This window comes from Streptomyces sp. NBC_01390 (assembly GCF_045040105.1).
In the GTDB taxonomy this organism is placed as follows: domain Bacteria; phylum Actinomycetota; class Actinomycetes; order Streptomycetales; family Streptomycetaceae; genus Streptomyces.
Genome location: NZ_CP109551.1, coordinates 4650640 through 4707571, shown reverse-complemented (window position 1 = coordinate 4707571; position 56932 = coordinate 4650640). Strand labels below are relative to the sequence as shown.

Genomic DNA, 56932 nt, shown 5'->3' with positions numbered 1-56932 from the left:
AAGGACGACAAGACCACCGACGCCGAGCAGATCCGGAAGATCGCCGAGCAGCCGACCGGCGAGTGGATCAGCCCGGAGAACCCGGAGGCGGAGGCGCGCGGCTTCACGGAGGCCGCGCAGAAGGCGGACCGGTCCGCCCTCCTCGTCCTCTACAACATCCCGCACCGCGACTGCGGCCAGTACTCCAGCGGAGGCGCCGCCGACGGCGACAGTTACCGTGCCTGGATCGACGGCGTCGCCAAGGGCATCGGTGACCGCGCGGCCACGGTCATCCTGGAACCGGACGCGATCCTCCACCTCGTGGACGGCTGCACCCAGGACGAGTTCCACGAGGAGCGGTACGACCTGTTGAGCGGCGCGGTCGAGACGCTGTCGGCGCTGAAGAACACGAAGGTGTACCTGGACGCGGGGAACGCGGGGTGGACGCATCCCGACCAGATCTTCGAGCCGCTCAAGTGGGCGGGCATCGACAAGGCGGACGGGTTCTCCGTCAACGTGTCCAACTTCTACTCGACGGCCGAGTCCATCGCGTACGGCAAGGAGTTGTCGGCGAAGGTGGGCGGCAAGCATTTCGTGGTGGACACGAGCCGTAACGGCAACGGGCCGTACACCGGGGGCGATGCGGACGAGAAATGGTGTAACCCTCCCGGGAGGGCGCTGGGGGAGGCTCCTACCGTGAAGACGGCGGATCCGTTGGTTGACGCGTATCTGTGGGTCAAGCGGCCGGGGGAGTCGGACGGGGAGTGCAAGGGGGGGCCGAAGGCCGGGCAGTGGTGGGCTTCTTATGCGTTGAAGCTTGCGAAGAGCAGTGGGTGAGTAAGGGGGTGCGTTGTTGGCTGCCGGCCGATGGGGGCTGGTCGCGCAGTTCCCCGCGCCCCTAAAAGCAAAAGCCGACGGCGCCCCTCTCAACGAGGGGCGCCGTCGGCATACCTAGGGGCGCGGGGCTGTATCCGATTTGCGGCTACCGCCGCGTGGGCGCGACCAGCCCCCACCGGCCGGTAGCCGACAACGCACCCTTCAGCTCAACCTCAAGGCACCTTCACCCACTGAGCCTTGCTGGGTGTGCCCTGGTCGTCTGTGACGAAGAGCATGTACCAGCCCGACTCCACCAGGTTCCGGTTTTTCGGGACCGTCACCGTGATGCTGTCCTTCGTCTTCTTCAGGTCGAGGGCGATGGAGCGCTGGTCGACGTCCGTGACGTGGGTCGAGGCGCTCGGGCGGATCAGCCGCGCCGACAGAATCGTGGCCGCGTGCTGCGACGTGAAGGTGCCCGACGCACCGCGTGCGATCGTCTGCGGGCCCCCCGACAGTGAGGGCTGCGCGTCGCCGTACAGGTACGGCGGCGTGTAGATCTCGATGCGCTGCTCGAACTTGCCCGGCTTGGTGTTGGCCTTGTCCGCGTACAGCGAGTCCGAGCCGAAGAACATCAGGCGGCCGTCGGGCAGCAGGATCGAGCCCGAGTGGTAGTTCCGGCCCACCAGCGGGTCGGCGACCCGTCTCAGCTTGCCGGTCTTCACGTCGTACATATGGGCCTGGAGGATGTTCGAGTCACCACGGCCCCGGTAGTCCTCCGAGCCGCCCGAGATCATCACCGTGTCGTCGGGCAGGATCGAGTACTGCGGGTAGCGCGTGCCCTTCTCCAGGGACGGGCCGTCCGTGAACCTGGGGTTGTCCGCCAGGAGGTCGATCAGGCGGGTCTTCCTGCTGGAGAGCTTGGACTCGCCGACCCCGCCCCCGCCGATGACCATGTACTTCTCGTCCTGCGCCGGCGGCAGCAGTACCGTGCCGGCGGTCTCCAGCATGTTGGGGTCGCTCAGACCCTTCAGCTTGGTGAACTTGTCGGTCGCCACGTCCCAGACGCCCGGGTCACGGCCGACGTCGTCGGGGCCGTAGCCCGCGTTCGCGCCCGAGTAGAACATCTCGCCGTTCTGCATCAGGGAGATCGCCGGGTACGTCGGGAACTGGCGCGTGTGGCTCGTGTACGTCCACTTCTTGGTCTTCGGGTCGTACACCTCGTTCTTGCCCGGCACCAGCTGGCCGATGTCGTCCAGGCCGGAGAGGCTGAGGATCTTGCCGTCCGACATGGTGGTGAGCGTGGGGTACCAGCGGGCCTCGTTCATCGGGTCGACCTTGATGTACTTCTCGGCGACCGGGTCGAACTCGTAGGCGTCCCGGATGCCCTGGAAGTCCTTCTTGTCCAGGGCGAGCTTCTCGGCGATGCCGTACGTGTTGCGGGAGTCGGTGCCCGACAGGCCCTGCACGCGGTAGTTGTCCTGCGTACCGGTCTCGTACTTGGCGCCCTTCTTCTGCGCCTCGACGTAGATCCGGCCGAGCCCCGGATCGTTGCGCAGGAACGCGCCCGTCGCCTTGTCGAAGACCTTCGTCGCGCGCTCCACGACGACCGGGTCCTTCGACACGAACGTCTTGCCGCTCTCCTTGCCGGTGAACTTGGTGCCCGCCGGCAGGGTGATCGGCTTGTCCGGGTTCTCGTTGTGGACGACCATCAGGCCGCCCGCCTTGGTGACGTCGCCCTTGAGCTTCTCGTACCGCTTCGTGCCGCCCGCGATCAGCAGATTGCCGTTGGAGAGCTGTGTGTGCCCGGTGCAGAACAGGTCGGCGGGCGTCGGGATCTTCTTGATCGTGCCCTTCACCGGGTCCCAGATACGCGTGTCGAACTTCTTCGCGTCGAAGTTGTCCGCGTTGTTGCCGGAGCCCGCGACGAGCAGCACCTTGCCGGTGTGCAGCAGGGCCGCGTGGATGGTGTTCTGCCGGTACTCCTCAGGGAAGTTCACCACCTCCCACTTGCCGTTCGCGGCCTTGTACTCCGGCTTGTTGATCTTGTAGTCGTGGTACTTCTCGGTGCTGAAGCGGTACACCCACGGCCCGTTCATCCCCGCCAACGCGAGGACCACCGCCGTGCCTATCGCGAGGCGACGGGCGCGGCGGCGGCCTGCACTGTCTGTCATTCCTTACGTCCCCCATGTCCACCAAGGGCGATCTGCATGGTCTGGTCGTTGCCCTCGTCCCCTACGCTGCCCCCGCCCGTCCCGCCCGACGCTGCCCACCGGGGCTTGTGCTGCGGCGCATGGGTGGAGTGGGGGGCGTGAGGGGCGTGCGACGGCTGTGAACCGTGCGGCGCCTGTGGCGTCGGCTGGGTCGGTACGAACGGCTGCGGCACGGGCACGGCGTCCTGCGGTTCGGCCGGGCCGGCGGCGAGCTTCTTCTTCTCCTGGCGCAGCATCAGCCGCCAGACGACGATCGGCGTCGCGGTGATTCCCGTGGCGAACGTCGCCCAGATGATCATCGCGGGGTGCGAGTGCCCGAAGACGAAGCCGGCCGCGATCGAGCCGCCGAAGATCAGGATGAAGTACCAGTGGTACCGGAACGTCCCGAACCAGCGGTCCGGGCTCGCCGAGTCGCCCTTGGGTGTGACCACGAACTTGCTCTTGCGTCGCAGCGCGGCGTCGATCAGGGCCTTGGCGTAGAGCGGCGCCGACAGTGCCGACATGACCATGCCCGCCACACCGCCCGAACCCTCGGGCTCGTGCGGGGAGACGTTGTGCCGGCGGTTCCAGATGTACAGGCCGATCTGCAGCGCCGAGGCGTTGCCGTAGAGCATCAGCCACACGGTCGGGTCGATGTTCACACCCGAGGCGCCCAGGCCCAGGAACAGCGCGCAACTCAGCGCCGCCAGGATCCAGTTGAGGGCGGACATCGGGTAGAAGATGATCATCATCGTGTAGTTGAAGAGCTTGCTCGGCGGCAGCGAGTACCAGCCCTTCCAGTACTGCTTGAGGATCGTCTCGTACGTCCCCCGCGACCAGCGCATCTGCTGGGTGAAGAAGTCCGTCCAGGCGCTCGGCCCCTCGCCGACCGCGAGCACGTCCGGTGTGTAGACCGAGCGCCACTTCTTCCCCGTCGCCGGGTTCTTGTGGCGGTGGATCTCGAAGCCGGTCGCCATGTCCTCGGTGATCGAGTCGTACAGCCCGCCGATCTGCTTCAGCGCGCTGATGCGTACGGCGTTGCTGGTCCCCACGAACATCGGCGAGCCGTAGCGGTTGCCGGCCCGCTGGATCAGGGCGTGGAAGAGGAACTGCTGCGACTCGGCGGCCTTGGTGACGAAGTTGTCGTAGTTCCCGTAGACCTGCGGGCCGATGACGAAGCCGATGTTCGGGTCCCGGAAGAAGCCGAGCATCCGCTCCAGGTAGTTGGGCATCGGTACGTGGTCGGTGTCGACGGAGGCGAAGAAGTCGTAGTCGTCGCCGTGCGCGTCGAGCCAGGCGTTGTAGTTGCCGTGCTTGGTCTTGGCGCGGTGCGGGCCCCTGGGCTGGTTCCACTTCGCGATGCCCTTGCGGGAGAAGTGGTGCACTCCGAGGCGTGCGCAGACCGCCCTCACATCGGGGTCGTCGCCCTCGTCGAGCAGCCAGACATGCATGAGGCCGCGGTGCCGGATTCTCACCGCGGCTTCGAGCGTCTTCGTCACCATCTCCAGCGGCTCCTTGCCGGGCACGAAGGAGGTGAGGAAGGCGACTCTCGTGCCGGTCTCGGGCACCACCGGGATCGGGTCGCGGGCGACCAGCGTCGCGTGTGCGTTCGACAACACGTTAAGACAGCGGAAGAGCTCGATCAGACCGATCGCGACGAGCATCACGATGTCGAGCGCCGGCAGGAAGTCGTAGGCCGGGTAGTCGCGTTCCGTCCAGTGCCCGGGCTGCAGCAGCCAGACCAGCAGGACGATGGACAGCAGCGGCGCGGCGCCCAGCATCAGTGCGGCCCGTATCCGGTGCGGTTCCTGCGAGAGCAGGGACCGGTACTTGACCGTGTACGGCTTGGTCGGGTCGGGCTGTGTGAGGGGTCCGGCCAGTCGGCTGTAGTGCTCGTAGTCGTACTTCGGCAAGCTCTTCTTGATCCGGCGGAACCCGCCGGTCCGGTTCGACGGCAGCCTGAGTTGGGCTGTTTGAGACCCGTCGAAGTTGTGCCGGGCGCCCGTCGGCGTCGACGTCATGAGTCATCCCCCCACACGCGAGTCATCGCGTGTTTGTCGGTTCCTTGCGTCTGCTCGGCCCCCCTCGGCCTTCACAAACGCATCAGCAAAGGACCACTGCCCCCACGTCATCCACACTCTATAGACATGGAAGAGTGCCCTTCCGGTTGCATGATGCCCCCCTCGGCATCCGTTCATGAGCGGGGCCCCATCCCCGCGCCGACGCAACCGGTCCCGCCCCCAATTGCCGCGAAACCGCGGCATCCTGCGCCCAGGGTTCTACGGCGTTCAGCATGATCGCAAGACGCGAAACATGGTGTTTACCGGTCATACGCGCCCATTGTGACGTCTGTTGAGTCGGATTGGTGCATTAGGGACCGCTTGTGCACGGATGGTTCCGAAGTGTTTGCGTACCGTTTCGGCCGATCTCCGAGGCCCACGTGAGGGCCCCTGTGAAGGCCCACGCGAACAGGCCCCCCGCGTCAGCGGAGGGCCTGTCGTTTGTCTGTGCGCCGCCAGGGACTCGAACCCCGGACCCGCTGATTAAGAGTCAGCTGCTCTAACCAACTGAGCTAGCGGCGCGCGGTGACGTCGACAACTCTACCCGACCCCGGTGAGTGGTCCGGACCGCCGGGGCGTGCGGCGGACGTGTACATCATTCGGACCGTCAACATGCGACAGCCGGTGACAGTTGAGAAGCTGCGATGGTGCAGAAGCGCGCAAGTCATCGCCTGGGACGTGAGGGGAATCGTATGGCGACTCCGGTATTCGAGGAATTCGATCCCGCGAGCGACTGCGAATGCCCCGGATGTGTTCACCGGCGCCGGTCGGCACCGTATTCCGGACCGGTGTCGGGAACGGGCCCCGGACCCGCCCGTACGGTGGTCCGCCGGACCCTCGTCGTCGCCGCGACCGCCTCGACGGTGCTGGGCGCCGGGCACGCCCTGCCGGCCGCGGCAGCCCCGCACGCCCCCCGGCTCCCGGGCGTACCCGCAGGTGACGAGCCCGACACCCCGCAGGGCGGCAAGGCCCCGCTGCACGGCCCGCCCGGGAAACCGGCGGCGGGCAAACTCCGGGTCACCACCCGGTCGGAGATCATCAACCGGGCCAGGACCTGGGTCGCCGCGCGGGTTCCGTACAGCATGAGCACGTATTGGGGAGACGGTTACCGACAGGACTGCTCGGGCTTCGTCTCCATGGCCTGGAACCTCGCCGGCAACGAATGGACGGGCAGCCTCGACAGGTACGGCGTACGCATTCCCAAGGAGGATCTGCAACCCGGCGACATTCTCCTGTTCCACAATCCGTCGGACCCGGAGAAGGGTTCACACGTCGTCATTTTCGGCGGCTGGACGGACTACACGCACACCTATTACACCGCCTACGAGGAGACCCGCCCGTACGCCCGCAGGCAGGCCACTCCGTTCGCCTACTGGAGCCACTCGGACCGTTATCAGGCCTACCGCTACAAGGGCCTCGCCGCGAACCCGGGCGGCACCTCGGACCCGGACGACCCCGGCGGTACGGAGGACCCGGGCGGTACGGGTGATCCGGACGGTACGGGGGGCGCGGCGCCCGGCGCCTCCCCGGACGCGGCGGCCCGCTTCCCGGGGCGGACGTACTTCGGTCCCGGCGCCAACAACAAGTACGTCACCCAGCTCGGCCGGATGCTCGTGGCGCGCGGCGGTGCCCGCTACTACACCTCGGGTCCAGGTCCGCGCTGGTCGGCCGCGGACGGCCACGCGACCCGGGCGTTCCAGCAGGCCCAGGGCTGGCAGGGCTCGGCGGCGGACGGACTGCCGGGGCCGCGCACCTGGGCGCTGCTGGTGAGCGGGACGGGCAACGACATCGGAGCCCGGCCGAGCGGACCGCCCACCGGGACGGACCCCACAACCGTGCCTGGAACCACACCCGGTACAGCGCCGGGAACCGGTCCCGGAACGCCTTCCGAGGAGGTCCCCGGCGCGGCCGGTCCGCCCTCCGCCGGGAAGGTGGTCCCAGAGTTCCCCGGGCGGGGGCTGTTCCGGCCCGGCTCCAGCAGCCCGCACATCACCCTGCTCGGAAAGCAGCTGGTGAAGAAGGGGTTCGGCCGCTTCTACCCGACCCGGCCCGACGCCCGCTGGAACGAGGCGGACCGCCGAGCGGTGGAGGCATTCCAGCGCACTCAGGGCTGGCGGGGCGGCGCGGCCGACGGCTACCCGGGGCCGGAGACCTGGCGCCGCCTCTTCTCCTCGTGACGCACACGAGGGTTGGCCGGTAACCACCGCCGAACCGACCCACGCAGGCACGAACACGGCAGTCGTGAACGCAGCAGTGATCAACACAGCAGTCGTGAACACAGCGGTCCTGAACGCATCTGGCGCGGAGGCTGGAGGCACAAATGAGTACGACCACCGAACACACACCTGAGCCCGACGGACCCCCGGACGGCGGACCCAGGCCCGCCCGGCTCATCCAGAACGAGGCGACCACCGAGATCCCCGTCCACCTGCTGTTCCGCGACGAACCCGACCCGGTGTCGGTACCGCTGAGGCCGGCCGTCGTGGGGCGCAGGCAGGGTACGGGCGAGCAGCCACGCATCCGCAGGCCCGCCCCGGCCACCCCGCGCCCGGCGGTGCCGACGGTCGACCCCGACCTGGTGGAGCGCACGGCACGGGTGCTGCCCGGCGCGGTGGGCGTGTTCGCCGGTGCCTGCGGGCTGGCCGGGGGCGTGCTCACCTCCTGGTGGGCGGGGGTGCTGCCGCCCCTCGCGGTGGAGGCGCTCCGGCTGCCGGTGACGTACGGGGGCGCCGGTCTCGGTCCGGCCCAGTGGGCGGCGTATGCCGGTGCGGGCGCCCTCGGGCTGTTCGGGTTCGGCGGGCTGGCGCGCGGGCGGACCGGGCGGGCCTGGGTGCTCGGCCTGTTCGGCCGCTACCGGGGGACCGTCCGGCGCACCGGGCTGCTGTGGGTCAACCCGCTGCTGCTGCGCGCCCGGGTCGACGTACGGCTGCGGCACTGGCGCGGCGAGCCGATGCCGGCGGCCGACGCGAACGGGGTCGCACTGCGGGTCGTCGTCCTCGTGGTGTGGCGGGTGCGGGACACCGCGCGGGCCACGCTCAGCGTCGAGGACCACGAGACCTACCTGCGCGAGTGCGTCGAGGCGGCGCTCGTCCGGGTGCCGGTGGAGATGCCGGGCGCGGGCCGGCGGGCGATGGAGACGGCCGGGGAGGCGCTGACCCGGGCGGTCGCGACGGACACGGCGCCGGTCGGCCTGGAGGTGTTCTCGGTACTGCCGGTCCGGGTCGAGTACGCCCCCGAGGTCGCCGCCGCGATGACCCGCCGCCGTATCGCCGCCCTGGACGCACAGCACCGGGCCGCCGCGCTCAACTCGGTCGTCGACTCGGTGGAGGACACGGTGACCCGGCTGACGCTGCGCGGTCTGGTCGAACTGGACGACTACGAACGCAAGGCACTGGTGAAGGATCTGACGGTCGCGTTCTGCGCGGGGCGGAGCGAGCCGGGCCCGTGATTGGTCTGGACCCCTCTTTGATATGGACACAGCCAAGGGGCGGTAATAATCTGGGACTTGGTCTAGACCTGCACGGCTCACATGAACCTCCCCCACGTTCAGCAGGAGCGGCAGCATGCGCGAAAAGACCAGAACGACCAGGAAAACCAGGGTGTACGCATCCGTAGTGGGCCTGGCCACCACCGGCGCCCTCGTCCTCACCACCGGAGGCGCCAGCGGCCACGGCTACACCGACCTCCCCATCAGCAGGCAGAAGCTCTGCCAGAACGGCACCGTGACGGGCTGCGGCGACATCCAGTGGGAGCCGCAGAGCGTCGAGGGCCCCAAGGGCTTCCCGGCCGCCGGACCCGCCGACGGCCAGATCTGCTCGGCGAACCACGGCAACTTCGGCGCGCTCGACCAGCCGAAGACCCCGTCCGGCGGCACCTGGCCGGCGACAGCGGTGACGGGCGGTCAGAGCTACACGTTCCGCTGGCAGTTCACCGCCATGCACGCCACGACCGACTTCAAGTACTACGTCACGAAGCCGGGCTGGAACCAGAACCACGCCCTCACCCGTTCGGACCTCAACCTCACCCCGTTCCTCACGGTCCCCTACAACGGCCAGCGCCCGCCGGCCACGCTCTCCCACACGGGCACCCTGCCGTCCGGGCTCAGCGGCCGGCAAGTGATCGTCGCCGTGTGGACGATCGCGGACACGGCCAACGCGTTCTACGCCTGCTCGGACGTCAGGTTCTGAGCATTCCTTGAGTAAAACCACGACCCCCCACGGGTACGTTCCCCGTACGCCCCCAGGACCAGGTGAGGCGGCGTACGGGGAGCCGTACTGAAGAGAGACCGGGGGAACGGCCATGGACATCATGTTCTACGGGGTGCCGACGCTCATGATCGCGGCGGTCGTCGGGGTGGCGGTGTTCGTTATCCGCCGGGCGCTGCGGATGCGCAGCGCCTGGAACAGCGGCCTGACGGCGGAGGCGCGCTGCCTGCGGACGTACACGACCACGAGCGGCGGCTCGGGCGACTCCTCCGTGCACTCGACGCTGCACCACGTGTACGAGTTCGTCGCCCGCGACGGCCGCACCGTCCGCTTCGAGGAGTCGGGCGGCTCGGGCACGATCCTCGAGGGCGACTTCGTGACCGTCTTCTACAGCGAGGGCCAGGGCGAGCGCGTCAACGCCACGGCACACCGCCCGAGCCCGGTCCGGCAAGGTCTGGCCCTGGCCGGCATCCTCGGATTCCTCGGGGTGTTCGTGGTGTTCTGCATCGGGTTCATGGTGACGTACAGCCAGGTCTTCGAGCCGTTCGGCGACATGTTCTTCGGCGGCGACAGCGGCTACAGCAGCACCGACACCGGCACGGGCGACGGATTCCCCGAGGGCTGGGACGTGAGCACCGACACGCCGTGAGTCTCCACATCTGACGGTACGTCAACTACCGTGCGCACTCATGGAGTTCAAGGAGCGCAACGGGACCGGCAGGAGCACGGTCGCGGAACTCGTGGCGGCACGGTGGGGCGACCACCGTCCGGGGCTGTGGTGCGAGGACCGGACGCTCACGCATCACGAGGTGGCCACGGGCGCGGCGGCCAGAGCCGCACTCCTGACGGACCTGCTGCCGCCCGGCGCCGAGCCGCATGTGGGCGTCCTGCTCGACAACACCCCTGAATATCCCCTGTGGTTGAGCGCGGCGGCCCTCGCGGGCGCCGCCGTCGCGGGCATCAACCCCACCCGCCGGGGCCCCGAACTGGCCCGGGACATCCTGCACACCGAGTGCCCGGTCCTCATCACCGCGCGCACCCACCTCCCCCTCCTCTCCGGCCTGGAACTCCCCGGCGTACGCCTTCTGTTGACCGACTCGGAGGAGTACGAGGCCCTCCTGGCCCCCTACGCGGACGCGATCCCGGACTCCTCCCGCGCCACGCCCGCCGACCGCCTCCTCCTCTACTTCACCTCGGGCTCGACCGGTGCCCCCAAGGCCGCGATCTGCACCCAGGGCAGGCTCGCCGCCGCCGGACGGACACTGGCCGAAACCTTCGCCGTCGGCCCGGACGACGTGCACTACGTCTGCATGCCGATGTTCCACGGCAACGCGGTGATCGCGGACTGGGCCCCGGCCCTGGCGGCGGGCGCCGGGGTCGCACTGCGCGCCCGCTTCTCCGCCTCCGGTTTCCTGACGGACGTACGCCGTTACGGGGCGACCTACTTCACGTACGTGGGCCGGGCGGTCCAGTACCTGCTGGCGACGCCCGCCCGGCCCGACGACCGGGACAACCCCCTGCGCCTGGGCTTTGGCACGGAGGCGGGCGCGGTGGACGCGGCGGCATTCCAACGCCGGTTCGGAGTACGGCTGGTGGAGGGGTACGGCTCCTCGGAGGGCGGGGCGGCGGTGCGCTGGACGCCCGGGACACCGGACGGCGCCGTGGGCCGGGCGGCACCGTCCGACGACCTCGCGGTGGTCGACCCGGCGACCGGTGCGGAGTGCCCGCCGGCCGACCTGGACGCCTCGGGCCGACTGCTCAACGGGACTGAGGCGATAGGGGAGTTGGTGAACCGGGGCCCGAACCCCTTCGAGGGCTACTGGCGCAACCCGGAGGCGGAGTCGGCCCGCCGCAGGGGAGGCTGGTACTGGACGGGCGACCTCTTCTACCGTGACCCGGACGGCTTCCTCTACTTCGCGGGCCGCGCCGACGACCGACTGCGCGTCGACAGCGAGAACCTGGCCGCCGCGACGATCGAGAACATCCTCGCCCGCTACGAGGGCGCGGTGGCCGTCGCCGTGTACGCGGTACCGGACCCGGTGGCCGGCGACCAGGTGATGGCAACCCTGGCCGGCACCTTCGACCCGTCCACCTTCTCCACCTTCCTGGCCGCACAACCCGACCTGGGCACGAAGATGGCCCCCCGCTTCGTACGCGTCGTACACCGCATGCCGGTCACAGCGACCAACAAGATCCACCGGGCGGGACTCCGGCGCGAGGGCTTCCTCTGCGCGGACCCGGTGTGGTGGCAGCCCCCGGGCGAGCAGACGTACCGCCCCCTGACGGCCACTGACGTGGCGGAACTGCTGACCCGGTACCGGCAACGGGGGCGGGGGGAACTGCTGAGCAGATAGACGACGAAAGGGCCCCGCGCGGCTGCGAGAGCCTCTTCCCTGTCCGTACGCGGACACACGAAGTAGCCTCACCACGAGGCGATGAGGGCACGACGGGGACCCGGTTGAGGGGGGCGGATGCGATCCAGAGGCGTACTACTCCTCCTGTTAGCGCTTCCACTGGAGTTCGCCCGAGAACTGGAACGCCGGTCCGTCCACCGTTATGGAGCCTGGCTGGCGCTGTACGGCGTAGTGGGCCTGGGCGTAGCCCTCGTGGTCACGCGGGGGCGTAGGTCTGCCGATTGAGCAGCCATCCGTCCATCGGCGCCCTGTTCGACTAGACAGGCCCAAAACCGGGAACGGACTCGGCAGACAGTCACCACCGGCTGCGGTACCTGGCGAGAGGACGTCACGCTGTGAGGGAGGGGGCGCGGGGACGCACCATCGGGGGACCGAATGGGTAACCACGCTGCGGCGAGACCCGGCCGTACCGGTCGACAACTGGACGGTGTGGTGGACGTGCTGGTGGCCGTCGCGCCCGATCCTGAGCTGGATGCGGAGGCCGGGGAACGGACGGCGCGGCAACTCCGCGCCGAGATTGCCGAGTTGGACATCGAATCGGTCCGTGCGGTTGCCGCCGGACCAGCGCCCGACGGGGCGAAGGGCGCCGACGCGGTGACCGTCGGGGCCATCGTGGTCGCGGTGAGCGCGTCCGGCGGGCTGCTCACCACGCTGGTCGGGACGGTGCGTGACTGGCTGAGCCGGTCTGCGGCACGGCACCGCGTCTCACTGACCATCGACGGCGACACGATCGACCTGGAGCGGGCAACCGCCGACGAGCGCCGTGAGCTCATCGAGGCGTACATCCGTCGGCACACGGGCGATTAGCGATGGGACGCCGGCTGGCGCTGCTGATCGCCACGTACAGCTACCAGGACGCCGGACTGCGGCGGTTGACCGCTCCGGCACATGACGCGGAGGCGTTCGCCGCCGTGTTGCGGGACCCTGACATCGCGGGGTTCGAGGTCACCGTCCTGATCAACCAGCCGCACCATGTCGTCGGCGAGGCCATCGGCGACTTCTACCGCGATCGGCGCCGCGACGACCTCACCCTGCTGTACTTCACGGGCCACGGTCTCAAGGACGACGGCGGGCGCCTGTATCTGGCGATGACCAACACCCGCCGCGACAGCCTCCTGTTCACCGCGCTGTCGGCCGAGCACATCGACCAGGCCATGGAGAGCTGCGTATCACGGCAGAAGGTACTCATCCTCGACTGCTGTTACAGCGGGGCCTTCCCGGCCGGCCGGATCTCCAAGGGCGACCCCGAAGTGCATGCGCTGGAGCGTTTCCAAGGTCGGGGCCGGACCGTGCTGACCGCGTCGGACGCGACCCAGTACTCGTTCGAAGGCGACCAGACACACGGTCACGCATCACAGTCCGTGTTCACCCGCCACCTCGTGGCCGGCCTTCGCGACGGAAGCGCGGATCTCGACGGCGACGGCGACATCACCCTCGACGAGCTGTACGGCTACGCCCACGACCGCGTGGTCGACGAAATGCCGCAGCAGCGGCCGAAGAAGCTCGACAGCGTCGAGGGCCGCATCATCATCGCCCGGAACATCAACTGGACCATTCCCGCCCACCTGCGCAACTCCATCGGCAGCCCCATCGCCGCCGAACGGTTGGCCGCCCTCGACGGACTCACCCACCTCCACCGCATCGGCAACGACGTCGTACGGGGCTGCGTCATCGAGGAGATCCGCCAACTCGCCGAGGACGACAGCAGACTTGTGTCCACCGCGGCCGCGGCGCACCTGCGGTCCCTTTCTCCGCAAGCGCTCGAACCACCGCCGGAGCCACCACCGGAGCCGCTGCCGACACCGGCATCAGCACCAGCAGCACCATCGGCGGCACCAGAGGCCGTGGCCCAGGGCCCTGCCGCGTTCCTCCCCGAGCCTCCTGCCGCGCCATCGAGTGCATCGAGTGATCGAACGTGCCCGATGCCGGACGAAGCCCTCGCCGCGCCGCCCAGTCCTCATCCCGGTACCGCTGCCCCCGGCCCCGCCCGTAGATCTCGCCTGTTCCCCCGCACCCGCCGAGCCAAGGCACTCACCGTCGGGGTTACGGCCCTTGCACTGGCAGCGGCCGTCGTCGGGGCGCTGCTCACGTCCAGGGGGACGGGGAACGAAGGCCACTGCCCCCGCACGATCCCGTCCCCGTACGTCCTGCGTGACGCCGGTTCATATGTGGCGTTCAGTCCGGACGGGACAACCTTGGCCACGTTCACGGTGAGCTCGGATGACACCTCCGTCCGGCTGTGGGACCTGCCCACCCACAAGACCACCGCCACCATCCAGCGGCGAACCCTCCTGAACAACGGAGAGGCGTTCAGCCCCGACGGGCGGTTTCTCGTCACCCAGGACCAGTACGTTGCGGTTCAGCTGCGGAACACATCCACCGGCGAGACCACCACGATCAACACGGGCCAGAAGGACGTCGTCAGCGCGGCCGTCAGCCCGGACGGGAAAACCGTCGCCATCGCCAGGGCCTCCCATCCCGACGAGGCATACCCCAACCCGGTGGGCCTGTGGGACACCGAATCCGGCAAGAGGACCGCGACTCTCCCCGGTCACACCAACGGAGTCGGGTACATGGCGTTCAGCCCCGACGGGGAAACCCTCGCCACCGGCAGCAACGACAAGTCGGTGCGGCTGTGGGACGTACGCACCGCCAAGTCCACTGCCACGATCACCGACGCCTACGGCGGGATGTTCAGCCCCGACGGCAAGACCTTCGCGGTGATGAAGGGCGACGGCCCCGTGCGGCTGTGGGACGTGCGTACCCGCAAGGCCACCACCACCCTCGCCAACACCCCGTACGGGTGGTTCAGCCGCGATGGCAAGACCTTTGTCGGTGTGAGCGGGGCCTCGACCCTGCGGCTCTGGGACGTCAACAGTGGCAAGAGCGTCGCCGTCTTCGACCCCGGCGGACAACTGATGGGGTTCAGCCCCAGCAGCGATGCCTTCGCCATCGAGACCAAGGACAAAACGGTACAGCTGTGGGATCTGGCAACCCGCAAGCCTGTCACCACCATCACTGGGGTCAGTCCCAAGGACAGGCGCCCGGCCTTCAGCCCCGACGGCAAGATCTTCGCCGGAGCGGGCGCGGACGGAACGGTACGGCTCTGGGACATCGCTGGTTGCCCGTGACCTGCCTGGGCCAAGTGCCGACCGAAGTTCGCCGCAGACGGCAAGGCGGACATTCGGAAACGATCAAGGGCACCCTTCCGAGGGAGGATGCCCTTGGTCACACACAGTGTGTCGTGGCCGCCGGGACCTGTTGCGCGAGCCTCAGGACACCACCCCCGCCGCGCCTGCCGAAGCCCTGGAAAGGTGGACCTCGACTCGGGTCCCCCCACGGAGCGGCGGACCACCGGCCGGCTGTCCCATCTGCATAGGCCAAAGGCCCCCGCATCCACAGTGAAAAGGGCATCCGCTGGGGCGGACGCTCCCTTGCCACCGCAGCCTGAACGACCCCGGCGAACCTGTGCGGTCAGAGCACTAGTGGGTCGGAAGCCCTGCGGTACGAGGTCGGTAGAGCCTTCGCCGCCTCGGTTGAGTGCCCAACGACGGGGTAGTCCCCTCGGGTCGCTATATGTGGGCAGATAGTACATATCTCTGATTCGATGACTGGTGGCCAGCGGACGCTCGCAGAGACACCGCACCCGCTCTGACTGGTCCGCGGTGCCGTGTGCGAGCCGTTCTCCTTCTCCGCGAAAGGACGTCTCCCTTTCATGCCCACCAACAACAAAAGCACCGCGTCGGCGCCCAGAAGGGCAGCCTCCTCCTCCGAGGGCAAGCTGATCGACTCCTTGAAGCAGTACATCCGCGTACAGGGGCCGGATCTGCTCAAAGACCCAAACGTGTCATCCGTCGGCATTGGCCAAAAGATCACGGGCGGCGCACGAGGGAAGCAGGTCGTGCTGCAGTTCACGGTCAAGAGCAAGGCTGAGCCGGAAGCACTCGAAGCCCTGGGCACGACCCGAATCCCGGCAACCATCACTGTCGACGGCAACGAAGTGCCGACCGACGTCATCGAACGGCGCTACGAGGCCCACTTCCGGCTGGTGGCCGAGGTCGCAAAGCCGGAGCGGAAGACCCACCTCAACCCGATCGCCCCGGGTGCGAGCGTTGGGGGCGTGACCGTCACGGCCGGCACCATCGGCTGCAAGGTGTTCGACAAGGCCGACGGCACCCCGTACGTACTGAGTAACTGGCACGTACTGCAGGGCCCGGACGGTGAGCCGGGCGAAGAAATCGTTCAGCCTGGTCGTTTCGACGACAACCAGATCTCTCGCAACCACCTCGGTGTACTGAGGCGATCCCACCTCGGTCCCGCTGGTGACTGCGCCGTAGCCACCATCGACAAGGGCCGTACTTTCGACCCCAAGATCTTGGAACTCGGCGTGGCACCAGAGGCGTTGGGCGAGCCGGACCTGGGCGACAAGGTCATAAAGAGCGGACGCACGACGGGCGTGACTCACGGGATCGTCCGCCGCATCCACACCATGGCCAAGATCGACTATGGGGGTGACGTCGGCGAGAAAACCATCGGCTGCTTTGAGATCGGGCCTGACGACGCGAACCCAGCGGCGGACAAGCAGATCAGCATGGGCGGCGACTCAGGTGCGGTCTGGCTGTTCAAGCAGAACGGCAAGCCGAGCAAGGTCATTGCAGGACTCCACTTTGGTGGTGAAAGCGCCGGCGACCCCGACGACCATGCGCTGGCCTGTCTGTCGAGCTCGGTGTTCGAGAAACTCGGCATCACCCTGGAGCAGCCGTCTCCCGAAGAAGTGCAGCCCCTTCAGGGCTACAACCCCGACTTCCTCGGCGAGCAGATCGACATTCCGCAGCTCACCGCGGAGGTCAACGGCGACGCCGTGAAGCTGAACGGCTCCGAGGTCGTCCCCTATACGCACTTCTCGCTGGCGCTCAGCAAGAAGCGACACTTCCCGTTCTGGGTGGGCTGGAACATCGACGGTGGCAGCCTCAAGAGGCTCAGCCGGTCCGGCATACCGTTCACGAAGGACCCACGGCTCCCCGCGAACGCCCAGGTTGGGAACGAGCTGTACGAAGCCAACCGGCTGGACCGCGGCCACATAGCCCGCCGCGCCGACCTGCTGTGGGGCAGCCTGCCAGAAGCCGAGAAGGCCAACACCGACTCGTTCTTCTACACCAACATCACCCCGCAGATGGACGACTTCAACCAGAGTGCCAAAAACGGGCTATGGGGTGAGCTCGAAGACGCCATCTTCGCCGACGTCGACGTCGACGACCTCAAGGTCAGTGTCTTCGGTGGACCGGTCTTCCAGGACGACGACCGCGTTTTTCGGGGGGTGAGGATCCCCCGCGAGTTCTGGAAGGTCATTGCCTTCGTCGAGCGGGGCGAACTGAAGGCCAAGGCGTTCCTGCTCACGCAGAACCTGGATCAGCTCGAATCCCTGGACCTCGATGAGTTCCGCGTCTTCCAGGTCACCCTCGATGAAATCGAGGAGCGAGCACACATTCGCTTCCCCACCTCCCTCCACAAGGGCGACCACCTGCTCGTGCCCGAGTCGGTGGCCGATCGGATGCCGCTGACGAATCTGGGCGACATTCACTGGGATTGATCTGCCAGCTCCAACCAGAAAGCTTGGATGCCGGCATCGGTGTACTCCGTCTGATCTGAGTGGCGGGGTACACCGATATGGCCAGGTCGTATGCGACGTCAGGGCTCTGTCGTTCTCGCGATCCGTGCCCGTCACGGGCCGCCCACCATCGCCGACTTGGGGTATTCGGCCCATGCCGCAACAGCGGGGCCGTCCGAGAGAACGACGGAGGCCTGGGTGCGCGGTACCGAGATCCAGTCCGCCCTTGGCGACCGGGCTGGTGACGGTGACGGATGGGGCGCTGCGGCGGGGGCGGCAGTACGGAGTTCGTCCCACAGCCCCCTCATCCAGAGGCGGCCCCTTCCCGAAGCGGCTGACCAGCTCCCACTTCCGAGGACAAACTGGGCTCATGAACGAGTGGGTGCTGCTCAGGACGGTCGCTGGAACGGCATTACAGAAGGCTGGCCGATTTCTCTCCGACGAGTCAGCGCAACGGGTGCGCGAGATTCTCGAAACACTGGCCGAGACCGAGATCAAGGCAGCGGGCCTTGCGTTGGTCGACGCGACGAAAAGTTGAAGCGGATACAGCAGAGGTCGACCAATTGGCATAAGAATCCAGAACGAGCTGTACGACTTCTACGTCTCCAACAGCCGCTATGCGCCCGATCCCATGGGTGAGCGACCCGACATCGACGTTCTCTTCGAGGCTTCCGTGTCGGACTGTGAAAAGGACGCTTACAGATTGCAAAGCTCTGCCGAGGTATGCCAGACATCCTTGCTGCTTGCCACTTCGAGGTGCCCATTTTTATAGACCCACGTATCATGCGCGCGAACCGTCGGAAGCAGCGTGTCCTGGTTGCCAGCCAGCCGCATTCGTTGAATCGAACCATCCTTTCAGAAGGGGCGTAGACCTTCTGGGATCTGCACACTGATGGTGGCCCGCTTCTCTGTAGCGGTTTCCCCCTGACGGGAGGCCCAGGGTTCGTCAGAGCGCATCCAGGCCGGCAGGCCTGGTGGCAGGTCGACTTCGGGGATGGTTCCGAGGTCGGCGTCCGTGAGGGTGTCACCGTACGGCGTGAAGGGACGCTCGACGTCTGGGGTAACCGTGTTGCGCAGGACGTTCAGGGCCTTGTTCCAGTTCGTCGTGAGTTGCTTCATGACGGTCGTGGCGTCGGCACCCGAGGCTGCGGCGCTGTCGGGGTAGGTGGGGTGCAGGAGGTGTTGGTAGGCGCCGTTGTAAGCAGCGCTGGTGGGTGCTTCGCGCCAAGCGTGGAAGGCGTGGTCCGCTAGACCGCCGAGGGTGATGACGGCTTCGATGGAGTTGTTGGTGACCAGGGCGTCGAGCCAGGCGTGGCGGTAGCGAGCGATATCGGGGTCGTGGGCGTGGGCAGTGCCGCCGTGTTGGCCGTAGACGCTGTACAGGTAGGTATTGACCAGGACGTAGCTGCTGTCGATGCCGAGCTTGTTGAGGAATCCCTGGAACCGACGGCCGGCGGTACCAACCAGGATTCGGCGAGCGATGCTCTCGTGGGCGGCGGGGTCTTGACCGAGGACGAGCACCCGGGCCGTGCCGTCCAGCCGTCCGCGGTGGAAGATCGGGCCCCATTCGATGCGGAAGTGGTTGGGCGGGTAGGTCTCCGCGCCGGGGTAGTCGCTGACAAGGCCGACGTATGGGGTGTGGGCGTAGCCGGGGTCGAATGAATGCATGCCGGGCTCCTGGTTTTGCCTCATCAAGCCAGAGGAAATTCGCTACTGCTCGGTGTGCTCATCTCAACTACCGGGGGCGTAACTTAATGAGTGTGGACGCGGCTCGTCATGCCCGGGTGCCGATCCGAGCACTCGAACTGAACAGGTTCGGACGCGTACCACAACGACACCAGGGCCTCCCGGCACTGCTCGGTCAGATTCGCATCCCCGAGCTATCGAGAGGCCCTGCTTCCTACCCACGCGTGTGCATCGCGCTCGATCTGGGCGGGGTGTTCGGCCCCGCCCGTCCTCATGCGCTGGCTCAGGCGTCGCGTTTGACCGCGAGGAAGCTGGCGGTCTGGCCGGCTCGGGCCAGGGCGGGCCCGCTTCCGTGGTCCGCCGCGCGCAGGACCGTCCCCGCCAGGGTCTGGCGCTGGTCGATCCCCGTGGGCCAGTGGGGCAGGACGATGCCGTCGTACTCGTAGTGGAAGTCCGAGACGGGAGTGCCCGGCTGCCCGCGGCCCGAAAGGGTGAAGTGCACGCCGGGTCCGTTCGTGGCCTTCCCGGTCATGTCCATCGCTAGGGGTTCCTCGCCAGGGTCCGCGGGGAAGACCAGGGCTCCGCTGATCGCCCCACCCGGCTCGACCGAGAGCCGCAGCTCCAGTTGCGCGAAGCGGAGCCTGTTGAAGTCGTCAACCGGTTCGGGACGGTCGAGGAAGCTTCGGTAGGTGTACGTGCCGGCCAGGTCAGCTGTGTCCATCGCCGCCTCCGTATCTCGATGCGTTGGTGCCTCGTGGCCTCAGGCGTCTCGAACGAGGCCTTGCCTAGGGTTCGGTGGTGATCAGGGATACGTTGCCGATGCGGGGACGGGAGCCGGACGGGACCGTCGGCATGACCGAGCGGGTGCGCGCTTCCGGTCCGGCGTCGGGCGGCGCACCGAGCGGGGCCGGCGTCACCACGACGGGCGGAATGCCCTCGCCGTCCCACCGGCCCAGTTGGCGCAGCTCGGTCAGGTGGTCGGTGACGTCGAACTTGAAGCTGAGCCCAGAACTCCCGTGCCCGTGGTCGTGGGCGTTGCCGCCGACCGCGCCGAAGAAGTGGAGGTGGCCGATGAAGTAAGGCCCTTCCGGGTCGAGATCCTCTTCGTGGTCCGGGCGGGCGCCGAGGTAGACGCGGTAGTTCGTTCCGGGCGGCGTGTCGGCGCGTACCTCGTCGATGGCGAGGATGGCGCGGGTCGGGGTCTCCGGTGAGGCGGCCTCCGTCAGGGCTGAGGCGCGGGCCGTGGGCTCCGGGCTCAGGGGGACGGTGACGCTCTCGGTGCCCAGGCCGGTCGGGCCGGTGGTGGCCACGACCGTCTCCGGCGGGGGATTGGCGCCGGCGGCCAACATGGCGACGAGCCGCTCGGGGGGCTTGAGGCCGACCCCTTCAGTCAGGGATTCGTACTTGTATCCGAGCTGGTGTTCGTCGACGAGGTCCTGGGACGCGAACCCCACCTGGTTGCCCTGCGCATTGCGGAAGTGGTGGGTGAATCCGAGCCAGTCCGGGTCCGTCGGGTTCTGGTGGTCGGGGTTGGTGCGCCAGGCGCTCCAGAGGCGGTCGATGTTGGCGTGGTGGAGCCAGAAGACCGGGTCGCGGGGCGAGAACATCTGAGACATCACACCGCCCACGAAGCCGTGGATGAGGTTGTGGGGCTGCATCTCCAGTTGACCGGTCCCGCCGTTGTTCAGGTGGATCAGCTGACTGTCCGTGTCTGCGCTGCCGAACTGTGTCACGCCGGTGAAGTGCGGTGCCTGCATGGCGTTGTGCGGGTTGACCTCCGGCCACTGGATGGAATGCCCGGTCGCGGCATCCTTGTCGCGATCGGGAACTGCCAGGAACAGCGGGTTGTCCCCGTTCCCGTCGGGCCAGTCAGGGGTCAGGAACTCGATCGGCAGGCGACGGCATGCCTGGGACTCCGGGCTGTTCGGATCTCCGTTCGTGACGCGGGTGTAGTTCCAGTACGGCAGGGCCCAGTCGTCGGGACCGTTTAGCTCGTCCTTGATGACGTGGCGCACGATCTCCTCGAAGCAGAGGATGTAGGCGCGGTGCCAGGGCAGGAAGAACCAGCCGCCGTGTGGGCAGTTGTTCCACTCCGGGTTGTCGCTGGCGCTGCTCGTACCGTGGATGTTGGCCTGGAAGAGCCAGCTCGTCGGATCCGTCTCTTCCTTGCCCTCCATCGCCCGTACCGCTCGGGCGTACCACCGAAGCTGGTCATCCCAGACTTCCGTCATTTTCGTCGTGTCACGACGTACTCGAACCACTCCGGCCATGGCTGTGCCCTCCTGGGTGAGGTGCGGAGGAAAGACGCGGCAACGAATGCCGCTGGGGGGTGCATGCCGCTGAGGGACATGTCACGCATACCGCTACGAGAGGTATCCACTTCCAGCGTCGCATCGACTCACGCGGATGCAACTCGAAGGGTTCGAGGGGCCGCGGCACGAGGTCAGCGCACGATCTGCACAGCCGTCGCGGTGACGACTATCGCCGAGCCGAGCGCCAGGAAAAGGGACGATCCCGCCAACTCCCCGGTGACCTGTCGGTGCTGAGCCACCGCCAAGGCTGTCAGCGCGCCCCGCAACAACACGCCCGCGACCAGCGCGAGCAGCAGCACATCCACCCACTCCGGCGGGTGTGCCGCCTCGGTGACCCAGCCGCCGACGAGCGGGCTCAGACAGCCGACGACTAGCCACGGGCTCAGGCGCCGCTGGCCTCGCGCCTCCAACACCGCCGTGAGCGCGAGTCCCTCGCTGACCGAGTGCACGAAGATCGCGGCCACCACGGGGACCGAGGGCAGCAAGACCACGGACATGCCCTCCACGAAACGGTGCAGTACGAGGGCCACGGCCATCCCGCCGCACGCGAGGCGCCCGGGTTCACCCGGCCGGCCCCTCCAGCGCCCGACCGACAGGAGCACGAAGGTGGCCACGACGACGATCGGCACCACCCAGCCGGGCACCCCCACCTCCTTCGCGTGTTCCAGGGCGTGCGGCACGATGTCGGCCCCGGCCACGGCCAGCAGCGCACCCGACGCGGCCCCGAGCAGCACCGTCGACCGATGCGACCAGCGCCGCTCCAGCCAGGCCCCGGCCAGGGTCCCCACCGTGATCAGTACGAGCCCCACGTACTGACCGCGATCGAACTCCCCCCACGACAGCACGACCGCCGCCCCCGGATCTGCCACCGCACCCATCGCGGTTCACCTTTCGTGGAGCGAGTGCACCAGGACGCCCCTGCGACGCTGTCACGTGTCCCACCCGCCCGCATCCCCGAGGGGCATGGGCGTGGCATTGGGACGGCATGGGAAAGCCGTTCGGGTGAAGCCCTACCTCGCGGTCCCCGATCCACCGGGCCCCGTAGTCCTAGGGGCCCTGCTGGATGTCGCGCTCGCAGTCGCGCTGGGCGGGGACTGCCTCGCCGATGTCGCCATGCTGCGGGCTGCGCCCGACATGTTCGGCCAGGTGGCATCGGACCCCACGGTCTCCCGGCATCGATACCCTCGCCTCAGACGGGCCGAAAGCACTCACCGAGATCCGCACGGCACGAGCCGAAGTACTACCTTGGCAACGTCAAGCTGCCTCCCAATAGCTGAAGCCGAGCGACGTCAGCCCTTCGGACCGGAAGAGGCGATCGGAAGAGCCTCCGACCTCCGTTTGAAGGAGCTGGTAGGCGGCGCCGTGGGTCTGTGCCCAATGCATCGCGGCACGCCAGAGCAGACGTCCTAGTCCCTTGCCGCGATGCTCCTGGACGACGCCGAAGTATTGCGGCATCAGTTGAGGGGTGCCGATCGCGTCAGGGCGGATCTCCATGGGGCCGATGGCGCCGGCGACTCGGCCGCTCAGGACTGCGGTCAGTTCCAACAGTTTGTACGCCTGACGGAACAGGTCCATGACTTCGTCATCGTCGTCCGCGCCCAGGTCTTCAGCCAGGAGCAGGCTGAGGAAACCGACGACCCTCGTCGTCTTGAAATCGATGTCCTCTCTGGTCGACGTGCTCAGCTCCATCCTCAGTACGTCATCCGTGATGTCCGAGATCAGCTCGACATCGATAGGCAGGCTGTCGGCGCCGGCCAGGGGTTCCTCGGTCACGCTCGCCACCACGCTTCTCCCTTCGATCCGCCTGCGAGGACTTGGGTTGCAGAACGAACGTAGAGCAGCCAACGGTCAACTCCCAGGCAGATTGCGCGAGTTTGCAGCAAGTCACTTGACCACACTGAATAGGCCTTCGACCATCAGCGTGTCGCGCAATTCTGCGCAAGGCAGCGGACGGGAGAGCAACCATGAAGCTGCGGTTCCTTGGTAAGAACTCCACCCCCGGAGACAGCCCCACTCTGTACGCCAGCGACCAGGACAGCTACGTCATCCAAGGCTGGAAGGTCTTCGCCAACGAACAGCTCATGCAGCTCGACATGCCGGAAGGACAGACCGCCATCGAGGTGCCGACCGAGCTGTTCGAGCATCTGACCAAGGACGGCCAAGTGTCCGGCGAGATCCGGAAGTTCACGGCCCCGATCATGCTCGTCACGGAACAGGGCACATGCGTGCTCCAGGGCCCGGAAATGCACGATCCTGAAGCCCTGAGCCAGATGCACATGCCCGACTACGAGACCTGCATCGAGGTCCCCAAGTCCTCGATCATGGCCCTGCTGGAGGAAGACAGTGGACCTGATCACCCCCGCACAGCGTGACGAGCTGTTCAACACCTTCGAACGCGACGCCTTCCACCTGGAGTTGAGGGACGACTACGGGTCTCCCATCGAGGACACGCCTTATGCCCGATGGCAGAGGGGTGAGCCGGACGACTACGCCTGGCTCGATACGTGGATGACGCTGATGAAGCGCGTCACGGGTGAAGGCAAGAGGGTCCGCCGCGTGCGGGTGATCTCGGAGCCGCACTCTCAGTACGTCGGGTGGGAGCACTCGCTGACCCACCTCAACATCGAGGCCGGCGAGGACATCTGCTGGCTCCCTCGGCACCAGCTACCTGAAGGCATCTCGTTCCCTGTGGGTGGCAACGACTGGTGGCTCTACGACGACCGGCTCCTGGCCGTCGGCCACTTCGATCCCGTAGGTCGCGTCCTGGGCACGGAGATAATCGAGGACCCCGACACCGTCGCCGAGTGCGTTCGTGTGCGCGACCTGCTCTGGGTCGACGCCATCCCCCACACCGAGTACAAGCTCTGACCCGTCAGTGAGTAACCGAGCGCAAGAAGCACGAGAGGCACTGGGTGTCCGGCTGCGCGGCTTTCGCAAGGACGCGGGCTTCGCGAGCGGCCGGGCATTCGCCCTGGCCACGGGGTGGGCAGAGTCCAAGGTGTCCCGGCTTGAGAACGGCAGGCAGAACCCCAGCGAGGATGACATCCGCGTCTGGTGCACCAAGACTGACAGGCAAGAGCACCTCGCCGACTTGATCGCTACGGTGCGCCACATCGACGAGCTGTGGCTTGAGTGGCGCCGGCAGCTCCAGACCGGAGCAGAGCATCGGCAGAAGAAGGCGCTGCCGGTCTACGCCAAGACCAAGGTCTTCCGCATCTGGCACCCGACCCTCGTGTGGGGAACGCTCCAGGCGGCGGAGTACGCGGCCGAGACCTTCAAGCAGGTTGTTGACTACTACGAGATCCCCGACGACGCGGAAGCCGCCACGGCCAAGCGGCTTGAACGCCAAAAGTTCCTGTACCGAGGCAACCGGATCTTCAACGTTGTGCTTGGGGAACAGGCGCTCTACACGAATTTCGGAGGCCCGGAGGTGATGAAGGGGCAGCTCGACCGGTTGCTGGCGGTGATGCGGCTGCCCCGGTTGAGCCTGGGGATCATTCCGCGCTCCGCACCCATCGGTATCTGGCCCGGAAACTCCTTCTCGATGTTCGACGACAAGCTCGTCCTCGTCGAGACCTACGCGGCGGAGTTCTCCGTCACGCAGCCCCGAGAGATCGAGCTGTACAACAAGGCCTTCGCCCTCTTGAAGCAGTCAGCGGTCTACGGCACCGCTGTCCGAGGTCTCATCCTCGCTGCTGTCCAACACTTCGATCAGATGCCGAGCGAATAGGGGAGCCCCCTGCAGCCCGTGGCCCTGAGGAAGGAGTGTGGCCGCGGAACTCTGGCCGTACGACTGGCTGGGTACCTCAACCACCCGCCGTGCAGCGCAACGACAAGGGCGTCAGCCCCTCGGTTCGCTAGCTCCCGACCCCGAAAACCACCTAGGGCACCCTTCCGATAAGAAGGATGCCCTAGGTCACACACTGTGCGCCGCCAGGGACTCGAACCCCGGACCCGCTGATTAAGAGTCAGCTGCTCTAACCAACTGAGCTAGCGGCGCATGACTCTCGCCGACCGCTCTCGCGGCTGGCGACAAGAAAAATACTACCTGGTCCGGGAGGGTGCTCCGGACCAGGTAGGAGCACGCCTCAGATGGCCAGTGAGAGCAGTACCGGTCCCGCGCTCCGGTTCAGGCGGTCCGCCGCCTGGCGTAGGCGGTGGGCGTGGCGGAGGGGGAGGGACAGGGCGAGGCAGCCGACCGTGGCGCCGGCCGTGATCGGGACCGCCGCGCACACCGTGCCGACCGCGTACTCCTGGAGGTCGAGGACCGGCACCGTGGGCGGCTGGGTCTCCAGGCGGGAGAGCAGGAGCCGCTCGTTGGTGATCGTGTGCGAGGTGAGGCGGGCCAGTTTGTGGCGGGCGAGATGGTCGCGGCGGCTGTTGTGGTCGAGCTGGCCCAGCAGGCTCTTGCCGATCGCGCTGGCGTGCGCGGCCGAGCGGAAGTCGACCCACTCGTTGACCGCGGGCGTCGCCGCGCTGTCGGCGCACTGGGTGATGTGGATCTCGCCGTCGACGTACCGGCTCATGTAGATGGCCGCGCCCACCGAGTCGCGCAGCCGGTCGAGGGTGTGCTGGAGCTGGGTGCGCAGGGCCTGGTCGTGGCCGTGCGTGGAGCCGAGGCTACTGAGGGCGGTGCCGGTGACGTACGAACCGTCGGCGGCCTGTTCGACGTACCCCTCGCGGCGCAGCATGCGCAGGAGGGGAGTGAGCCGGTCCGTGCCGAGGCGGGTCTGGCGTGCGATTTCGGCGTCGGTGACACCGGCGGAGTGTCGCGCCACCGTTTCCAGGACGCGCAGGGCGTCCTGGGTCGAGTGATGCGGCGCGGTCGGCTCGTGCTTGAGAGCCACGGTGTTCCCCCTGGCTTGCTTTTAGCCGTGATCCGGACAGCCAATCCCCTCCACGATAGCCGCCAAGGGGGCTACGCGGAGGGGGCGTTGACGAGATTGTCGCCGGGGTCGTGGCCTCCTAGCAGGGGAGTGTTCATCTGGCATATGACAGAGGCATGGAAAGGGTGACTTTCGTCCCTCCCCGGCACGGTCAATGCACGGTCAGAGCATCGCGCTCAGGAATTCGCGTGTTCTGTCCTGCTCCGGATCGCCGAAAATCTGCTCCGGCGGGCCGGACTCGATCACATGGCCAGAATCGAACATCAGCACTTGGTCGGAGATGTCCCGGGCGAACCCCATCTCATGGGTCACGCAGAGCATCGTGATGTCGGTGGTGCGGGCGATGTCCCGCAGCACGTCGAGGACGCCTGCGACCAGCTCGGGGTCGAGCGCGGAGGTCACCTCGTCGAGCAGCAGTACCTGCGGGCGCATGGCCAGGGCCCGCGCGATCGCCACCCGTTGCTGCTGCCCGCCCGACAGCCGGGACGGACGCTCGTCGCACTTGTCGGCGAGGCCCACCAGTTCCAGCAGGTCGCGTCCGCGCGCCTCCGCCTCCTCCTTCGAGAGGCCCAGGACGGTGACGGGCGCCTCGGTGATGTTGCGCAGCACGCTCATGTTCGGGAAGAGGTTGAAGTGCTGGAACACCATCCCGATCTTCTTCCGCACCTCCCGGACCTGCTTCTCGGGCGCCGGGAACAGCGCCTCCCCGTCGACGGTGATCGTGCCCTCGTCGGGCTTGGCCAGGGTCATCAGCATCCGCAGGATCGTCGTCTTGCCGGACCCGGACGGGCCGATGAGCGTGACATGCCGCCCCGCCTCGACGGAGAGGCTCAGCTTGTCGAGAACGGTCTGCTCACCGAACCGCTTGGTGACCCGGTCCAGCCGGACCAGCTCCGTAGGCGTGTCCGCGACCGGGCTCTCGTCAGGGTTCTGTTCATGGTTCTTGTCCGTGTCAACTGGCAAGGCGTCGCTCCAGAGCTCGTACGAGGAGGGAGGCGGGGAAGGAGATGAGGATGAAGGCGACGCCGATCACGGTCAGCGGCTCGGTGAACTGGAAGTGCTCCTGGGAGAAGAGCCGCGCCTGACCGAGCATCTCCAGCACGGTGATCGTCATCAGCAGCGGCGTGTCCTTGAGCATCGCGATCACGTAGTTGCCGAGCGCCGGGACGACCCGGCGCACCGCCTGCGGCAGGATCACGGCCGTCCAGGTGCGCCGCAGGGGCAGGCTGAGCGCGGTGGCCGCCTCCCACTGGCCCGGCGGCACGCCCTCGATGCCGGCGCGGTAGACCTGCATCGTGTACGTCGAGTAGTGCAGCCCGATCGCGAGGACACCGGTGGTCAGCGCGGAGGCGGTGATGCCCCACTCGGGGAGCACGTAGAAGAGGAAGAACAGCTGCACGAGCAGCGGGGTGTCCCGCACGAACTCCGTGACCACCCCGACCGGCCAGCGCACCCAGCGCGTCGGCGTCCGCATCAGCAGCGCCCAGAGAAGCCCCAGCGCGAACGAGATCGGCGACCCGAGGGCCAGCGCCTGGAGGGTGACGAGCAGTCCGTCCCAGAACTGCGGCATGAACTCGCGTACGGCGCCCCAGTCCCACGTCACGCGACACCGCCCTTCAGCCGCTTCTCCAGCCCGCGCATGAGCCGGGTGAGGAGGAAGGCGATCACGAAGTAGATCAGCAGGATGTACGTGTAGATCTCCGCGCTCTCCTGCAGCGCGAGCCGCACCAGGTTGCCGCTGAAGGCCAGGTCACCCATGCCCATGACGGAGACGAGCGCGGTGCCCTTGAGCAGCTCGATCAGCAGGTTGCCGAAGGAGGGGATCATCTCCGGCACCGCCTGCGGCAGCAGGATCAGCCGCATCCGCTGCCAGGGCGTGAACCCGAGTGCGATCCCGCCCTCACGCTGAGCGGGGTCGACGGCGTTCAGCGCGCCGCGCACGATCTCCGTGCCGTACGCCCCGTAGGTCAGCCCGAGCGCGAGCGTGCCCGCCCACATGGGCACCAGCTGCCAGCCGAAGGCGGGCGGCAGCACGAAGTACACCCAGAAGATCATCACGAGTGCCGAGGTGCCGCGGAAGACCTCGGTGTAGCAGCCGGCGAGGAAGCGGACGGACCGCAGCCGGTGGGTTCGCGCGATCCCTACGGTGAAGGCGACGACGCCGCCCAACAGGGCGCTGAAGAGGAGGAGTTGGAGGGTGACCCAGACTCCCTTGAGGACTATCTCCCAGAGTCCGGAGGTCATGCGTCGCACAACTCCTTCGCCGTGAGATCGGTCATCTCGTCCTGTGTGAAGCCGAACGGCCGCAGGATGCGGAACACCTCGCCGCTCTTCTTCATCTTGTGCAGCTCCACGTTGAAGGCGTCCCGGAGCTTCGTCTCGGGCAGCCGGAACGCGAAGGCGCCGCCGTCGATGTGCGGCTTGCCGCCGACGAGCGGGGCGAACGCCTTGGTGGCCTCCGTCTTGCGAGACTTCTTCACGACCAGACGGGTGGTGACCGCCGTACCGGCGAAAGCGTCGACGCGCCCGGCCTCGACGGCGTTCAGCCCGGCCACCTGGTCGGGCACGATGAGCAGATCGCTCTCCTTGTATCCTGCCTCGACCGCGTACTGGATCTCGGCATAACCGGTACCGGTCGCGAGTTTGGCCTTCTTCTCGACAATGTCCCGGTAATTGTGAAGATCCTTGGGGTTTCCCTTGCGGACAATGAAGGAATCGAGCATCTGGTAGTCGGGATCGGCGAAGATCACCTGTTCACAGCGTTCCGGATTGACATACATCCCGGCGGCCACGACATCGAACTGCTGTGAATTCAGCCCCGGAATGAGCGAGCCGAACTCGGTGGGCACGGGCTGGACCCGGTCCACCCCCAGCCGCTTGAAGATGATCCGCGCCAGCTCGGGCGCCTCGCCGGTCAGCTCGCCGTTCTTGTCGATGAATCCCTGGGGAATCTCACCGGCGATACCGAGCCGTACGACGCCCTGCGCCCGGAGCCGGTCGAGGAGGTCACCGCCCGGGACACCGGAGTCGGCGGCCACCCGGCTGCACCCGGTGCCGAGCGAACCGACCGTACCGAGCGTGCCGAGCGCCGCCACCCCTGCGAACAGCGACCGGCGTCTGAGACCTGGTGGTGCGAGTGCTGGTGAGAGTGATGCGCTTGATGGAGCCATGGCCGCGCGGCTACCCGAGAGCACACGAGTTATGCATCCGGGAATGCGGGGAACGCATGGGAGGCATGGAACACAAGGGTGATGACCGATACATCGAAGTGTCACTGACCGTCCGGAAAATCCACTGCACGGTGAAACTCCTGACCGACCGGGCCCCGATCACCTGCGAAACCGTGTGGAACGCCCTGCCGTTGTCCGGTGACGTCTACCACGCCAAGTACGCACGCAACGAGATATACGCACTCTTCGCCCCCTTCGGAGAATCGCAACCGCCGCTGGAGAATCCGACAGTCACCCCGATCCCGGGAGATCTCTGCTATTTCGCGTTCGCCGGAGCCGAGCTGGGAACGAAGGCGTACGGCTACGACCGCGAGGTCGGGCAGGACACGACGCTGGTCGACCTCGCCCTGTTCTACGAGCGCAACAACCTGCTGCTGAACGGCGATGTGGGCTGGGTGCCGGGCACGGTGTGGGGCGAGGTCGTCGAGGGCCTGCCGGAGATGGCGGAGGCCTGCAACGACCTGTGGCGGTCGGGCGCGGCGGGGGAGACGCTCAGCTTCCGACGGGCCTGATTCCGCCGCTCCCGGGTCCGGCGGGTCTGAGGGCCTCCTCCAGCGCGCGCGCGGCCCGCAGTACCAGGTCGTCCCGGTGCCGGGCCGCGACGAGCTGCAACCCCACCGGCAGCCCGTCCCCGTCGACCCCCACGGGGAGGGTCGCGGCGGGCTGCTGCGTCATGTTGAACGGGTACGTGAACGGAGTCCACCCCGTCCAGCGCCGCAGTCCCGAACCGCCGGGCACCTCAACTCCCGCCTCGAACGCGGTGATCGGCAGAGTGGGAGTCACCAACAGGTCGTACGACTCGTGGAACAGGCCCATCCGGCGCCCGAGTTCCATCCGGACGTCGACCGCCGCCAGATAGTCGAGGGCGCTGATCCGGCCCCCCAGCTCCCGGATCTCCCGCAGCCCGGGATCGAGCAACTCGACGTCCCGCGAGCCGAGTCGCTGGGTGACCCGGGCCGCCCCGCTGAACCACAGGGTCTGGAAGGCGTCCACCGGATCGGTGAAGTCGGGGTCGGTCTCGGTGACGTGCGCGCCGAGTTCCGCTAGCCGCTCCACCGCCCGCCGGACCGCTCCGGCGACGGCCGGACGCACCGGGACCTGACCGCCGAAGGACGCCGAGTAGGCCACCCGCAGCCCCCGGACCCCGCCGGACAGGGAGTCCGCGTACGAATCGGGGACGGGCGGCCCGAGCGCCGACCAGTCACGGGAGTCGGGCCGGCTGATCACGTCCATCAGCAGTGCCGCGTCCGCCACGGTCCTGGTCATCGGCCCGACGTGCGCGAGGGTCCCGAAGGCGCTGGCGGGATAGAGCGGGACACGGCCGTACGTCGGCTTCAGCGCGAAGATCCCGCAGAACGCCGCCGGGATACGGACACTGCCCCCGCCGTCCGTCCCGAGCGACAGCGGCCCGGCGCCGAGGGCCACGGCGGCGGCGCTCCCGCCGCTCGATCCACCGGCGGTGCGCGAGCTGTCGTACGGGTTGCGGGTCACGCCGGTCAGCGGCGAATCGGTGACACCCTTCCAGCCGTACTCGGGGGTGGTCGTCTTGCCGAGGAAGACCGCGCCGTGCTCGCGCAGCCGGGCGGTGGAAGGCGCGTCCTCGCTCCAACTGCCCGCGCTGTCAACGGTTTTGGAGCCACGGAGGGTGGGCGTACCGCGCAGCAGGATGATGTCCTTCACGGTCGTGGGTACGCCGTCCACGAGCCCCGCCGGCTCACCGCGCCGCCACCGGTCGGCCGATTCAGCTGCCTGGGCGAGCGCCGCCTCGGCGTCGATCCGTACGAACGCGTTGACCACGGGCTGGAGTTGCTCGGCGCGTTCCAGTGCGGCGCGGGTGGCGTCGACGGGGCTGAACTCGCCCTTGCGGTAGCCGTCCAGGAGTTGGGTGGCGGTGAGTTGGGCCAGTTCGGCAAGCTCGGTCATCGTTCGCCCCTCCGGTTCGGGTCAGTGCCCCGGTACGTACCCGCGCTGATTGTCGACGACGTTCGTCAGTGGCTTCCCCGCGTCCCATCGCTCGTACAACTCAAGGAACTGCGCTCCGAGTTCATCGCGCCAGCCGACCGTGTCGCCGCTCATGTGCGGGGAGACGATCAGCCCGGGCACCTCCCACAGGGGGCTGTCCGGCGTGAGCGGCTCGTGCTCGAACACGTCGAGGGCGGCGCCCGCGATCCACCGCTTCGACAGCGCCTCGGCGAGCGCGGCCTCGTCGACGAGCTGTCCGCGGCCGACGTTGACGAAACGCGCCGAGGGCTGCATGACGCCGAAGCGGCGGGCGTCGAACATGTGGTGCGTGTCGGCGGTGAGGGGAGCGGCGGCGATCACCCAGTCGGCGCGCGCCATCAGCCGGTTGAGGTCGGCGGGTCCGTGGATACCGGTTCGTGGAGTACGTCCGACGATCGCCGGTGTCACACCAAGTCCCTTGAGATACCGGGCGATCGCCCGCCCGATCGGGCCCGACCCGACGACACAGGCCTTCGTCCCGGCGACCCGCTGCGACTCCCGGTGCCGCCACTCGTGCCGCTCCTGGAGGCGCAGGGTCGTCGGCAGGTCCTTGGCCATCGCGAGGACCAGGGCGGCGACGTACTCGGCGATGGGCTGGTCGAACACGCCCCGCGCGTTGGTCACCACGGTGTCGGACGCGGCGAGTTCGGGACACATCAGATGGTCCACACCGGCGCTCGCGGTGTGCACCCAGCGCGGACGCGCCCCCTCGCCCGGCCAGGCGGCCCGCACGGCGCGCGAGGCGAAGTCCCAGACGAGCAGGACGTCGGCGTAAGGGAGTTGCCCGGCGAGAGTGGCCTCGTCGGCGTGCACGATCCGGGCCCGCCCGGTGAGCCGGCCCAGACGGGGCGGCGGATCGGCGTCCAGGACGAGGAGCGTGGGGAGCGCGGGCATCGGGAGCCGTTTCCGATCAGGGGGCTGGACGACGGGACGACGGGGGCGGCGGGGGCGGCGGGGACGACGGGAAGGCGGGAGAAAGGGGGAGACGGGGTGGCTGAACGACCTGGTGTCCGAGTGTCTGACATGCGCGGATTGACCACGCTCGCACTCGAACCTACCTTCGTCAACACGGGCGAGCGTACGGTCCGTTGCCCCGTCGCTCCTCACTGTGAGGCCGGTGCCTGTCATGGATGTGTCGTTTCTCGGTGGACCACGGCCACAACGCGGTGTCGGCGTCGTCGCCCCGTTCGACTTCGCTCTGGACCGCGAGCTCTGGCGCTGGGTCCCCGACGAGGTGTCCCTGCACCTCACCCGCACCCCGTTCGTCCCCGTGGAGGTCAGCCTCGACCTGGCCCGTCTGGTCAGCGAACACGAGACCCTCGGCGACGCGGTACGCACCCTGAACGTCATCGCCCCCGAGATCGTCGCCTACGCCTGCACCTCGGGCAGCTTCGTCGGCGGTGTCGCCGGGGAGCGGGCGATGTGCGAGGCGATGACCCGCGCGGGCGAGGTCCCCTCGGTGACGACCTCGGGAGCGCTCCTGGAAGCCCTCGCGGAGCTGTCCGTACGCCGGGTGGCCCTCGTCACGCCCTACACGGAGTCGGTGACGCGGGCCCTGGAGGAGTACGTCGCCGAGGCGGGCGTCACGGTCACGGGATGCGCGTACATGGGCCTGACCCGGCACATCTGGAAGGTCCCGTACCGCGCCGTGGCGGACATGGCCCGGCGGGCGACGGAGGGGACGCGGCCCGAGGCGCTGTTCATCAGCTGCACGAACCTCCCCACGTACGACGTGATCGCGCAACTGGAGGCGGAACTGCGCATCCCGGTGATCTCGGCCAACCAGGTCACGATCTGGGCGGCGCTGCGTCGACTGGGTACCCGAGCCGTGGGGCCCTACCAGGCGCTGCTCGACGAGTCGGCGCGCGCCTGGCCCCCGGTGCTGCCGGAAGAACGGCAGGAGCAGCAGGAACACCAGGATCAGCGCAGGCTGGGAACGTAAGGCAAGCAGGAAGGCTGGATCATGACGGCACTCGGATTCCTCTACCCGGGCCACTCCGCCGAGGACGACTACCAGCGCGTCGAGCAGCTTCTCGGCAGCGACATCCGGCTGGATCTCGTCCATACGGACATCGGTGAGGACGCGCACCGGGTGGACGCCCTCCTGGAGATGGGCTCGCCCGACCGCCTCGCGGCGGGCGTGGAGGAGCTGCGGCTGTCCGGCGCGGAGTCGGTGGTGTGGGCCTGCACCAGCGGCAGCTTCGTGTACGGCTGGGAGGGCGCCCACGAGCAGGTACGCGCCCTCGCCCGGGCCGCGGGCCTGCCGGCGTCGTCGACATCCTTCGCCTTCGTGCACGCGGTGCGGGAGCTGGGAGTGCGGAAGGTGGCGGTCGGGGCGACGTATCCGGCGGACGTGACGGAACTGTTCGCGGAGTTCCTGAGGGCGGCGGGGATCGAGGTGACGGCGGTCCACAGTGCCGGGATCGTCACGGCGGCGGAGGTGGGGGAGTGGGGCGAGGAGGAGCTGACGGCGCTGGCCCGCGAGGCCGACCACGCGGGCGCGGAGGCCCTGCTCCTCCCGGACACGGCACTGCACACGGCGTCGCACATCGCGACCCTGGAGAAACAGCTGGTCAAGCCCGTCCTCACCGCGAACCAGGTCTCCGTGTGGGAGGCCCTGCGGCTGGCGACCCGCAAGGTGAACGCACCCTCCCTGGGCACCCTGTTCGACAAGGAGCCGCTGGTACAGGTCTGACGCGACCGCCCGGAATAAAGCGGAGTCCGCCTCCTGTTGCCCGGTTGAGGACAGCGCACGGCACCAGACAGCAGCAGGAGGCACCCACCGTGACCGCAGACGCGACGGCACATGTGACGGCAGACGGGAACCCGGAGGCGACGGCGGACGCGACGCCGGAGGCCACGGCGGACGGGATCCGGGGCGAGACACGGGGCACCGCACCCGTCCCCCTCTCCGTCCTCGACCTGGTCACCGTGGGCTCCGGCCACACCGCCACCGAGGCCCTGCGCGCCAGCGTCGCCATCTCCCGCCTCACGGAATCCCGCGGCTTCCACCGCTACTGGGTCGCCGAGCACCACTCCATGCCCGGCGTGGCCTCCTCCTCGCCCGCCGTGATCCTCGCCCACCTCGCCGCGCACACCCAGCGCATCCGGCTGGGCTCCGGCGGCGTCATGCTCCCCAACCACGCCCCCCTGGTCATCGCCGAACAGTTCGGCACCCTCGAAGCCATGGCGCCGGGCCGCATCGACCTCGGCCTCGGCCGGGCCCCCGGAACGGACGGCGCCACCGCCGCGGCCCTCCGTCGCGCGGAACGGCTGAACGAGGGCGCCGACGACTTCCCCCAGCAACTCGCCGAGCTGACCCGCTTCCTGGACGACGACTTCCCCGACGGCCACCCCTACAGCCGTATCCACGCCATCCCCGGCCCGGTCCAGTCGACGTCCCCGGGCGGAGTCCAGTCCCCCCACCGGCCGCCCATCTGGCTGCTCGGCTCCTCCGGCTTCAGCGCCCGCCTCGCCGGCGTGCTGGGCCTCCCCTTCGCCTTCGCGCACCACTTCTCCGCGCAGAACACCGTCCCGGCCCTGGACCTCTACCGGCAGTCCTTCCAGCCCTCCGCCGTCCTCGACGCCCCGTACGCCCTCATCGGCGTCTCCGCCCTCGCCACCGACGACGAGAACGAGGCCCGTCGGCAGGTCCTCGCGATGGGCCTCAACATGGCCCGTCTGCGCTCCGGCCGCCCGGGCCTGTTCCCGACGCCGGAGGAGGCGGAGGCCTACGAATTCAGCCCGATGGAGCGGGAGTTCATCAGCTCCTGGATGTCGAACATCATCCACGGCTCGGCGGACGAGGTCCGCACAGGCCTGGACGACCTCCAAAAGCGCACGGGAGCCGACGAGTTGATGCTCGTCTCCCACGCCCACCGGGGCGACATGCGCCTGCGCTCGTACGAACTCATCGCGGACGCCTACGGATTGCCCACGGTCGCGAGTACGGGCACAGTCGCGGGTTGATGGAGTGACGGTGTGTCGGCAGATCACCCCTGCCGACACGCACTGCCCCCCATCAGCAAGGAGATCCGGTCCGCTCCCACCGGCCGCGAGTAGAGCCAGCCCTGCCCCGTGTCGCACCCGATACGGCGCAGGCGGCCGGCCTGGGCCGCCGTCTCCACGCACTCCGCGGTCACCGTCAGCCCCAGCCGGTGCGCGAGTTGGATCATCGCCTCGACGACGATCTCGTCGGCCGGGTTCGGCGCGACGCCCTCACCCTCGTACTGGAAGCCCCGGACGAAAGAACCGTCCAGTTTCAGTACTGACACGGGCAGCCGGCTGAGGTAGGCGAGGTTCGAATACCCGGTGCCGAAGTCGTCGATCGCGATGCCCACACCCATGTCACTGAGTGCCTGGAGCGCCTGGAGGGGCCGGCCGGCGGAGCCCATGACCGCCGACTCCGTCAGTTCCAGCTGCAGCAGACGCGCCGGCAGGCCGGTCTCCGCGAGGATCTCCGCGACGTCCGCCACCAGATCCGAGTCCCAGACCTGACGTACGGCGACGTTGACGCTCACGAAGATCGGCGGCTGGTCGGGGCGTTCGAGCTGCCAGCGGCGGGCCTGGCGGCAGGCCGTGGCGAGGACCCAGCGCCCCAGCTGCACGATCGAACCGTCCTCCTCGGCCAGTCCGATGAACCGGTTCGGCGTCAACGTACCGAACTGGGGGTGATGCCAGCGCACCAGCGCCTCGACACCGTGCACCCGGCCGTCCGCCATACCCACCAACGGCTGGTAGTCCAGGGCGAATTCACCCCGCTCGATGGCCGGCCGGAGGGTGGACGACAGGGCCTGACGGGTCATCCGGTGGGCGTTGCGCTCGGGATCGAAGAGCGTCCACCGGGACTTGCCGTCGGCCTTGGCCCAGTACAGCGTCGTGTCCGCGGCCTGCATCAGACCCGTGGGAGTCGTGCCCGCCGCGTGCCGTTCGACGACGCCGATGGAGGCGGAGACGGACATCCGCTGACCTGCGAGGTCGAAGGGGAGCTGGAGCGCTTTCAGCACCGACTCGGCCAGGTCCGCCAGTTGGTCGGTGCCCGTCGAGTCCTCGATCAGCAGCGCGAACTCGTCGCCGCCCAGCCTCGCGACCAGCGGTGCGACGGCGCCGGGGTTCCGCCGGGCCAGTCCCGCCTCCTCCGCACACCGGGTGAGACGCTCGGCCACGGCGGCGAGCAGCCGGTCGCCGACGCGGTGGCCGAGGGTGTCGTTGATGGCCTTGAAGCCGTCAAGGTCCAGGTAGCACAGGCCGATTCGGCCCGTCCCGCTGCGCTCGTACGACTCCGCCTCCAGCGCCGCCGACAGCCGCTCGAAGAACAACGTGCGGTTGGGCAGGCGCGTCACCGGATCGTGCATCTGCAAGTGCCGCAGCCGCGCCTGGAGTTCACGGCGCGCACTGACGTCGGCCACGGACAGCAGCACGCCCGGCGCCGCCCCGGAGGCCTCCTTCGGCAGTGGTGTGACCCTTACCTGGGCCCACAGGGAGTGCCCGTCAGGGTGTTTGAGGCGGCGTGTGCAGCGCAGCCGTGCCGGTCGGCCGCGCAGCACCTCGCGGTACGCGTGCCACGCGCGGGTGTCGGACGCCAGGTCGACCAGGTCGGCGGCCACCTTGCCGGCCAGCACCTCCGGGTCGATGCCCAGCAGTTCGCCCAGGGACTGGTTCGCCGTGACGACCAGGCCCTCCCGGTCCACCACGGCCATCGCCAGCGGCGCCGCCGCGAACGCGCCGTCCATCAGGGCGGGGCGAGCCGGGGCAGGGGAAGTGGGCGTGGACGACGTAGAAGCCGTAGAAGCCGTGGTCGACGTGGTGGAGGCCGTGGATGAGGTAGAAGACGACGTGTCGGAGTTACTCTCTGTGACGGCCGGCCGGATGAGATCTACCGCGGGCGCCGGCCCTTCGGACGTTCCGCTCACCGCTCGCTCCCGCAGTGCACTCGGTCTTGATATGGATCCCGTCGGGCGGCCGACCGGGCGGCAAACCGCCGCCCTGGCGTCGTCCGTGCAGGAAAGTGTCAGGGAAGTGCCAGGAAAGTGTGCCGATCATAGAGGCTGGCCCGAAGCCCTTCCAGCCACTGTCCAGTGTCCATGAACGACCGGTGGTTCTGACAGATCGTTTCTGCCCGCGCCTGGACAGGTTCCTTCACCCTCGATCGCTTGTGACGTTCCGTGAGTGTTTCGGGGTGTCGCTCCACAAAGGGTGAGCCCTCGCATGCTTGGCCGTTTACCAGGCCGGCCCGCATAGCCCCTGGTCACCTGCCTGATCGTTCGCCGGTCACCCTTCTGGTGCAGACAAACAAGGCATATAAACGCAAGATCACACAGGCTGGGTGGCGGTGTCCCCGATCCCGAATCCGGAGGTCTGCGTGCCGCGTCAGCTTCCCCTCAGGGGGCTCACCCGTGATGCCCTGGCGGGATTCAGAGGGCTCGCGTGCGTCGGCGCGAGCCCCCGCTTGCGCAGTACGGCCGCCGTTCTCACCACCATGACGGCCCTGGCCGCCACCTCCCTCATCGCCGGCCCCTCCGTCGCCGAGCCCTTCTCGGTGCGGTCCTGCGCCCTCCAGCGCACCGACGCCCACCACTCGGAGGGCCTCGACACCTGGAACGCGGCCTATCCGCGTCCCTCCCGCGCGCTCGACGCCGTGATGGTCTTCCTCTCGTTCCCGGACTCACGCCCGCGAACCACCCCCGGTGAACTGGCCGCCGACCATTTCCCGGCCACCAGCGACTTCTTCGCCCGCGCCTCGTACGGCAGGTTCACCCTGCGCCCGCACCCGCTCAGGAACTGGCTGCGGATGCCACGGCCGTCCACCGCGTACGCCATACAGCGGGACTGGAGCGCCGCCCACCGTGCCGACTATCTGCGCGACGCGCTCGCCGCCGCCGACCGCGACGTCGACTTCTCGCGCTACGACATCGTCTACTTCGTGGCCGACCCGGACGCGCCCGGCGTCGACTCCGATGCGACGAAGGTCGTCAACCTGGACGTCCCGCTGCGGGCCGACGGCACGGACATCCGTCGCGTCGTCACCGTCTTCGAGAAGCATCCGCCGGACCGGCTCGTCCTCGCCCACGAGACGGGTCATGTCTTCGACCTGCCCGACCTCTACCACCGGCCCGTGGACGGAAAGGGCGACTGGGACACGTATGTCGGCGACTGGGACCTGATGGGCAGTCAGTTCGGCTTGGCACCGGACCTGTTCGCCTGGCACAAGTGGAAACTCGGGTGGCTGGATCCACGCCAGGTGGTGTGTGTGCGCGGCGGAGGTTCGACCCGGCTGACCCTGGAATCACTGGAGGCGCGGCCGGCCGCGACCGCGTACGCGCGTGGGGATGCGAGGGCGGGCGCGGATGCGTTCGGCGGCGGCGGGGGTACGGGGGCCGGTGCGCCGGTCTTCGGGCAGGGGGACGGGGTGAAGCTGGCCGTCGTACGGACCGGGGCCGACCGGGCGCTCGCCTTCGAGGCGCGGGGAGCGACGGGCAACGACAGCGCGACCTGCACGCAGGGGGTGCTCGTCTACCGGGTGCGCGGCGGGGCCGAGTCGGGCGGTGGTCCGGTCGAAGTGGTCGACGCCCATCCGCGTACCGAGGCCTGCTGGGAGGACTCGGTCTACCCGCCCCTCGCGGACGCGCCCGTCGCCCTGGGCGAGAGCTTCACCGTGCCCGGCGAGAACGTCCGCGTCGAGGTGGAGGGCCGCACGCCCTCAGGGGCGTGGACGGTGCAGATCACGAACGCCGGGTAAGGGGTCCGGAAACGACGTTGGCGAGGCTGTTCGAAAACAGCCTCGCCAATCGACAACGTGCGCCGCCAGGGACTCGAACCCCGGACCCGCTGATTAAGAGTCAGCTGCTCTAACCAACTGAGCTAGCGGCGCTTGCTGACGTCGTAGACCTTAGCACCCTGATCGGCGGGAGGAAAAATCGATATCCGCACCCCGTCGGAGGCCGCGGAACGGGCCGCTCGGACGGCCGCCCAGAGCAGGATTTCCGGGCCCGGAAGCCAGGGACGACTGGTGTCGGGGGCGACGACCCAGCGGGACTCGGGCCGGGGATCATCCTCGGCGCCGTCGCCGTTCCTGTCGCCGTTCCCGTCTCCGGTCTCGTCGTTCAGCAGGGCGGGGACCGTCACCGCGTCGCCGCGGCCGTGACAGAGGAGTGGCGGGACCGCGTGGCGGCGTCCGGTGCCGCCCTCGCCGGCCGAGCCCCACTCCTCCCACCTCAGGAGCGACGGCAGCCGCTGGGCCGTGCCCAGTGCCGCGAACAGAAGGATCCGGCCCCGGTAGGCCGCCACTGGGCCCGAACCCGGTCCGCCGTCCCAGAGTCGGTCGAGCATCCTGCGGCCGAAGACGGCGGGCACGTTGACGACGTCGAACGCGGTGCCGCAGGGCAGGACGAGCGGGGCGGTGGGCCGCTCGGCCCAGAGTGAGAGCGTGCTGCGCGGATACGTTCCTGCGGAGGCGAGCCAGGCGGCTCCCTCCGAGGTGACTCCCGAGATGTCCGTGTGTGGGCTGCTCATGGCATATAGGTCTACCGGCGGTGACCGGTCGGTCTCCGAGGGTTGCCGGAAACCGGGACGAGAGGGGGCGAGGTGGAGTACCTTGCCCTCCTGAATATGCCGCCCGGGCTTTCCGGACCCGAACAGACGGAAACTGATCGAATCCGACCGAACGGGAACGGGTAGGGCCCGCGTGGATCAGACCGGGTCGACGTGGTCGTGACCGTGACCGTGCTCGCCGAGGCCGCTTCTGTCGGTTCCGCCGGTCCCGTCGATCCCGCCGGTCCTGCCGTCTCCGCCGCTGGTGTTCTCCCCGCCGTCGCGCAGCAGCTCACGGCCGTACTCGACCATCTTCCGCGCGTAGTCCTCGGTCCACTCGGCCTGCTCCGCGATGTCGGCCGGCGTCAGCCGGTCGAAGCGGCGTGGGTCGGCGAGCTGGGCCGCCGCCATCGCCTGGAACTCGACAGCGCGGTCGGTCGCGGCACGGAACGCGAGGGTCAGCTCCGTGGCGCGGGTCAGCAGCGCGCGGGGGTCGTCTATCGACTCCAGGTCGAAGAAGTGCTCGGGGTCGTCGGCCACCTGCGTGGGCTCGAAGAGCAGGGGCGCGGGGCGTAGCCGCGGTTCATTGCGACGCGGCGTGGGCTCCGCCATGTCTTCTCCTCCTCGTACGGTCCGCACCGTTCCTACGTACCCTCCACGCACCACGGCATGTACGGCACACGGTCGAAAAGGCCCCGCAATCGAGCCGGGCCACCGTCCATTGTCCCCTGCCCGCGCAAGTGGGACCGGGGGTTCGCCCCAGCACGCCCCTGATCTGCCCCTAGGGACGCCAGGCCACCCGGTGCTCCGCCAGGTGAGAGAGCACCGCGTGGTTCGCCTCCCAGCCGTCCGGGCTGTTGCCATTGGCCGCCTCCGGCGGCGTGCCGGACTCCGTCCGGCGGTTTGGGCGGCGCCGTGCTGATCGCGTGACGGGCAGGTGACGTGAGGACGGTCAGGGACGCCAGGCCACCCGGTGCTCCGCCAGGTGAGAGAGCACCGCGTGGTTCGCCTCCCAGCCGTCCGGGAACTTCACCGTCACGCCCAGCTGTACCGGTTCCGTCGACGGATGGTCGTCCAGGAGTTCGGTCACGCCCGCCCGGCACACCACCACGCACGCGTGCCGGTGTCTGGAGGCGAGGACACAGAGGCGGCCCGTCTCCAGGTGGAAGGCGGTGGCGTCGGGGCGGCCGGAGAGGGGGTGCAGGACCACCGTCACGTCGAACTCCCGGCCCTGGAGCCGGTTCGCCGTGTCCACGGTGACGTCCGGGACCCCCAGCTCGGCCAGCGCCGCACGCACCGCCGCCGCCTGGTCCCGGTGCGCCGTGCCGACCGCGATCCGGTCGGCCGTGAGGGGCGTCGGCTCGGGTCCGCGTTCCGACGTGGCCGCGCCGCCCCGGTCCAGCATGCGGCGTACGACCATGGCGACCGCGCGGACCGCCTCGGGATCCGTACGAGGGGTGTGCCGGGCGGGGAGTTCCAGCAGGCCCCAGCCCGATTCGGCGGCCTCGTCGAGGACCCGGTCCGGGGCCGAGCCGTCCGACGGGACCGCGAAGGCGAGCCGTCGGTCGCCGTGGCCGGTGCCGCTGCGGAACGGGGTGTACGGGTAGAAGGCGGCCGAGACGAGGGGCGCGGCCGAGGCCGGGAGCCGCCAGGACACCGGCAGCCGGTGCTGCGGCAGCTCGGGATTGTGGGCCAGCAGAGTCGTGACCGCTGAGGCCGACGGGTCGTACGACAGGCCCGCCCACTGTTCCGCGCCGACGATCGAGAAGGGGGCCAACTGCCCCGGGTCACCCACGAACAGGGCCCGCTCGAACAGTCCCGCGACGGCGAGCAGCGCGTCCGAGCGCATCTGGTACGCCTCGTCCACGATCGCGTGCCGCCACGGCTCGTCGACCTTGACGTGGGCCCACTTGGCCGCCGTGGAGATGACCACGTCCAGTCCGGCCAACTCGGCGGCCTTCGCGGACTTCCGTACGTTCGGCAGGTCGTCCAGCGCCTTGTCGTACGGGTCGGTGTCACTGCTGTGCAGACGGCCCACCGGCAGCTCGGGGTTCTTCTCGGCGAGCCGGACGACGAGGTCGTCGACCTGGGCGTTCGTCTGCGCGATGACCATCAACGGGCGCCCGGCGTCGGCCAGTTCGAGCGCGGCCCGGACCACGAGGGTGGACTTCCCGGCCCCGGGCGGCGAGTCGACGACGACTCCGCGATGCGTGCCGTGCAGCGTGTCGCGGAGGATCGCGTCGGTGGCCCGACCGGCGGCTGCTCCGGGGTCGAAGGCGGCTGCCTGAGCGCGAGCGGTCACTGCGAGTGCCGTTCGGGCAACGGGTGGTAGCCTCGCGGTGTGCTGAGCGAGAACCAAGCTGGCACAGCAACCTCCAATCTCTGGGGAAACCGGGCTGGTTCCAACCCGGCTGGTGCTGATCGCGGAAGACCTGATCGCTCGCTGAGCGACCGGGCAGCGTGAGCCAGGAATCCCGCTCGTTCGCGAGGGGGAGGGTTCAAAACACGTCCTCTTCGGTCACCGGGTCGGCCTCCGGCAGGGTCGGCGTCGGTTCCTCACCCGGAGGGCCGCCGTGGGTCCACGGTGTCTGGTCCGCGTCGGGGAGCTTCGCGCCGCCCCGCTGCTCGTGCTCGAAGAGCGTGAAGCAGACCAGGTCCCCCTTCTCGGGCACCGACCCGGCCTCCGGCTCCTTGCCCCGGCCCATCTTGTCGACCACCCGCAGCACGATCACCGAACCCTCGTCGCCCGGACCGTCCTCAAGGCCCACGAACTCCGCCGCCTGCGGCTTGCCGCCCAGGGAGCGGTACACCTTCACCCGCCCCCCGAGCTGCGGCCGGTCGTCCGTGCGGACGGTGACCAGCGGGCGCGGGCTCGGGCGCTTACCCTCGCTGTACGTCATGACGACATCCGTGACCTCGCCCGCGAACGCCTCCCCGGCCAGCCGCCGGCCCGCCATCACCAGCGGGTCGTCCAGGGCTTCCTGGGCCTCCAGACGGGCCTGTTCGCGCTCCCGCGTGGCCAGCTTGTTCGCCGCCGTCACCGCGTCGTCGCGGCGCGGCTGCGGGGGCTCGCCCGCGGTGACCCGGTCGCGGTGGCCGGTGAACGACCAGCGGTCGCGAGTCCACCGGTCGGCCGCGTGGGCGCCCTCCGGCAGCGCCCGCAGCAGGTCGAGGCCGCGCCACACCGCGTCCCAGGTGGGCCGCGTACGGCTCTCGACGAGGGCGCGGATGTCCCGCTCGGCGGCGGTGAGTTCACCGAGCCGGTCGTCCGCCGACTCGCCGTCCTCGGCGGCGGCGAGCGCCGTCCGCACGCGGTTGTAGTTCTCGATCGCGGGGGCGAGCAGCTTGTTGTCGAACGCGGGGTCGGTCGCCGGACCGGCCGGCGGACACAGCAGCTGCCCCTTCGCGTCCCGCGCCAACTCGGCCCGCAGCGCCGCCTCGGCGCCCGACACACCGTCCGGCGGGTCGATCCAGGCGAGCAGCGCCCCCAGGTGCTGGTCCTCCAGCGTGGACTGCCCGGTCGCCCAGTGTCGCGACAGCACGTCCGTCAGCGACAGGAGGAGAGCGGAACCGGGGACCCGGGCCCGCTCCCCGTAGTGCGTGAACCAACGGCCGAGCAACGGCACCCGGGGCGGCGCGGGATGCGGCGTCTCCGGGTCCTGTTCCGCCGTACGCCGAAAGCGCGTCGAGCGCCCCAGCAGCCGTACGAGGTCGATGCCGGCGCGGCTGGGGACGATCAACTGGGGTGCGTCCGTGCACAGTTCGACCTCGACCTTGACCCGCTTGCCGGTCTCCGGGTCGGTCTCGCTGCGCTCCGCGGCCTCCACGGCGTCGGCGTGGGAGTCGATGAACGGCAGGACGACGTCGGCCAGTTCGGCGAGGAACGCGAACCTGAGGTCGCGGTCGCGCGGCTGCGGGACGACGAGCAGCCGCGGCGCGTCCCGGTCGTCGCCGACCAGCGCGCCCAGCGGGGCCCCGGCCTCACCGGCGGTGATGAGCGGCACGAGGACGAGGGGCCGCTCGGACAAGTGACGGTGCCGGACGGTGGCGGCGGGCTGGGCGCGACCGGTGCTGACGGCTTCGAGGCGGGCGAGGGTGGCGATCAACGACATACGGCGCCCTCCGGCTCCGGTTCCGGAGAGGTGAGTTCGGCGTCGCGCAGTGCCTCGGCGCGCAGGGCCGCCGCTCTGCGCAGCGCGGCCACCGTCGGGTCCTCGGGGTCACCGGACCGGCCGTGGGCCGCCGACAGGACGTCGTCGACCGTGGTCAGGGCGCCCAGTTCGGCCCGTACCGAGCGGCCCAGCGAGGTCACCGCGCCCTGCGCGCGGGAACGGTCACGGCAGTGGAAGGCCAGCTCGCACGTGGACAGGCACTCCGGCGCGTACTCCGCGGGCACCGACTCGACCGCCGCGGTCAGTTCGGCGGTGGGCAGGTCGGGGGCGAAGCACGTGCCCTCGGGGAGGGTGTCGGCGATGTCCTCGATACGGGTCAGCCGGGACAGCTGGCGGCCGGTCACCGCGCGCTGTTTACGGACATCGACAGCGGATGCCGCCGGAAGGTTGGAGAAGTCCTTCGGGCAGACCAGCAGCACGCGATGGCGCACGACCGGCGCCGGATCGCTGCCCTGCGTGAGCCGGGCGGCGACCTCCTCCAGCGCCAGCACGTACACCGCGGCCTGACGGGCCGCCGCGCCGACCTTCGCGGGGTCCGCCGAACCGTCCAGCATCGGGAAGGACTTGATCTCCACGACCGTCCAGCTGCCGTCCGGGTGCACGACCACCGCGTCCGGCTCCAGGAAGGCCGGGGAGCCGGCGACGTCGAGGGCGAGCATGGGGTGGTCGAGGAACGTCCAGCCGCCGGCACCGGTGCCGGCCCTCGCTGTCGTGGCGTCGCGCAGGGCGAGTGCCGTCCGCGCGGTACGGCCCTCCGGTCCGGTCGCCGTGAGGTCGGGGACCTCGGCCTCCACCGGCGCAGGGGCGGCCGGGTCCAGTTTCTCGTGCACCAGCCGGAGCAGCTCCGAGCCCCCGTCGGCCTTGACCCGGGCCTCGAAGGTGTTGCCGCGCGCCAGGGCGAACTGGGACTGGCCGAAGGCGGACGGTGAGCCCAGCGCGCTCGCCAGCGTCGCCTTGTTCACCCCCGCGCCGTCCAGGATCGCGCGCCTCTTGCACCCGGGGTTGGCGGCGAGGGCCGCGAGGGCACGCGCGTCCAGTGCCTTCGGCGGGACCGAGGGACCGCGCAGCTCAGCGAGCCGCTGCCGCAGCGCCGTCCCCCGCGTCCGCGGGAGCGGCACCCGGCTCGGCCCCTGGTCCGGGAACCGGCCCGAAGACGGACTCGCGCTGCCTTGGAATTCGCTCACGCGGGGAAGTCTGGCATTCACCACTGACAATCGGGGCCTCCGCGCCACGAGAGCGCGTTGTGACGGGTGCGACGCGAGCCGTGATCCACACCCTCGCCCGGTCCGCGTTCCGCATGACGAGCGGTGCCAGCAGCAGCCCGAGGCCCATCACGGCCGCACCCGCGACCGCGTCGAGGAAGTAGTGGTTCGCGGTGCCCATCACCACGATCGTGGTGATCAGCGGATAGGCGACGGCCAGGACCTTGGTGGTGCGCGTACGGCCGTACCGCCACAGCATCACCCCGCACCACAGGGACCAGCCGACGTGCAGGCTCGGCATCGCCGCGTACTGGTTCGTCATACCGCCGAGCCCGCGCGGGGCACTCGCCTGGCCGCCCCACCAGCCGTACGAGCTGTACTGGGCCATCGTGTCGACGAAGCCGTGGCCGGCGTCCAGCAGCCGGGGTGGACAGGTGGGCAGCAGGGTGAAGCCGACCAGGCCGATGAACGTCGAGGCCATCAGCCAGGTGCGGGCCGCCCGGTAGCGCACGGCATGGGACCGGAAGAGCCAGATCAGGACGGCCGGGGTGACGAGGTAGTGCAGCGACGCGTACCAGAAGTCCGCGGGTACGCCGATCCAGGACTCGCTCGTGAACAGGCGGTTGAGCGGGTGCTCGGCGTTCAGCCGCAGCGCCTTCTCGAACCGGAGGATCGCCAGGCCGTGCTCCACGGCGGTCGACTCGTTGCCCCGCACCAGCAGGCGTCCGGCCGAATAGCACGCGTAGACGAGCAGGAGCAGTGGCAGCTCGGTCCACCAGCGGAGCCGGGAGGGTGGGTCCGTCTCGGTCCGTGCACTATCGGTCCGCGGCATCCGATCGTCTCTCCCACTCTGTGTTCCCGTTGAGCTGCGCCTCCGGTCGTCGGTGGCCTGCGGTTCGTCCGATTTTACGGTGTACGTGAACGCGCCGGGGCGGCGCCCCTGTCGCAAGACGCAAAGATCGACCCCCCGGTTGCCCTCCGACAGGGTGCGCGATGATGGAGGGGTTCCGCCTTGCTTTTCCGCCATTCGGTACCCCTGATTTGCTTCGTCGCCCCCTTTCGTTCGTCTCTCGCCTCATTTGCCACGCTCACCGTCTCCCCCCGGAAGGGGCCCTCATGGCATCGCGCATCCTGCTGGCCCGGCACGGTCAGACGGAGTGGTCGCTGTCCGGCAAGCACACCGGCAGGACCGACGTCCCCCTCCTCGAAGAGGGGCGGCGCGGTGCCAAGCTGCTCGGCGAACGGCTGCACCGGGCGCCCCTCGACGGGCTGCCCGGGGTCGAGGTGCGCACGAGTCCGCTGGCACGCGCGCGTGAGACGTGCGAGATCGCCGGGTTCGCCGAGCGTGCGACCGAGTGGGACACGCTCATGGAGTGGGACTACGGGGCGTACGAGGGCATGACCCCGGCCCAGATCCAGGCCGTGCGGCCCGGGTGGCTGATCTGGCGGGACGGGGTCCCCGGGGGCGAGAGCCTGGAGACGGTCACCGCGCGCGCGGACGAGGTGGTCGCGTGGGCACGGTCGGCCGAGCGCGACGTGCTGGTGTTCGCCCACGGCCACATACTGCGCTCGATCGGAGCGCGCTGGCTGGGCCTGCCGATCGACTTCGCGGCCCGCATCAGACTGAACCCGACGTCCCTGTCGGTACTGGGCTGGGCCTACGGCGAGCCGGCCATAGAAACCTGGAACGACCTGGGCCACCTGCCCGGCTAGCCGAACCCCCTCAAGAACCCGAGCAACTCGAACTCCGCGCGGCGAGAACGCCGCCAAGGGGCGCGCCTATGGCACCGGGGGCGGCGACAGCGCCGTGAAGGGGCGCGGGGAACTGCGCGATCAGCCCCCACCGGGCCGGCGGCCGGGCAGGTGGGACCGGCCCATGGTCGTGCGAGGTCGGGACGGGGGGCGCCTATGGCACCGGGGGCGGCGACAGCGCCGTGAAAGGGCGCGGGGAACTGCGCGATCAGCCCCCACCGGGCCGGCAGCCGGGCAGGTGGGACCGGCCCGCGGTCGTGCGAGGTCGGGACGGGGGGCGCCTATGGCACCGGGGGCGGCGAGAACGCCGTGAAGGGGCGCGGGGAACTGCGCGATCAGCCCCCACCGGGCCCGCAGCCAGGCAGGTCGGACCGGGCCCGGAAGGCCGGGCCGACCCAGGCCGCGAGACCGCCCGCAAGCTATGCCGTGCGCGGCAGACTCGCATGCCTCTCCAGGAACGCCGAGACCCCCGAAGCCCGCCGGTGCGGCAACAGCACCCTCGCCGTGGCCGCCAGCATCGTCTGGATGCGGGAGGACTGGACCTCGTCCAGCAGGTCCAGTACACGCATACCTGCCACCGCCGCCTCGTCCGGGTGGCCCCCGCGCGCCAGGTCGTCGGTGAGTTCGGCCGTGTACAGAGCGATGTTCCTGGTGAAGTGCGGGTCCTGGAGATGGGCCGCGCGGCGGGCGTGCCGGGCCGCGCGGCGCCAGTCGCCCAGCGTCGACCAGCACTGCGCCTCCAGGCCCTCCAGCTCGGCCTCGCCGTAGAAGCTCATCCACTCGGGATCGGCCTCCGAGGGGCCGCGTTCGAACAGCGACTGGGCCCGCGCCAGCGCCTGTTCGCAGCCCGCGCGGTCGGCGAGGCCCGCCCAGCCGCCCGCCTCGCGCAGCGCGAGCAGCGACATCAGGCGGGGCGAGCCCAGCGGTCGGGCCACGCGCTGCGCGGCCTGCGCGGCTCTGACCGCCTCGCGCGGACGCCCCGAGTCACGCGCGAGGAACGCGGTGTTGCAGAAGGCGTGCGCCTCCAGGCCCGCGTCGCCGGACACCCGGGCGGTCGCCAGCGCCTCCGCGTAGTGCGAGCGCGCGTCGTCGAAGCGGCCCGAGTCGTGCGCCAGCCAGCCCACGGAGATGGCGAGTTCACCGGCGCCCGAGTGCAGCCGGTCGGCGGTGGCCTGCCGTACCGCGCCCGCGTCGAGCAGTTCGTAGGCGGCCCGCAGTGGTGCCGCCGCGCGCCGGTAGAGGCCGTCGGCGCCGTGTCGGTCGTCGAGCAGTCTGATGCGGCGGACGGCCTCTTCCAAGGCCCCCGCCTCGCCGGCTCCGACACGGCGCGCGCGACGGTCCGGCGTCGAGGCCGAGGCCTCGTAGGTGAACCCGAAGGGGCTCAGGGAGACGGCTGCCGCGGTGGCACCGCTCGTCATGAATGCGCGACGCAGCACGTCGCTCTCCTCGTAGTCGTCGTGCGTTTCGTACGGGTCCTGCGCGTTCTGCATGTCATACGGCTCATACGCCCCCGGCGTCTCACTGCCGGTGTACGTCGGGCTCGCGGGGTGCACGGGGGGCGTGTCCTCCGTGTCGCGCGCCCCGCGTCCGCGTACCGACGAGCGGGGCGCGAACCCCAGGTCGGCCAGTGTCCGGCCGGGGAACATGTGCAGGAACACCCGTTCGTACGCGTAGTTGGGGCAGCGGATCTCACCCGCCTCGACCCGACCGACGTAACGCGCGTCACAGCTGACCCGCTCTCCGATCTCGCGGGCGGCCCGCCGTACCGCCGCGGCGAACTCGCCCGGAGAGCGCTGCCCGCGCAACTGCCGAAAGGCGAGGTTCGGCCGTGGCGGCCGGGGGGACTCCGACGAGGTCACTGCTGACGACGTCATGGCCGGGCCCTCTCTGCGAACCGTCGAACCGTGCCGGATTCCTGACGAGTTGGAACAGTTATCCATCGGACGTCCTGTTTCCGGCGGGCAAGAACGTACCCGCTGTGCACGACCCGCCATGCGGGGTTTGGCTACAAACCGGATATCTCATCCACGATCTGCCATGAACTGCCATCCTTTGCAGCGGTCTTGTGCCGTAGCCGTTGACGCGGTGGCGCGTTGAACCGGATGGACCGGGAGCCACCCGAACTCCCGACCCGTTCGTTTCAGGAGGGGTTCCGTGGTGGAGGCCGGGATGGAGATCAGCCCAAGCATCGATCCGTGTACGCCGTTCAGCGCGCGTACATCAATCGCGTTGCCCGCATCGTCCGCGTCAAACGTGGCACCCAACTGTGATCTGGTGACGGTTCCGGCACGGCAGGGGCTGGAGGCGGTCGACATCCTGCGCCGGGGAGCCGGTGACGCGGTCGGTCCCGTACTGCACGACGACGGCTGCGACACCCTCGGCTTCCTCGTCCCGCCGGGCACCGCCGCCGCCTGGGACGTCCCCGGCAGCACCTGCACGGAGACCAATGGGCGTGGCCTGAGCCTCGCGGTCCCCGATCCCGCACCCCCCGTCGAGGGCTCGGACTGGTTGCTCCCGCCCGGGGACGCGGACCTGGCCACCGACCCGGCGGTGCTCCGCGCGGCCCTCGGCGAGGCGGCCCGGCTCATCGAGGCCGCCGACAACCGCCGCTGACCTCGCGCGACCGTCGTACGACCCAGGCCTTCACCCACCCCGATAATGGGGGAATGGGAAAGTCCAGAAACGCGCGGCGCGGCCAGTCGGCCGCCGAGGCCGTCGTCGAGACGGTCGACGGCGGGCTCGCCGAGCTGATCCCCGACCGGGACCGGGCGCGCGCCTGGACACTGCTCATCGACGGCGCCCCGCAGTCCCACGTCGACCTCGACGACCCGGCGTACCTCTCCTTCGAGTACCAGCGCCGCCTCGGCCATGTGATCGACCTCGTCGCCCCGCCCGGCAAGCCCGTGCAGGTCGTGCACCTCGGCGGCGGCGCCCTCACCCTCGCCCGGTACGTCGCCGCGACCCGCCCCCGGTCCACCCAGCAGGCCGTCGAACGGGACGCGGCCCTCGTCCAACTGGTCCGCCGAGAGCTGCCGTTGGACCCGAACGCCCGGATCCGGGTGCGCTCCACCGACGCCCGCGAAGGTCTCGCGAAGATCCCCGACGGCTGGGCCGACCTGGTCATCGCGGACGTGTTCAGCGGGGCGCGCACCCCGGCCCATCTGACGTCGGTCGAGTTCCTGACCGACGTACGCAGGGTCTTGAACGACGCCGGCTGTTACGCCGCCAACCTCGCCGACGGACCGCCGCTCGCCCATCTGCGCGGCCAGATCGCCACCGCGGGTGCCGTCTTCCCCGAGCTGGCCCTGATCGCCGACCCGACGGTGCTGCGGGGGAAACGGTTCGGCAACGCGGTGCTCGTCGGCTCCGCGCACCCGTTGCCCATCGCCGAGCTGACCCGCCGTACCGCCTCCGACCCGCACCCCGCCCGCCTCGAACACGGCCGCGCCCTCGCCGACTTCACCGGCGGGGCCGTACCGGTCACGGACGCGGCGGCGGTCGCCTCACCGGCACCGCCACCGTCGGTGTTCCGCTGATCCGGGCGGCCGATCAGCGGCTTCAGCAAGTCGTCAGTAAGTGAGGACCTGTACGTGCGGTGGGCCGTCGTGCCAGGTGCAGAACACCGACACCCGGTCCGCGCCCGCGCCGAAGTCCACCCGGATCCACGTCTCCGTCTTCCACACCTGCATCGACCAGCCCGCCGCGGGCGTCGCCGACACGAGCGTCGCGTAGTCCGTACCGAGGTCGAAGGCCGCCCGCCCACCCTCGGTGTCGTACGCCTTCACCGTGGATTTGGAGGTGGAGGTGGATGGGGATGGGGACTTGGCGGGGGCCGGGGTCTCACTCGGGGTGGCTGTCGGCGTCGGCGAGGCGGTCGCGGTGGGCGTCGCGGGCGGCGTCGAACGGGTGGGCGCCGGGCTCACCGACGGGGGCGGCGGCTCCGGCTGCCGCGATACCGACTGCTGCCGGGCCGTGTCGGCCGCCGTGATGGGGAGGGCGCGGGGCGGGTCGTACGCCGTTCCCGCCATCACCGTGTGGACACCCCACCACGTCATCGTGGCCGCCGCGCCCGTGGCCAGCGTCCACGCGAGAAGGTGTACGAGTCCTCTGCGCATCGCCGGTCATACTGCCTCACGCGCCCCACAGGTGTCGCCTGCCGGGGTCCGGGCGCGGTCGCCGCGGAGTTGTCCACAGGCGCCGGACCCGACTCGCCGGATTGGCGTACGGTGCGGCGCATGGCAAGTGTGCTCGTGGTCGAGGACGACCAGTTCGTGCGCTCCGCCCTCATCCGGCAGCTGACCGATGCCGCGCACCTCGTGCGCAGTGTCGGCACCGCCCTTGAGGCGCTGCGCGAGGTCGCCCACTTCCGATTCGACGTGGTGATCCTGGACCTCGGTCTGCCCGATCTCGACGGGTCCGAGGCCCTCAAGATGCTGCGCGGAATCACGGACGTGCCGGTGATCGTCGCCACCGCACGCGACGAGGAGTCGGAGATCGTCCGCCTCCTGAACGCGGGCGCGGACGACTACCTCACCAAACCGTTCTCGGTCGAACACCTGTCGGCCCGCATGGCCGCCGTACTGCGCCGCTCCCGCACCGCGCCCGTGGACACCCCGCCGTCCTCGGTCCTCCGCGTCGGCGGCCTCGCCATCGACCCGCTGCGCCGACAGGCCGAACTGGACGGCGTACGACTGGACCTGACCCGCCGCGAGTTCGACCTGCTCGCCTTCCTCGCCCACCGCCCGGGTGTCGTCGTCGCGCGCCGGGAGCTGCTCGCGGAGGTGTGGCAGCAGTCGTACGGCGACGACCAGACCATCGACGTCCATCTGTCGTGGCTGCGGCGGAAGTTGGGCGAGACCGCGGCCCGGCCCCGCTATCTGCACACCCTGCGGGGCGTCGGGGTGAAGCTCGTGCCGCCCGGAGCGGAGCCGCCGCTGTGAGGGGGGACGGGGACAGCATGAGGTGGGCGCTGGTCAAGGTCTGCGTGGCGGTCACGACCATGGTCGTGGTGGCCTTCGCCGTGCCGCTCGGGCTGGTCATCAAGGAGATGGCCCGCGACCGCGCCTTCTCCAACGCCGAGCGGGAGGCCGCGGCCGTCGCCCCCGCCCTCTCCATCACCACCGACCGCGACCAGCTGGAGCGGGTCGTCGCCGCCGCCGGATCGGATGCCGGCCTGGCCGTGCACATCCCCGCGAGCGGCGGCTCGACCGCGGTCGACCTCGGACGACGGCGCGCCCTCGACACCGACATCGCGGCAGTCCGCAGACTCGGCCGCGTCTCCACCACCGAGGTGTCCGGCGGCTCCACCCTCCTGCAGCCCGTCGCGCTCAGCTCCGGTGACATAGCCGTCGTCGAGGTGTACGTCCCCGAGGCCGAGGTGGGCAACGGCGTCGGCCTCGCCTGGGCGGTGCTCGCGGGCGTCGGCGCCGTCCTCGTCGTCGGTTCGGTCGCCGTCGCCGACCGGCTGGGCGTGCGCATGGTGCGACCCGCCAAGCGCCTCGTCGAGGGCGCGTACGAACTGGGGGAGGGGAAGCTGGGCGCCAGAGTGCCCGAGGAAGGGCCGGCCGAACTGCGCCTCGCGGCGGTCGCGTTCAACTCCATGGCCGACCAGGTCGTACAACTGCTCGCCAACGAAAGGGAGTTGGCGGCCGATCTGTCCCACCGGCTGCGGACGCCGCTGACCGTGCTGCGGCTGAACGCCGCCTCGCTCGGAGACGGTCCGGCCGCCGAGCAGACCCGGGCCGCGGTCGCCCAGCTGGAGCACGAGGTCGACACGATCATCCGTACCGCCCGTGAGGCCAAACCGAGAACGACGGCTCCCGGGCCGGGCGCCGGCTGCGACGCGGCCGAGGTCGTACGCGAGCGGATGGCCTTCTGGTCGGCGCTCGCGGAGGACGAGGGGAGGAAGGTGCGGGTGGCCGGTGCGGAGGGGCCGGTGCGCGTACCCGTGGCCCGCGCCGACCTGGCCGCCGCTCTCGACGCCCTGCTCGGCAACGTCTTCCGGCACACCCCGGAGGGCACCGCCTTCGCGGTCGACGTGCACAACGGCGACGACGCGGTGATCGTGCTGGTGTCGGACGCGGGGCCCGGGATCACCGACCCCGAGGCCGCCATGGCCAGGGGGCGCGGCTCCGGGAACGCCGGGTCGACCGGCCTGGGCCTGGACATCGTGCGCCGGCTCGCGGAGTCGACGGGCGGGGACGTACGGATCGGCTCGTCGGTACTCGGCGGCACGGAGGTGCGGATCTGGATCCAGCTGGACGGTCGGGCCCCGGTGCGGCGCGGCCACCGGGACCGGAGAGCGGGGAGACCCTGGCCGGTTTCGATGTCGGGTGCGGGCCGGTGGGGCTTCTCGCGCAGTTCCCCGCGCCCCTGAAAAGCAGGGGCTGCGCCCCGTGCTTTTCGACCCGCAGGGCCGTGTCTGTTAGGGGCGCGGGGAACTGCGCGACCAGCCCCCACTCACCCGCACCCGACAACGCACCCGACCGCCGGGGCGCGGCACCCCCCTCCGGTGCCGCGCCCCGTCCCCGCCCCCGATCGGAGCCCCCCGATCACAGTCGCCGCGCGGCTACTCGCCGTTCGCCGGAGGCAACGTCCCGCTGCGGGCCGCGCGGCCGTACCAGAGGGCGCTCGACTTCGGCGTGCGGGCCAGGGTCGCGTAGTCGACGTACACCGCGCCGAAGCGCTTGCCGTAGCCGTACGCCCACTCGAAGTTGTCCAGCAGGGACCACAGGTAGTAGCCCCGGACGTCCGCGCCCTCGGCGATCGCGCGTCGGACCGCCCGCAGATGGCCGTGCAGGTAGGCGATCCGCTCGGGATCGTGGACGCGGCCGTCGGACTCGGGCTTGTCGTCGTAGGCGGCGCCGTTCTCCGTGACGTAGATCGGCAGCCCCGGAGCCTCCTTCGTGTACCGCATGATCAGGTCGTGCAGGCCCGTCGGGTCGATCGACCAGCCCATCTCCGTGCGCTCGCCCGGCGACTGGTGGAAGAGGACCTCGTCCGCCCCCGGCCACGGCGAGAAGTCGCTCGCCCCGTGACCGTCGGCGCGCGGACCGCTCGGCTGCTCCTCGGCCGCCGACACCAGCGTCGGCGTGTAGTAGTTGAGGCCCAGCGCGTCCAGCGGCTGGTTGATCAGCGCGAGGTCGCCGTCGAGGACGTACGACCAGTCCGTGATCGACGAGGTGGCGGCGAGCAGGGTCTCCGGGTAGGCGCCGTGCAGCATCGGGCCGTGGAAGACACCGTTGGCCAGGTCGTCGATCTTCCGGACCGCGGCCAGGTCCTCCGGGGTCTGCGAAAGCGGCCTGACCACCGAGGAGTTGAGGCTCACCGCGACCGTGTTGCGGGCCGGCATCGCCGCCCGCAGGGCCGAAGCGCCCAGCCCGTGCGCCAGGTTGAGGTGATGCGCCGCCCGGAGGGAGGCCAGCGGCTCGGTCCGGCCCGGGGCGTGCACACCCGAGGCGTAACCCAGGAACGCGCTGCACCAGGGCTCGTTGAGCGTGATCCACTGCTCGACGCGGTCACCCAGAGCCTCGCCCATGATCTGGGCGTACTCGGCGAAACGCAGCGCGGTCTCCCGCTCGGGCCAGCCGCCCGCGTCCTCCAGTTCCTGCGGGAGGTCCCAGTGGTAGAGGGTGACCGCCGGTTTGATGTCGTGTTCGAGCAGTTCGTCGACGAGGCGCCGGTAGAAGTCCAGACCGCGCTGGACCGCGGGGCCCCGGCCGGTCGGCTGCACCCGCGACCAGGAGACGGAGAAGCGGTACGCCGTCAGGCCGAGGTCGGCCATCAACTGCACGTCGTCGCGGTACCGGTGGTAGTGGTCGACAGCGATGTCACCGTGCTCGCCGCCGGCCGTTTTGCCCGGCGTATGGCTGAACGTGTCCCAGATCGAGGGGGTGCGGCCGTCCTCCCGCACCGCCCCCTCGATCTGGTACGCGGAGGTCGCCGCGCCCCAGAGGAAGGCGGGAGGAAAGGTCACAGGGGTAACGGGTTCAGACATGGAAGCGCTCCCAGAGGAGGTCGTGGAGACCGACGGGTAGGAGGAGAGGGAAGTGGGGGGAGGTACGAGGGGGCCGAGGCGGCGGTGACCCGGCCCCCACGAGAGTTCCCGTGAAGAAGTCCTTGTTGCGCGTCAGCGGATCTGCGGATCTGCGGATCAGCGGGTGGGCGGGTCGGCGCGTCAGCGGGCGACGGACAACTGCTCAGCCCTTGACGGCGCCCTGCATGATCCCGCCCACGATCTGCTTGCCGAAGATCGAGAAGACGATCAGCAGCGGCAGCGTGCCGAGCAGAGCGCCCGCCATGATCAGGGACTGGTCGGGGGTGAAACCACGCCCCAGACCCGCGACCGCGACCTGCACGGTCGGGCTGCCGGTCTGCGTCAGAACCAGGAACGGCCACAGGAAGTCGTTCCAGGTCTGTACGAACATCAGCATGCCGAGCACGGCCATCGCGGGCCGCGCCGCCGGGAACACCACGTGCCAGACCACGCGCCAACTGCTCGCGCCGTCCACCCGGGCCGCCTCGATGACCTCGTCCGGCAGCGCCTGGACCAGGTACTGCCGCATGAAGAACACCCCGAAGGCGTTCACCAGCGACGGCAGGATCACGGCCTGGAGCTGGTCGGTCCAGCCGAGCTCGGCGACCACCATGTAGAGCGGGATGATCATGAGCTGCGGCGGCACCATCATCGTGCCGATCACGATCAGCAGCATCGCGCCCCGCCCTCTGAAGCGCAGCTTGGCGAAGGCGAACCCGGCGATCGTGGACAGGAACACGATGGTGATCGCCGAAGTTCCGGCCACCAGCGTGGTGTTGACCATCGCCTCGCCCATGTTGGCGTTGTCCCAGGCGAGTTCGAGCTTGTCGAACAGGCCACCGCCGAACCAGAACGGCGGCGGGGTCTGCGCGAGCCGGTTGTTGTCCCGCGAGGCGGCGATCGCCGTCCACACCAGTGGGAACAGCGAGCCGATGGTGAACAGGGCGAGGATGATGTACGCGATCGGTCCGGCGTGCATGTGCCCGCCGGCGCGCTGGGCCTTGGAAAGTCGCCGCCTGGTGGGCGCGTCCTCGGGGACGGGCGGCTTCGTCAGTGTCGTCGTCACGGCCGGTTCTCCTTAACTACTGCCGCGCAGCCGGCGCGAGATGACGTAGTTGATGACTCCGATCACGATGAGGATCAGGAACATCGTCCAGGCGATGGCGGAGGCCCGGCCCAGGTGCAGGTTGACCCAGCCCTGCTCGTACAGATAGAGCCCAAGCGTCTGGAACTCGTGCTCGGGACCGCCGGACGCCCCCTTGTTGGGGTCGAACAGCAGTGGCTCACCGAAGAGCTGGGTCGCACCGATGGTCGACACGACCACGGTGAAGAGGATCGTCGGGCGCAGCGAGGGCAGCGTCACATGGAGGAACTGCCGCCAGCGCGAGGCGCCGTCGAGGGCCGCGGACTCGTACAGGTCCTGCGGGATGGCCTGCATCGCGGCCAGGTAGATCAGTGTGTTGTAGCCGGTCCAGCGCCAGATGACGATCGTCGAGACCGCGAACTGCGAGGGCCACTTGTCGCTCTGCCAGTCGACGTTGTCGATGCCGATGGCGTTCAGCGCCCAGTTGATCATGCCGTAGTCGCGGCCGAAGAGCAGGACGAAGACGAGGGAGGCGGCGGCGATCGACGTCGCGTACGGCGCGAGCATCGCCACCCGGAAGAAGGTCGAGGCACGCAGCTTGTAGTTGAGGATGTGGGCCAGGCCCATCGCCATCAGCAACTGCGGGACCGTCGAGATGATGCCGATCGTCAGGGTGTTCTTCGCCGCGTTCCAGAAGAACTCGTCCTCGAACAGGCGGGTGTAGTTGCGCAGCCCCACCCACTCCATGTCGTTGGGCGCCGTCAGCTCCACC

The 56932-nt window shown here is 69.5% G+C and carries 48 protein-coding genes, 3 tRNA genes and 2 pseudogenes (2 of these 53 running past the window's edge); 24 read left to right on the top strand and 29 right to left on the bottom strand.

The genetic code is table 11. The features are described 5' to 3' along the window. On the top strand, window positions 1-816 hold the 3' portion of the coding sequence (locus OG241_RS20970; protein ID WP_405817062.1) for a glycoside hydrolase family 6 protein. The gene continues 216 nt to the left of window position 1, outside the view; the window shows 816 of its 1032 coding nt (coding positions 217-1032); the start codon falls outside the window, past its left edge; it ends in the stop codon at window positions 814-816. A gap of 212 nt (window positions 817-1028) precedes the next feature. Here the strand turns inward: OG241_RS20970 and OG241_RS20965 are convergent, their stop codons facing one another. The 3 genes from OG241_RS20965 to OG241_RS20955 form a co-directional block, all read right to left on the bottom strand. Beyond that, on the bottom strand, window positions 1029-2966 hold the full coding sequence (locus tag OG241_RS20965; protein WP_405817061.1) for a galactose oxidase-like domain-containing protein: 1938 nt from the start codon (window positions 2964-2966) through the stop codon (window positions 1029-1031). Next, on the bottom strand, window positions 2963-5005 hold the full coding sequence (locus tag OG241_RS20960; RefSeq protein WP_405817060.1) for a glycosyltransferase family 2 protein: 2043 nt from the start codon (window positions 5003-5005) through the stop codon (window positions 2963-2965). The genes OG241_RS20965 and OG241_RS20960 overlap by 4 nt, the downstream gene beginning before the upstream one ends. 487 nt (window positions 5006-5492) lie before the next feature. Then, window positions 5493-5566: transfer RNA gene (locus OG241_RS20955), tRNA-Lys, on the bottom strand. 170 nt (window positions 5567-5736) lie between these two features. Here OG241_RS20955 and OG241_RS20950 point away from each other — a divergent pair. From OG241_RS20950 to OG241_RS20910, 9 genes are all read left to right on the top strand, one after another. Then, window positions 5737-7221: a peptidoglycan-binding protein gene (locus tag OG241_RS20950; RefSeq protein ID WP_405817059.1), complete on the top strand. Its 1485-nt coding sequence runs from the start codon at window positions 5737-5739 to the stop codon at window positions 7219-7221. A 143-nt stretch (window positions 7222-7364) separates the two neighbouring features. Next, window positions 7365-8492, top strand: a complete 1128-nt coding sequence (locus tag OG241_RS20945) for an SPFH domain-containing protein (protein ID WP_405817058.1) — start codon at window positions 7365-7367, stop codon at window positions 8490-8492. A 115-nt stretch (window positions 8493-8607) separates the two neighbouring features. Then, complete coding sequence (locus OG241_RS20940) at window positions 8608-9231, top strand: lytic polysaccharide monooxygenase (protein WP_405817057.1); 624 nt, start codon at window positions 8608-8610, stop codon at window positions 9229-9231. Between the two features lie 112 nt (window positions 9232-9343). Beyond that, a complete protein-coding gene (locus OG241_RS20935; protein ID WP_405817056.1) occupies window positions 9344-9898 on the top strand; it encodes a hypothetical protein in 555 nt (184 codons plus the stop codon). A gap of 40 nt (window positions 9899-9938) precedes the next feature. Further along, on the top strand, window positions 9939-11603 hold the full coding sequence (locus OG241_RS20930; RefSeq protein ID WP_405817055.1) for an AMP-binding protein: 1665 nt from the start codon (window positions 9939-9941) through the stop codon (window positions 11601-11603). Between the two features lie 435 nt (window positions 11604-12038). Next, complete coding sequence (locus tag OG241_RS20925) at window positions 12039-12470, top strand: hypothetical protein (protein WP_405817054.1); 432 nt, start codon at window positions 12039-12041, stop codon at window positions 12468-12470. A gap of 2 nt (window positions 12471-12472) precedes the next feature. Next, on the top strand, window positions 12473-14794 hold the full coding sequence (locus OG241_RS20920; protein WP_405817053.1) for a caspase family protein: 2322 nt from the start codon (window positions 12473-12475) through the stop codon (window positions 14792-14794). Between the two features lie 584 nt (window positions 14795-15378). Then, a complete protein-coding gene (locus OG241_RS20915) occupies window positions 15379-17253 on the top strand; it encodes a DNA/RNA non-specific endonuclease (protein ID WP_405817052.1) in 1875 nt (624 codons plus the stop codon). A 388-nt stretch (window positions 17254-17641) separates the two neighbouring features. Next, window positions 17642-17809 carry a hypothetical protein gene (locus tag OG241_RS20910; RefSeq protein ID WP_405817051.1) on the top strand — a complete coding sequence of 56 codons (168 nt, stop codon included), beginning with the start codon at window positions 17642-17644 and terminating at the stop codon, window positions 17807-17809. Window positions 17810-18126: 317 nt separating this feature from the next. Here the strand turns inward: OG241_RS20910 and OG241_RS20905 are convergent, their stop codons facing one another. The 4 genes from OG241_RS20905 to OG241_RS20890 all read right to left on the bottom strand — a co-directional run bounded on the left by OG241_RS20905 (window position 18127) and on the right by OG241_RS20890 (window position 22147). After that, window positions 18127-18939 (bottom strand): uracil-DNA glycosylase family protein, encoded by an 813-nt coding sequence (locus OG241_RS20905; protein WP_405817050.1) that lies wholly within the window; start codon window positions 18937-18939, stop codon window positions 18127-18129. A gap of 301 nt (window positions 18940-19240) precedes the next feature. Then, on the bottom strand, window positions 19241-19678 hold the full coding sequence (locus OG241_RS20900; RefSeq protein ID WP_405817049.1) for a hypothetical protein: 438 nt from the start codon (window positions 19676-19678) through the stop codon (window positions 19241-19243). Between the two features lie 64 nt (window positions 19679-19742). Further along, window positions 19743-21188 (bottom strand): tyrosinase family protein, encoded by a 1446-nt coding sequence (locus tag OG241_RS20895; RefSeq protein WP_405817048.1) that lies wholly within the window; start codon window positions 21186-21188, stop codon window positions 19743-19745. 212 nt (window positions 21189-21400) lie between these two features. Next, entirely contained in the window at window positions 21401-22147 is a 747-nt protein-coding gene (locus OG241_RS20890; RefSeq protein ID WP_405817047.1) for a hypothetical protein, read from the bottom strand. Window positions 22148-22325: 178 nt separating this feature from the next. Here OG241_RS20890 and OG241_RS20885 point away from each other — a divergent pair. After that, window positions 22326-22503 (top strand): annotated as a pseudogene (locus OG241_RS20885) (IS1380 family transposase); the annotation flags it as partial. A 20-nt stretch (window positions 22504-22523) separates the two neighbouring features. On the opposite strand, the gene OG241_RS20880 reads toward OG241_RS20885, so the two are convergent. Beyond that, entirely contained in the window at window positions 22524-22958 is a 435-nt protein-coding gene (locus OG241_RS20880; RefSeq protein WP_405826344.1) for a GNAT family N-acetyltransferase, read from the bottom strand. A 275-nt stretch (window positions 22959-23233) separates the two neighbouring features. Between OG241_RS20880 and OG241_RS20875 the strand changes: the two genes are divergently transcribed. From OG241_RS20875 to OG241_RS20865, 3 genes are read left to right on the top strand one after another with little or no spacing between them, the layout of a single operon-like run. Beyond that, window positions 23234-23641: a hypothetical protein gene (locus OG241_RS20875; RefSeq protein ID WP_405817046.1), complete on the top strand. Its 408-nt coding sequence runs from the start codon at window positions 23234-23236 to the stop codon at window positions 23639-23641. Continuing rightward, window positions 23613-24137: a DUF6879 family protein gene (locus OG241_RS20870; protein WP_405817045.1), complete on the top strand. Its 525-nt coding sequence runs from the start codon at window positions 23613-23615 to the stop codon at window positions 24135-24137. The genes OG241_RS20875 and OG241_RS20870 overlap by 29 nt, the downstream gene beginning before the upstream one ends. Before the next feature lie 7 nt (window positions 24138-24144). After that, on the top strand, window positions 24145-24999 hold the full coding sequence (locus OG241_RS20865) for a helix-turn-helix domain-containing protein (RefSeq protein ID WP_405817044.1): 855 nt from the start codon (window positions 24145-24147) through the stop codon (window positions 24997-24999). A gap of 196 nt (window positions 25000-25195) precedes the next feature. On the opposite strand, the gene OG241_RS20860 is transcribed toward OG241_RS20865, so the two are convergent. The 6 genes from OG241_RS20860 to ehuB all read right to left on the bottom strand — a co-directional run bounded on the left by OG241_RS20860 (window position 25196) and on the right by ehuB (window position 29325). Continuing rightward, window positions 25196-25269, bottom strand: a tRNA-Lys gene (locus tag OG241_RS20860). An 88-nt stretch (window positions 25270-25357) separates the two neighbouring features. After that, a complete protein-coding gene (locus OG241_RS20855) occupies window positions 25358-26116 on the bottom strand; it encodes an IclR family transcriptional regulator (protein ID WP_405817043.1) in 759 nt (252 codons plus the stop codon). Window positions 26117-26317: 201 nt separating this feature from the next. Further along, entirely contained in the window at window positions 26318-27118 is an 801-nt protein-coding gene (ehuA, locus tag OG241_RS20850) for an ectoine/hydroxyectoine ABC transporter ATP-binding protein EhuA (protein ID WP_405817042.1), read from the bottom strand. Beyond that, the gene (gene ehuD, locus OG241_RS20845) at window positions 27108-27758 is read right to left on the bottom strand and encodes an ectoine/hydroxyectoine ABC transporter permease subunit EhuD (protein WP_405817041.1); all 651 of its coding nucleotides are present in this window, start codon (window positions 27756-27758) and stop codon (window positions 27108-27110) included. Before ehuD ends, ehuA begins: the two co-directional genes overlap by 11 nt. Continuing rightward, window positions 27755-28399, bottom strand: a complete 645-nt coding sequence (gene ehuC, locus OG241_RS20840) for an ectoine/hydroxyectoine ABC transporter permease subunit EhuC (protein ID WP_405817040.1) — start codon at window positions 28397-28399, stop codon at window positions 27755-27757. The genes ehuD and ehuC overlap by 4 nt, the downstream gene beginning before the upstream one ends. Then, entirely contained in the window at window positions 28396-29325 is a 930-nt protein-coding gene (gene ehuB, locus OG241_RS20835) for an ectoine/hydroxyectoine ABC transporter substrate-binding protein EhuB (RefSeq protein ID WP_405817039.1), read from the bottom strand. The genes ehuC and ehuB overlap by 4 nt, the downstream gene beginning before the upstream one ends. A 56-nt stretch (window positions 29326-29381) precedes the next feature. Between ehuB and OG241_RS20830 the strand changes: the two genes are divergently transcribed. After that, window positions 29382-29897 (top strand): DUF3830 family protein, encoded by a 516-nt coding sequence (locus tag OG241_RS20830; RefSeq protein ID WP_405817038.1) that lies wholly within the window; start codon window positions 29382-29384, stop codon window positions 29895-29897. Here OG241_RS20830 and OG241_RS20825 read toward each other — a convergent pair. After that, window positions 29878-31308: an amidase gene (locus OG241_RS20825; RefSeq protein ID WP_405817037.1), complete on the bottom strand. Its 1431-nt coding sequence runs from the start codon at window positions 31306-31308 to the stop codon at window positions 29878-29880. The genes OG241_RS20830 and OG241_RS20825 overlap by 20 nt on opposite strands. Window positions 31309-31329: 21 nt before the next feature. Then, window positions 31330-32280 carry a D-2-hydroxyacid dehydrogenase gene (locus OG241_RS20820; RefSeq protein ID WP_405817036.1) on the bottom strand — a complete coding sequence of 317 codons (951 nt, stop codon included), beginning with the start codon at window positions 32278-32280 and terminating at the stop codon, window positions 31330-31332. Window positions 32281-32512: 232 nt separating this feature from the next. On the opposite strand from OG241_RS20820, the gene OG241_RS20815 reads away from it, so the two are divergent. The 3 genes from OG241_RS20815 (at window position 32513) to OG241_RS20805 (ending at window position 35355) form a co-directional block, all read left to right on the top strand. Beyond that, a complete protein-coding gene (locus OG241_RS20815; protein ID WP_405817035.1) occupies window positions 32513-33328 on the top strand; it encodes a decarboxylase in 816 nt (271 codons plus the stop codon). A 21-nt stretch (window positions 33329-33349) separates the two neighbouring features. After that, window positions 33350-34081, top strand: coding sequence for a decarboxylase (locus OG241_RS20810; RefSeq protein ID WP_405817034.1), 732 nt, complete (start codon window positions 33350-33352; stop codon window positions 34079-34081). A 113-nt stretch (window positions 34082-34194) separates the two neighbouring features. After that, window positions 34195-35355 carry an LLM class flavin-dependent oxidoreductase gene (locus OG241_RS20805; protein WP_405826342.1) on the top strand — a complete coding sequence of 387 codons (1161 nt, stop codon included), beginning with the start codon at window positions 34195-34197 and terminating at the stop codon, window positions 35353-35355. Window positions 35356-35378: 23 nt separating this feature from the next. Here the strand turns inward: OG241_RS20805 and OG241_RS20800 are convergent, their stop codons facing one another. After that, window positions 35379-37298, bottom strand: a complete 1920-nt coding sequence (locus OG241_RS20800; RefSeq protein WP_405817033.1) for a putative bifunctional diguanylate cyclase/phosphodiesterase — start codon at window positions 37296-37298, stop codon at window positions 35379-35381. 449 nt (window positions 37299-37747) lie between these two features. On the opposite strand from OG241_RS20800, the gene OG241_RS20795 reads away from it, so the two are divergent. Further along, window positions 37748-39124 (top strand): M6 family metalloprotease domain-containing protein, encoded by a 1377-nt coding sequence (locus OG241_RS20795; protein WP_405817032.1) that lies wholly within the window; start codon window positions 37748-37750, stop codon window positions 39122-39124. Window positions 39125-39182: 58 nt separating this feature from the next. On the opposite strand, the gene OG241_RS20790 is transcribed toward OG241_RS20795, so the two are convergent. The 7 genes and pseudogenes from OG241_RS20790 to OG241_RS20760 all read right to left on the bottom strand — a co-directional run bounded on the left by OG241_RS20790 (window position 39183) and on the right by OG241_RS20760 (window position 46121). Then, window positions 39183-39256, bottom strand: a tRNA-Lys gene (locus tag OG241_RS20790). Then, window positions 39247-39897 carry a hypothetical protein gene (locus tag OG241_RS20785; protein WP_405817031.1) on the bottom strand — a complete coding sequence of 217 codons (651 nt, stop codon included), beginning with the start codon at window positions 39895-39897 and terminating at the stop codon, window positions 39247-39249. The genes OG241_RS20790 and OG241_RS20785 overlap by 10 nt, the downstream gene beginning before the upstream one ends. Before the next feature lie 273 nt (window positions 39898-40170). After that, window positions 40171-40527, bottom strand: a pseudogene (locus tag OG241_RS20780) (hypothetical protein); the annotation flags it as partial. Window positions 40528-40867: 340 nt separating this feature from the next. Next, complete coding sequence (locus OG241_RS20775; protein WP_405817030.1) at window positions 40868-42217, bottom strand: AAA family ATPase; 1350 nt, start codon at window positions 42215-42217, stop codon at window positions 40868-40870. A gap of 196 nt (window positions 42218-42413) precedes the next feature. Continuing rightward, the gene (locus tag OG241_RS20770; protein ID WP_405817029.1) at window positions 42414-44027 is read right to left on the bottom strand and encodes a hypothetical protein; all 1614 of its coding nucleotides are present in this window, start codon (window positions 44025-44027) and stop codon (window positions 42414-42416) included. Then, window positions 44018-45205, bottom strand: a complete 1188-nt coding sequence (locus OG241_RS20765) for a hypothetical protein (protein ID WP_405826340.1) — start codon at window positions 45203-45205, stop codon at window positions 44018-44020. The genes OG241_RS20770 and OG241_RS20765 overlap by 10 nt, the downstream gene beginning before the upstream one ends. Continuing rightward, a complete protein-coding gene (locus OG241_RS20760; protein WP_405817028.1) occupies window positions 45156-46121 on the bottom strand; it encodes a phosphatase PAP2 family protein in 966 nt (321 codons plus the stop codon). The genes OG241_RS20765 and OG241_RS20760 overlap by 50 nt, the downstream gene beginning before the upstream one ends. A 284-nt stretch (window positions 46122-46405) precedes the next feature. Here OG241_RS20760 and OG241_RS20755 point away from each other — a divergent pair, with 284 nt between their 5' ends. Further along, complete coding sequence (locus tag OG241_RS20755; RefSeq protein ID WP_405817027.1) at window positions 46406-47002, top strand: histidine phosphatase family protein; 597 nt, start codon at window positions 46406-46408, stop codon at window positions 47000-47002. Between the two features lie 458 nt (window positions 47003-47460). Here the strand turns inward: OG241_RS20755 and OG241_RS20750 are convergent, their stop codons facing one another. Continuing rightward, window positions 47461-48915 carry a hypothetical protein gene (locus OG241_RS20750; RefSeq protein ID WP_405817026.1) on the bottom strand — a complete coding sequence of 485 codons (1455 nt, stop codon included), beginning with the start codon at window positions 48913-48915 and terminating at the stop codon, window positions 47461-47463. 280 nt (window positions 48916-49195) lie between these two features. Between OG241_RS20750 and OG241_RS20745 the strand changes: the two genes are divergently transcribed. Continuing rightward, the gene (locus tag OG241_RS20745; protein ID WP_405817025.1) at window positions 49196-49654 is read left to right on the top strand and encodes a hypothetical protein; all 459 of its coding nucleotides are present in this window, start codon (window positions 49196-49198) and stop codon (window positions 49652-49654) included. Between the two features lie 53 nt (window positions 49655-49707). Continuing rightward, window positions 49708-50577 carry a spermidine synthase gene (locus OG241_RS20740; RefSeq protein ID WP_405817024.1) on the top strand — a complete coding sequence of 290 codons (870 nt, stop codon included), beginning with the start codon at window positions 49708-49710 and terminating at the stop codon, window positions 50575-50577. 33 nt (window positions 50578-50610) lie between these two features. Here the strand turns inward: OG241_RS20740 and OG241_RS20735 are convergent, their stop codons facing one another. Then, window positions 50611-51156: a hypothetical protein gene (locus OG241_RS20735; protein ID WP_405817023.1), complete on the bottom strand. Its 546-nt coding sequence runs from the start codon at window positions 51154-51156 to the stop codon at window positions 50611-50613. A 120-nt stretch (window positions 51157-51276) separates the two neighbouring features. Between OG241_RS20735 and OG241_RS20730 the strand changes: the two genes are divergently transcribed. Both OG241_RS20730 and OG241_RS20725 read left to right on the top strand, forming a co-directional pair. Next, entirely contained in the window at window positions 51277-51981 is a 705-nt protein-coding gene (locus OG241_RS20730) for a response regulator transcription factor (RefSeq protein WP_405817022.1), read from the top strand. Between the two features lie 17 nt (window positions 51982-51998). Then, on the top strand, window positions 51999-53417 hold the full coding sequence (locus OG241_RS20725) for a sensor histidine kinase (protein ID WP_405817021.1): 1419 nt from the start codon (window positions 51999-52001) through the stop codon (window positions 53415-53417). Window positions 53418-53609: 192 nt separating this feature from the next. Here the strand turns inward: OG241_RS20725 and OG241_RS20720 are convergent, their stop codons facing one another. The 3 genes from OG241_RS20720 to OG241_RS20710 form a co-directional block, all read right to left on the bottom strand. After that, complete coding sequence (locus OG241_RS20720) at window positions 53610-55037, bottom strand: GH1 family beta-glucosidase (protein WP_405817020.1); 1428 nt, start codon at window positions 55035-55037, stop codon at window positions 53610-53612. 202 nt (window positions 55038-55239) lie between these two features. After that, window positions 55240-56142 (bottom strand): carbohydrate ABC transporter permease, encoded by a 903-nt coding sequence (locus tag OG241_RS20715; protein ID WP_405817019.1) that lies wholly within the window; start codon window positions 56140-56142, stop codon window positions 55240-55242. 12 nt (window positions 56143-56154) lie between these two features. Continuing rightward, window positions 56155-56932: the 3' portion of a carbohydrate ABC transporter permease gene (locus OG241_RS20710; protein WP_405826339.1), read on the bottom strand. 236 nt of this gene lie beyond the right edge of the window; 778 of the gene's 1014 nt are visible here — the last part of the coding sequence; its start codon lies beyond the right edge, outside the window; it ends in the stop codon at window positions 56155-56157.

What these genes read in the sequence shown, in the direction of transcription:
- ehuB (WP_405817039.1), bottom strand. Translation starts at nt 29,325, where the DNA reads ATGGCTCCATCAAGCGCATCACTCTCACCAGCACTCGCACCACCAGGT.
- OG241_RS20895 (WP_405817048.1), bottom strand. Translation starts at nt 21,188, where the DNA reads ATGACGGAAGTCTGGGATGACCAGCTTCGGTGGTACGCCCGAGCGGTA.
- OG241_RS20935 (WP_405817056.1), top strand. Translation starts at nt 9,344, where the DNA reads ATGGACATCATGTTCTACGGGGTGCCGACGCTCATGATCGCGGCGGTC.
- OG241_RS20875 (WP_405817046.1), top strand. Translation starts at nt 23,234, where the DNA reads ATGAAGCTGCGGTTCCTTGGTAAGAACTCCACCCCCGGAGACAGCCCC.
- OG241_RS20810 (WP_405817034.1), top strand. Translation starts at nt 33,350, where the DNA reads ATGACGGCACTCGGATTCCTCTACCCGGGCCACTCCGCCGAGGACGAC.
- OG241_RS20920 (WP_405817053.1), top strand. Translation starts at nt 12,473, where the DNA reads ATGGGACGCCGGCTGGCGCTGCTGATCGCCACGTACAGCTACCAGGAC.
- OG241_RS20750 (WP_405817026.1), bottom strand. Translation starts at nt 48,915, where the DNA reads ATGACGTCGTCAGCAGTGACCTCGTCGGAGTCCCCCCGGCCGCCACGG.
- OG241_RS20950 (WP_405817059.1), top strand. Translation starts at nt 5,737, where the DNA reads ATGGCGACTCCGGTATTCGAGGAATTCGATCCCGCGAGCGACTGCGAA.
- OG241_RS20740 (WP_405817024.1), top strand. Translation starts at nt 49,708, where the DNA reads ATGGGAAAGTCCAGAAACGCGCGGCGCGGCCAGTCGGCCGCCGAGGCC.
- OG241_RS20910 (WP_405817051.1), top strand. Translation starts at nt 17,642, where the DNA reads ATGAACGAGTGGGTGCTGCTCAGGACGGTCGCTGGAACGGCATTACAG.
- OG241_RS20830 (WP_405817038.1), top strand. Translation starts at nt 29,382, where the DNA reads ATGGGAGGCATGGAACACAAGGGTGATGACCGATACATCGAAGTGTCA.
- OG241_RS20940 (WP_405817057.1), top strand. Translation starts at nt 8,608, where the DNA reads ATGCGCGAAAAGACCAGAACGACCAGGAAAACCAGGGTGTACGCATCC.
- ehuC (WP_405817040.1), bottom strand. Translation starts at nt 28,399, where the DNA reads ATGACCTCCGGACTCTGGGAGATAGTCCTCAAGGGAGTCTGGGTCACC.
- OG241_RS20915 (WP_405817052.1), top strand. Translation starts at nt 15,379, where the DNA reads ATGCCCACCAACAACAAAAGCACCGCGTCGGCGCCCAGAAGGGCAGCC.
- OG241_RS20770 (WP_405817029.1), bottom strand. Translation starts at nt 44,027, where the DNA reads ATGTCGTTGATCGCCACCCTCGCCCGCCTCGAAGCCGTCAGCACCGGT.
- OG241_RS20965 (WP_405817061.1), bottom strand. Translation starts at nt 2,966, where the DNA reads ATGACAGACAGTGCAGGCCGCCGCCGCGCCCGTCGCCTCGCGATAGGC.
- OG241_RS20755 (WP_405817027.1), top strand. Translation starts at nt 46,406, where the DNA reads ATGGCATCGCGCATCCTGCTGGCCCGGCACGGTCAGACGGAGTGGTCG.
- OG241_RS20735 (WP_405817023.1), bottom strand. Translation starts at nt 51,156, where the DNA reads ATGCGCAGAGGACTCGTACACCTTCTCGCGTGGACGCTGGCCACGGGC.
- OG241_RS20900 (WP_405817049.1), bottom strand. Translation starts at nt 19,678, where the DNA reads ATGGACACAGCTGACCTGGCCGGCACGTACACCTACCGAAGCTTCCTC.
- OG241_RS20820 (WP_405817036.1), bottom strand. Translation starts at nt 32,280, where the DNA reads ATGCCCGCGCTCCCCACGCTCCTCGTCCTGGACGCCGATCCGCCGCCC.
- OG241_RS20890 (WP_405817047.1), bottom strand. Translation starts at nt 22,147, where the DNA reads ATGGGTGCGGTGGCAGATCCGGGGGCGGCGGTCGTGCTGTCGTGGGGG.
- OG241_RS20960 (WP_405817060.1), bottom strand. Translation starts at nt 5,005, where the DNA reads ATGACGTCGACGCCGACGGGCGCCCGGCACAACTTCGACGGGTCTCAA.
- OG241_RS20725 (WP_405817021.1), top strand. Translation starts at nt 51,999, where the DNA reads ATGAGGTGGGCGCTGGTCAAGGTCTGCGTGGCGGTCACGACCATGGTC.
- OG241_RS20930 (WP_405817055.1), top strand. Translation starts at nt 9,939, where the DNA reads ATGGAGTTCAAGGAGCGCAACGGGACCGGCAGGAGCACGGTCGCGGAA.
- OG241_RS20945 (WP_405817058.1), top strand. Translation starts at nt 7,365, where the DNA reads ATGAGTACGACCACCGAACACACACCTGAGCCCGACGGACCCCCGGAC.
- OG241_RS20815 (WP_405817035.1), top strand. Translation starts at nt 32,513, where the DNA reads ATGGATGTGTCGTTTCTCGGTGGACCACGGCCACAACGCGGTGTCGGC.
- OG241_RS20925 (WP_405817054.1), top strand. Translation starts at nt 12,039, where the DNA reads ATGGGTAACCACGCTGCGGCGAGACCCGGCCGTACCGGTCGACAACTG.
- OG241_RS20905 (WP_405817050.1), bottom strand. Translation starts at nt 18,939, where the DNA reads ATGCATTCATTCGACCCCGGCTACGCCCACACCCCATACGTCGGCCTT.
- OG241_RS20730 (WP_405817022.1), top strand. Translation starts at nt 51,277, where the DNA reads ATGGCAAGTGTGCTCGTGGTCGAGGACGACCAGTTCGTGCGCTCCGCC.
- OG241_RS20825 (WP_405817037.1), bottom strand. Translation starts at nt 31,308, where the DNA reads ATGACCGAGCTTGCCGAACTGGCCCAACTCACCGCCACCCAACTCCTG.
- OG241_RS20880 (WP_405826344.1), bottom strand. Translation starts at nt 22,958, where the DNA reads ATGGAGCTGAGCACGTCGACCAGAGAGGACATCGATTTCAAGACGACG.
- OG241_RS20785 (WP_405817031.1), bottom strand. Translation starts at nt 39,897, where the DNA reads ATGAGCAGCCCACACACGGACATCTCGGGAGTCACCTCGGAGGGAGCC.
- OG241_RS20720 (WP_405817020.1), bottom strand. Translation starts at nt 55,037, where the DNA reads ATGTCTGAACCCGTTACCCCTGTGACCTTTCCTCCCGCCTTCCTCTGG.
- OG241_RS20760 (WP_405817028.1), bottom strand. Translation starts at nt 46,121, where the DNA reads ATGCCGCGGACCGATAGTGCACGGACCGAGACGGACCCACCCTCCCGG.